This window comes from Chondromyces apiculatus DSM 436, assembly GCF_000601485.1.
Taxonomy (GTDB): Bacteria; Myxococcota_A; Polyangia; order Polyangiales; family Polyangiaceae; genus Chondromyces; species Chondromyces apiculatus.
The window spans coordinates 172444-230114 of sequence record NZ_ASRX01000003.1; the positions used below are offsets into that span (position 1 = coordinate 172444).

Here is a 57671-nt window from a genome sequence, read left to right on the forward strand (position 1 = left end):
CCAGTCCTCCGCGGCCTTGGCGTGCGCTCTGTCCATCTCCGTCACCGGCCGTGAGTAGAGGGTCAGCTCGTAAGAGCCGGAGATCTGGTGCGGCCCCGCCTTGTTCGCGCGCATCACCAGGGACGGCGAGGGCGTGCCGAGCATCCCGCAGAGGGGGCCCATGAGCTTCGCGCGTCCCTCACCCGACTTCTGGCTGATCCCCTCCTCGGGCGACGACAGGGGCCCCTCGTCTTCCAGGACGAGGTCTCTCCACGCCGCTTGCGAGACGCGCGCGTCGCTGCCGAGCGCGAGCGCGACGAGGTAGCACCTGTCCTTGTGCAGGGGCGCGTTCAGGTCGGCGGACGTCGTCCCTGTCGTACCCGCGCCCGCGCCCGCGCCCGCGCCCGTGCCCGCCGTCCGGACCGGGAAGGTGCCCGAGACCTTCTTCTCGCGGGTGTACGACGCCAGCATCCCGGACAAGGACTCCAGTGCCTTCTCGGCGGTCGGGAGCTGGTCGGACGTGGCGAGCGCGGCGTACGTGTCCTGCGGCCTTCCCTGGCTGGAGAGGAAGACGACGAGATCGGCCCCGTGCGCGGCTGCCACACGCCGCGCTTGCTGGTCCTTGTCGCCCGGGCGCTGCGAGAACGTGAACCGGCCGAGGAGCACATCCGGTGCGAGCACCGAGACCTCGCACGCACGAGGGCCGCCTTGTTCATCGCAGGAGTACGAGACGTGCGAGGGCATGCTCTCGCTGTCGGCCACGCGCACCTCGTCCTCGCCGATCGCGGGACGATCCGCAGCATCCGACACGTACTCCACGGCGGTGTCGACGGAGGGCTTCTCCACGGTCGGTTGCCCGGAGACATCCAGCTTCGGCGGCGGAGGGCGACGCCGGCACCCGGCCAGGGCCGCCGCGACGACCATGAAGGCGCTCACCACGTATCGCAAATCAGCTCCATCTCGAACGCCTCCCCGAGCTTCTCTGCCAGCGCCTCGCACGCGGCCACGGCGCCCGGAAGGTCGTCCATCGTGCCGAGATCGCTCATGGGAGGACATCCTACGCCACGCGCGGCCACGCTGACGCGACGACCGTTCATGGCGAGGAGACCGCCGCCTTGGTCACAGAATGAAGGTCATCCGCGATCCCTGCTCGGCACAAGCTCCCTCTCTGCGGCCGGGCTGAGGACAAAGCCCGTGGGTTCAAGGCCGACATCGCGGAGATAGCGGTCCAGCGCATCGGCATCCTCGGAGGCGACGATCGCGGCCACATAGCCGTCCGGCCGCACGAGCACCCACGCGCCAGGTGCAAGGCCGTAAGCCTTGCGCAGGTGCCCCGCCTCGTCCGCAAGCTCGCGGCCGACGCCGACCTTGTGGATACGCAGCCCGGGTCGTGGCGGGAGGATGTCGCGCTCTGGCTCGAAACCGACCAGCGTCCAGTGCGGCCCGGCGAACAGCTCGAACAAGCGCCTCGCATGGCCGCCAGCGCCGCGGAGTGGCGCATCCGGCGCGCGGTCCCCTGCGCACAGCGCCCCCGAGGGACGGGAGGTCTCACCGGATGTCGCGAGCGCGAGCGACGAGTGCGCATAGCGGAGGTCGAGCTGCTGGACCTCGCGGCTCCGGCGGTTCACGCCGCGCTTCATGGCTTCGAGCAGGCCGGTCGAGAGGCCGAGCATCGCTTCCGCGACCGGGCGCCGCTCCTCCTCGTAGCTGTCGAGCAGACGTTGTGGAGCGCCGCCGAGCACCGCCGCGAGCTTCCATCCGAGATTGTAGGCGTCCTGCACGCTGGTATTGAGACCCTGTCCACCCGTGGGCGGATGGATATGGGCGGCATCGCCGGCGAGGAACACCCGACCGACGCGATAGCGGTTGGCCAGGCGCGCATTCATCGTGTAGGCCGACGCCCACGACACTGACTGGATGTGGATGTCGCTGCGGCCGGTGCGCTCGGCGATCATCCGTTCGAGCCCCTCGGCAGAGAGGTCGACCTCCCCCTCCTGCGGGATCGGCCCCTGGATCGCGAAGAGGTCGGTTCCGGCGAGCGGAGAGATCGCGACCTGCCGCTCCATGTTGGCCCCGTTGAACCGGTGCCAGGCATCGCGACCGAGCCCGGTCAGGGTCACGTCCGCCGCCACGGCGCGCATGCCCAGCGTCTGGCCCGGGAAGTCCACGCCGAGCGCGCCCCGCACGAAGCTGCGCCCCCCATCCGCGCCGACGAGGTAGCGGGCGCGCACGGTCTCTTCGCCGGCGGGTCCGGCGAGGCGCGCCGTGACGCCGTCCTCGTCCTGCGCGAACCCGACCAGCTCGCATCCGAACGCGACCTGATGGCCGAGCTCCGCGAGCCGCTCGCGCATCACCCGCTCGGTCAGGAACTGCGGGACCATCAGCGCCAGGTGATAAGGCTCGGCCGGTGTGGCATCGCGCCACTCGCCCATGTCCGACTCGGCATAGCTGCCATCCTCGCGATAGTCGCGCTGCGGCGCATAGAGGCCGCCGACCGCCACGATTCTATCGATGATCCCGAGATCCTCGAAGACCTCCTGGGTCCGTGGCTGGATGCCCCTGCCGCGCGAGCCGGGGAACGGGCTGTCCAATTTCTCGATCAAACGGAACGGCACCCCGCGGCGCGCCAGGTCAATGGCAAGGGTGAGGCCGGTAGCACCGGCACCGCAGATCAGGACCCCGAGAGGGCTCTGCTTTTCCACGACGACCTCCTGTGTGTATGATACACATATCTAGCAGAGGACGAGGCATGTCAACCAAGAAGGTGCAAGATGCACATATTCGGGCGGCGCTCCCCGAGCTGCACCGGTCGCTCGTCGACCTCACGATCGTGATGAACCGCCCGGAGCGCGACGCGGCGCTGCTCGAGAAGGCGGGCCTGACCCTCGAACGCGCGCTCTTCCCGCTGCTCGTCTTCATCGAGCGTCGGGGGCCGATCGGCGTCGTCGACCTCGCGGCCCGTATCGGGCGCGACTACACCACCGTCAGCCGCCAGGTCGCGCGCCTGGAAGAGCTCGGGCTCGTCGACCGTCGCGCGGGCTCCACCGACAAGCGGGTGCGCGAAGCCGTCATCACCCCGCGTGGCAAGGCCGCCACCGACGCCATCGACGCTGCCCGCGAGGAGATGGCCCTGGTCATGTTCCACGACTGGTCGCGCAAGGACTTCGACGAGCTCACGCGTCTGCTGCGCATGCTGGCCGACGCCATGAGCAACGGGGGGGCGCCGTAGCTCGAGGGATGCGCCGTGTACCCGCCGTGACACCTGACGGAGCGAGCGACAGGAGCGGGTCGGAGAGGTGACGATGACCTATCACCATCGCCCCGAAGTCACTCCTGCACGCGCCTCCTCCACGGCCTCGCTCACCAGAGCCCTGCGCGTCCCCCATGCCCCCGGCGTCCGGCGCCTGAACAGGCAGTTCCGGAGGGTCCGCTCGGTGCGCAGGGTGGGCACCCATCCTACCGCGTCCGCGCGCGCACCCGCCAAGGGCCGTGGCCAGGGCGGCCGTGAGATTCCTGACCTGCTCGGGGTGGGAAAGCCCCTTTCGTGCTCCCGGAGCCGCTGTGCTGTTCGTGGGTCGCACTTCCTGTGCTCCCCGAGCCGCTGTGCTGTTCGTGGGTCGCACTTCCTGTGCTCCCCGAGCCGCTGTGCTGTTCGTGGGTCGCCTCTGGAGGCTTCCCGAGGCCACCGGGGGCGGTGTGGACGCATTTTCGTGGCCTCCGGAAGGCGCTGCTGCATGCTGGCCCACACCGCCCGGGTGCGGCGTGCGGCGTGCGGCGTGCGGCGTGCGGCGTGCGGCGTGCGGCGTGCGGCCCGGGAGCCAGCCCGTGATCACTCCGGCAACAGGAGCGGCAGTTCCACGCCCCAGTACAGGTCGTCGACCTTGAACCCGGTGGGGATCTCGCGATCGTCCCCTTGTTCGGGCGGTTCTCCTTCCTTCAGCGGGACGAGGTACCAGACCCAGAGTTCGGTGCCGAAGCCGTAGTACTCCATCAGGGGATACCACCCTGGGGGGTCGAGCTCAGTGTGCTCCTCGAACCTGAGCCAGGTCGAAGGGGTAGGGTCTCCCGGAGCGACGGTGACCACCTTGCGCTCGAGGGTGGCGCATGCCTCCGGATCGATGGCCACCTCCGGGACCAGCGCCTGAGAGGCGACGAGGTCGCGCAGCCACCGGGCATGAGCACGACAGACGCGCTCCTCGATGCGCTCGGTACCGCGGCGCCGATCGGAGAGCAGCGCGAAGAACGCATACAGGTCATCGCCGCTCGGCGCGAAGAGCTCCCATGCAACGACGCCCGGGGTGACGAGCTGCACGAGGACGTTGCTCTCGCCGTCCACGTCGGTGGCGCGCACCTCCGGTCGAGGGTAGCTGCGGGGCGGTGGGGTGGCTGCGGGCACCAGGGCGCCGGACGCCCGTGCCATGGCGGAAGCGCTCGGCGCAGGGCTGGATGCGGGGTGCGGCGGGCTCGCGGCCGGGCCGGAACGAGGGGCCTCGGCACAGGCGCCGGAGGCCGCGATCGCGAGGGCGACCAGGGCACGGGAAAGGAGAGAGGGGCGAAGCATCGGAAGGCCGCAACCGTAACGGCAACCGGAGGTCCTCGCCCAGCTTCATCCTGGGGATCGATGGCCGCGCGGCGCCCGGAGAGCTGCCCTGTCAGCCCTCGTCGTCCGGCGTCTCGCCCTCGTCCTCCTCCACCCACAGGGCGCCGAGATCCTGCGGGACGGCGTCGAACGGCGGCGCAGAAACGGTGATGTTGCCGCTGACGAGGAGCTCGGTCACCCAGCGGCCCCCGGGACCGAGGTGGTAGACCTCCAGGGATCCGGCGAGGGGATCGATGAGCCAGACCCAGGTCACGCCGACCGCGGCGTAGAGCGGCATCTTGCGGATCCGGTCGTGCGTCGCTGTGGAGGGCGAGAGGATCTCGCAGATCCAGTCAGGCACCAGGGTGAACTTGCCGGTCCTCGGTGGTCTGGGCATGCGCTCGCGGCGCCAGCCAGCGAGGTCGGGGATGAGGACGGTGCCGTCAGACCAGAGGTGGAGCTGGGGCTCGTCGATGATGTTCCATCCCCCGGGGCCACCGCGGCCTCGATCGAAGGGGCCGCCCAGATCCATCCCGAGCCGCGACGCCACCACGGTGTGGGCCGTACCTGGCCTCGCGAACGTGTACAGCTCGCCGTCGACGATCTCGGCGACGAGGTGCTCGGGGACGGCCGCGAGATCGGCGGTGGTGGCTGGTCTCGGTCGTTTTTCAGCGGGCTGTCCCATCGCGACGTCCTCTGTGGAGGACCATAACACCAGGCGCTGCGGTGATCTGCGGGCCGATCGACCAACACTCCGTGAGGCCGTCACCGCGAGCCGAAGCGAGGCGATGCGAGCCGTCAGCAGCGGCGCTTCAGGGCGCGGGGCGGGCTTCGACGAGGGGGTTTCTGGACTCGGCGGCGCGGAGGCGGTCGAAGCGGGCGACGAGGGCGGGGTCGCCGGTCTCGCGGAGGGTGTGGGCGAGGACCACGGTCTTGGCGAGGCGGATGAAGCGGAGGCGGTGGGCGGCCTCCACGTCGTCCCAGTCGACGCGCTCGCTGCCGGGGCCGAACTGGAGGGCATAGGCGGTGCGCATCCGGTCCTCGCCGCGGAGGCCGAGCTCCTTGGCGAGGGCTTCGAGGGCGGCGCGCTCGGCGGGGCGCGCCCAGGCGAGGACCTTGCTGTACGGCGTGGTCATGGTCTCGCGGTCGGGGGTGGGGACGAAGCGGCGGAGGAAGACGTCGGAGGTGGCGATGGGGACGTCGCTCGTGGCCTGGTGGATGACGGCGTAGGCGTAGGCCTCGTGCATGCCGACCTGCTTGTCGCCGTCGAAGTCGGCGTCGTCGACGGCGCGGCCGAGGCGGTCCTGGCCGGAGAGGGCGGCGAAGAAGTAGCTGCTGAAGTCGGTGTAGTCGGCCTCGTTGATCTCGGGGGTGCAGCCGGAGGCGGGGCGGTCGCGCGTGGCGGCGAAGAAGCCGACGAGGTCGCGGTCGACGGGATCGGCCTCGGGGTCGCCGCCCTCGAAGAGGACGTTGGCGAAGGCGCCGGAGAAGCACTGGGCCATGACCAGGACCACGGGGGTCGACGGGGGGAGCTGCTCGATGCGGGCGGCGAGGTCGCGCACGGAGAGGCCGCCGCCGCCCCAGAGGTCGAAGACGTTGTTGTCGAGGTCGCGGCCGCGATCGGGGCTGCCGTGGCCGGCGAAGTAGAGCAGGAGCGGGTCGCTCGGGCGGGCGGTGACGAAGCCGCGCCAGAGGCGATCGACGCCGGCGAGCGTGGTGGGGCCGTCGATGCGCTGGAGGCGGGTGGGGCGGTAGAAGAGGCGGTCGCCTTCGAGGTACTGGACGGTGGGCGTGAAGCGGTTGCCGTCGGCGAAGAGGACGCGGCGCTCGATGGCGTCGGGCAGGAGGGTCTGGAAGTAGCGGACATGGCCCTCGATGGCGACCTGGTTCATGGGGGCCTTGGGGCCGCCGCCGAGGACGAGCGCGCGCCAGGGGACGGGGGTCGAGGTCGCCGCGATGGTCGTCGCGGTGGCCGCCACGGTGGTGGTGGTGGCGGTGGCGGGCACGGTGAGCACAGCCGCGGCGAGCGGCCCGGGCGCAGCAGCGAGCGCGCCGGGAGCAGCGGCGGTCGCGACGACGGTGGGGCCACCGAGGGCTGCGAGCGTGGCAGGCGCGGCAGGCGCGGCCGGAGGGACGGCAGGTTGCGCGCCGGGGGCCGTCTGGGGACCAGAGGGGCCGGGAGCGACACGCTGGGGTGCGGCAGCGACGCGCTGGGGACCGGCGCTGACGCGCTCGGGGCCGGGAGCGACACGCTGGGGGCCGGCGGACACCCGCTGGGGGCCGGGGCTGACGCGCTCGGGGCCCGGGGATGGAGGCTCCGCCGTGGCGGGGCTCGCCGCGAGCGAGGAGGCGGCGGCGGTGGCGAGGGCAGCGACTTGGAGGAGCAAGCGTCGGGCGTTCATTCCTTCTCCAGCCTTGACGAGGGTGCGAGGGGCGCGTCGTTCTGTCTTCTCAGGTGTAGCACGCCGTGTGCCCCGGGGAGCGAGGTGGCGCGCAGGGCCTTGCGGGGAGGCTTGCATGCCCCGACCATGGCGCCGTGGCATCCGACTCTGCGCTCGCGGCGCCTTCCAGCGCTGCCGTCTACATCCCCGGTCCGATGGACACGCTGCTCGCGGAGATGATGGCCGCGGGGGCATCGGATCTGTTCCTCGCCGAGGGGAGGTCGCCGACATGGCGGGTGGACGGGGAGGTGACGGTGACCCTGCACCCCCCGACCACCGCGGAGGATCTGGGGCGGTTCATGGCCTCGGTGCTCAGGCCCTCGCAGCGGGAAGCCTTCGAGCGCACCGGAGACCTGGACGTGGGGAGGACCATCCCGGAACTCGGGCGGTTCAGGATGCACTTCCACGTGCAGCGGGGGATGGTGGGCGTGGTGGTGCGGGCCGTGCCGAGCGGGCAGCTCTCGTTCGAGCGGCTCGGGCTGCCGGAGGTGCTGAAGACGTTCGCCGACACGCCGCGGGGGCTGGTGCTGGTGACGGGGGGGACGGGGTCGGGGAAGTCGACGACGCTGGCGGCGATGGTGCACCACATCAACAGCACCTACTCGAAGCACGTGGTGACCCTGGAGGACCCCATCGAGTTCGTGCACGAGGACCTGCTCTCGCTGGTGACGCAGCGGGAGATCGGGAGCGACACGCGCGACTTCGCGGTGGGGCTGCGGCACGTGGTGCGCGAGAGCCCGGACGTGATCGTGGTGGGGGAGATGCGCGATCCGGAGACGATGGCCGTGGCGCTGTCGGCGGCGCTGACGGGGCACCTGGTGCTGTCGAGCGTGCACACCGTCGACGCGGCGCAGACGCTGCAGCGGATCCTCGGTTACTTCCCGGAGCACCAGCGGGAGCAGGTGTGCATGGACCTGTCGATGTGCCTGGTGGGGATCGCGGCGCAGCGGCTCCTGCCGCGGGCCGACGGCGAGGGGCGGGTGGTGGCGGTGGAGGTGCTCACGGCGACGCCGGCGATGCGGCGGTTGATCCGGGAGCGGCGGGTGGAGGAGGTGCCGGATCTGATGGCCGGGGCGGGGGGCGGAGCGGGAGGCATGGAGACCTTCAACCGGGCGCTCCTGCGGCTCTACCACGAGGGGTCGATCACCTTCGAGACGGGGGCGGCGTACGCGCAGAACGCGGACGAGTTCCGGATGAACGCGCAGGGGATGGAGCGGGGGGCGGTGCTCTCGGTGGAGCACGATCTCGGTGGGGACCGGGCGCCGGTCGACATGCAGGGGCTGCTCGCGGCGGCGCTCCGGGGCGGGGCGAGCGATCTGCACCTGATCGCAGGGAGGCCGCCGCTGCTGCGGGTGGGGGGGATGCTGCGGCCGATCGAGGGCACGGAGCCGCTGACGGCGCCGGTGGCGCGGCGGCTGGTGCTCAGCCTGCTGAGCCACGCGCAGCGGGAGCGGTTCGATCTGGAGCGGGAGATCGACTTCGCGCTGACGGTGACGGGGGGGAGCCGGTTCCGGGTGAACGCGCACTACCAGCGGGGGACGGCGGCGGCGTCGATCCGGCTGATCCCCGGGGTGATCCCGGAGATCGAGAGCCTGGGGCTGCCGCGGGGGGTGCGGGAGCTGGCCAACCGGGAGCAGGGGCTGGTGCTGGTGACGGGGCCGACGGGCTCGGGGAAGTCGACGACGCTGGCGGCGCTGGTCGACGTGATCAACCGGTCGCGGGCGTGCCACATCATCACCCTGGAGGACCCCATCGAGTTCGTGCACGAGAACCGGGTGGCGACGGTGGAGCAGCGGGAGATCGGGGCCGACACGAAGAGCTTCGCGGCGGCGCTGAAGAACATCCTGCGGCAGGACCCGGACGTGATCCTGGTGGGGGAGCTGCGGGACCCGGAGACCATCGCGGCGGCGCTGACGGCGGCGGAGACCGGGCACCTGGTGTTCGGGACGCTGCACGCGAACGACGCGCCGCAGACCGTGGACCGGATCATCGATGTGTTCCCGCCCCACCAGCAGCCGCAGATCCGGGTGCAGCTCGCGTCGGAGCTCTTGGCGGTGGTGGCGCAGCGGCTGCTGCCGCGGGCGTCGGGCGAGGGGCGGGTCGGAGTCTTCGAGGTGATGGTGGCGACGACGGCGGTGCGGACGCAGATCCGGGAGGGGAAGGGTCACCTGCTCCTGCAGACGCTGGAGACCTCGCGGCGCGACGGGATGATCACCTTCGAGCGGTCGCTGGCCGATCTGGTGCAAACGCGGCAGGTGACCATGGAGGAGGCGCTGCGGCTCGCGCGGAGCCGGGGGTCCCTCGAAGCGCAGCTCAAGGCCGACGCCGGGTTCGGGGTGACGCGGGGCTGACCGGCGCAGAATGCAACGCGGGCGCGCACAGCGGGCGCGTCAGACGCGTCAGACGCGTCAGACAGCGGGCGCGTCAGACAGGCGGGTCTGGAGGGGCGAACGGGGTGACGCAGGGAGCTGGAGGTGGGGAGCGCGATCGGCGCTTGACTCTGGCCTCCGACCAGGGTGCCTTGAAACCATGCGTACTGCCGCGATCACTGGGCTCGTCACGCTCCTCTCGCTGCCGATCTTCGCGTTCGCATGCTCGGGCGCTGCCGAGGATGACGGCGCCGCGTCTTCGTTCGGAGAACCGGGCGGCACGGGAGGTACCGGCGGCGGCGGGATCGGCGGCGGCCTGGGGGAAGGCGGCGGCCTGAACATCGGCGGGAACGACCCCGGAGGCCCCACGGGATGCAGCTCGGATCTGCAGCACGTGGTCGACGAGAACGGGAACGTGGTGGAGACGTGCCCGGCCGATCAGGGGTGCTCGGAGGGGGAGTGCATCTCCGCCTGCGAGGCGGCGGCGGCGAGCAAGGGGTCGATCGGGTGCGACTACTACGCGCCGACGGTGCCGTTCTACCGGAACGGGGCGGGCGGGACGATCTTCGACGGGCCCTGCCACGCGGTGTTCGTGGCCAACACCTGGGGCCGCGCGGCGAAGCTGACCGTGCAGAGGAACGGGCAGGCGCTCGACGTGACGTCGTTCGGCTACATCCCGAGCGGGAGCGGGGCGAGCACCACGTACGCGCCGCTCCCCGCGGAGGGGCTGCCGCCCGGCGAGGTGGCGGTGCTGTTCCTGTCCCACCGGCCCGGGGTGCAGCACTCGTCCGGGACGACCCTGGAGTGCCCGCGCCCGCCGGCGGTGCTGCTCGACACCGCGGTGCACGGGAGCGGGCGTTCGACGGCGTTCCAGGTCGCCTCGGACACGCCGCTCACGGCCTACGACATCCTGCCGTACGGCGGGGCGCTGAGCTACCTGCCCAGCGCGGCGCACCTGTTCCCGCGCAGCACCTGGGGCGACAACTACTACGCCGTGGCGCCGCACGCCTCGACCGGCGGCGTGCTGTGGATGCTGTTCGTGGGGAACGAGGACGGGACGACGGTGGAGTTCTCGCCGACGTCGACGCTGCCCGGAGGGCCCGACGTGCCGACCGCGCAGGGAGGGCAGGCGGTGCAGTTCACCCTCAACGCCGGCGAGGTGGTGCAGTGGGCAGGCGGTGATCCGAGCGGGGCGGTGATCCAGGCCAGCAGCCCGATCGGGCTGTGGACGGGGACGACGTACCTGTCCGTGGCGACGGCGACCAGCCCGGGCGCGGGCGGGCGCGACTCGGCCCACCAGCAGCTCGCGCCGATCAGCGCGATGGGGAGCGAGTACGTGGGCGCCGGGGTGGTGACGCGGCTGGCCTCGATGGCGCCGGAGAGCGTGCCGTACCGGCTGCTCGGGGTGGTGGAGGGGACGACGCTGAGCTGGGACCCGGAGCCGCCTGCCGGCGCGCCGACGACGCTGGGCGGGGGGCAGATCGTGGAGTTCGAGACCACGCAGCTCTTCTCGGTGCGCGCGCAGGACGAGGAGCATCCGTTCGTGCTGACGCAGTACCTCGCGGGGATGCAGGTGGGGGTGGGGTCGCGCCCCGGGTGCGGGGGCCAGAGCGCGTGCGCGCTCGGCGACGAGGAGTGGGTGCTGCAGCTCCCACCCGGGCAGTTCCTGCGCCGCTACGTGTTCTTCACCGATCCGACCTACGGGACGACGAACCTGGTGATCACCCGGGTGCGCGGGGCGGACGGGGCGTTCTCGGACGTGACTCTGAGCTGCCTCGGGACGGTGACGGGATGGCAGGCGGTGGGCACCGCGGGCGACTACGAGGTGGCGCACGTGGACCTGACGCGCGGCTTCGTGGGCGCTGCGCCGGAGTGCGAGACGAGCCGTCACGAGGCGTCGAGTGAGGGAGCGTTCGGGGTGACGGTGTGGGGGACGGACCACAACGCTTCGTACGCCTACCCCGCCGGCGGCAACGTGGGTGCCATCAACAGCGTGGTCATTCCGCCGACGCCGCAGTGATCGGCGCGATCGTGTGGTCGCTTGCTGCCGGAAGGAACGCCATGCGATAAGGCGCCTCCATGATGCGGCACGCACTCACCCTGGTCCTGTTCGCCGGCGCGCTCGCCGCCTGCGAATCTCCCACTCCCGAGCCCAAGGCCGAAGCGCCGAAGCCCGCCGCGACCACGGCCGCGACGACGACGAAGACGGTGACCAAGACGGCCACCGAGGCGCCGAAGGCGAAGGGTCCGTTCCCGGAGTCGACGAACGCCGCGCTGCAGGATCCGAAGAAGGCCGAGGAGACGGCGCCCGCGACGTTCAAGGTGAAGTTCGAGACCACCGCGGGCGACTTCGAGATCGAGTGCACGCGGTCGTGGGCACCGAACGGGGCGGACCGGATCTACAACCTGGCGAAGATCGGGTTCTTCGATGACGTGGCGTTCTTCCGCGCGGTGAAGACGCCGCGGCCCTTCATGGTGCAGTTCGGGATCCACGGGAACCCCGAGGTGAGCAAGCACTGGCGCAGCGCGAACCTGAAGCCCGACGAGGTGAAGGGCTCGAACACGCGCGGGATGGTGACGTTCGCGATGGCAGGGAGCCCCGACACGCGGTCGACGCAGCTCTTCATCAACTTCGCGGACAACTCGAACCTCGACAAGATGGGCTTCGCGCCCGTCTGCAAGGTGGTCGACCCCGGGATGGAGGTGGTCGACAAGATCCACTCCGGCTACGGGGAGCGCCCGAGCGGCGCTCAGGGGACGATCCAGATGCAGGGCAACAAGTTCCTGCGCGAGAAGTTCCCGGAGCTCGACTACATCAAGACGGCGCGGCTGTCCGACGGCAAGGGCAGCGCTGCACCCTCGGCGAGCGCCGCCGCCAGCGCCGCGCCCTCGGCGAGCGCCGCCGCCAGCGCCGCACCCAGCGCAGCACCCGCCGCCCCCGGCGTGAAGGCTGCGTCGCCCGGGCCCGCCGCCACCTCCACGAGGTAAACGCTGCTTCCCCCGCCCGGGCCCGCCGTGACCTCCGCGAGGTAAACGCTGCTTCCCCCGCCCGGGCATGAGGAACCCCATGAAATACGCTGTTTTAACGACGCTCTGTCTCCTCCCTGCCGCCCTGTTCGGGTGCGGCTCCGATGTCTCCGGGGGCGCGACCGAAGGAGCCACCGAGGGCAGCGGCGCCGCAGGAGGCACGGGGGGCGCCGGAGGGGTGGGGGGAACCGGGGGGACCGGAGGGACCGGAGGCGCTGGCGGCGAGGAAGCACCCCGGTGCGGCCCGAGCGATCCGCCGTGCGTCGTGGCCAGCGCCCCCGCGGCGAACGCCGCCGATGCGCCCGTGGATGCCGAGGTCGCCGTCACCTTCTCCTGCGCCATGGCGCCCGACTCGGTGAGCGCTGCGAGCTTCGAGGTGAGCGGTCGAAGCTCGGGGGCGAGGACGGGCGAGCTGCGCGCCGAGGGGGCAGAGATCGCGTTCACGCCGACGAGGCCCTTCTTCGCCGGAGAACACGTGGACGTGGCGCTGTACCCCGACCTGCAGAGCGAGGCCGGGGTGCCGCTGGCCCGTCCGTACCTCTACCAGTTCGTCACGGCCACGGCGGAGAGCTCCGGGGCGCCGACGGCGAGCCCGCAGGAGTTCGGGACTCAGCTCGCCACCGTCTTCGGGGACTTCGACGGCGACGGAGACCTCGATCTGGTGATGGGCGCAAACGAGGAGGACGACAGGAAGCTCTACCTCTGGAAGAACGATGGTCAGGGCAGCTTCACCCGCTCCGAGCCGGGCTTCAACGAGACCGACCAGGCCCTGTCGCTCGCGGCAGGCGACCTCGATGGGGACGGGGATCTCGATCTGTTCGCGGGCAACGACGTGATCGTCGGCGATGGCTCGAAGGTGTGGTTCAACGATGGCGCTGGGGTCTTCACCGACTCCGGGCAATCGCTGATCAACATCGACACCTACCACACCTACGACGTCGTCCTCGGAGACGTGGACGGCGACGGCGATCTCGACGCGCTCGCGGCGACCGCGGGCGACTTCGATGGCGAGTTCGAGACCGTCTTCTGGATCAACGACGGCAACGGCACCTTCAGCGAGCCGCAGCCGTACGGGGGGTGGATGACGAGGCAGGTGGCGTTCGCCGATCTCGATGGAGACGGTGACCTCGACGTCTTGCACACGAAAAGCCGTACGTACACGGGCGACGAGATCCAGTGGAGCCACATCTCTTTCAACGACGGGACCGGGAGCTTCCCTCAGGGCGGGGAAGTCGGCCCGGGTGATGTCGGGTTGTCGCTGCTCGGCGATCTGGACGGAGATGGCGATCTGGACGCCATGTTCTTCCCCTACTTTGGCTCGGATTTCGAGGTGTGGCGGAACGACGGGGCGGGGAACTTCACGAACAGCGGGGTAGCGCTGCCGAACGCCACCGGGGATTGTGCGGCGCTCGGCGACATGGATGGCGACGGCGATCTCGATGCCGTCGTGAGCTTTGGCGGCTGGAACGAGAAAACGAAGCTGCTCCTGAATGATGGTCAGGGCGTGTTCACGAAATCCCCCGTGCAGATCCCGGCCGGGGGAAAGTTCGTGAACCTCGGCGACGTGGACGGTGACGGCGATCTCGACATCTTCGTGGCGAATCCGGAGGTGCCGCCGAGCGGGGTGATGGCCCCCCGGTTGTGGCTCAACGAGTGAGCCCGAGCGCCGAAGCGCGGGGATAGGGGGCATTCCTCCACGCCGCGCCCCATCACCGCGGCGGTTCACCGTGCAGGCACGCGGTCGTCGCCGACGCGGCGGCTCACGCCTTCGCGGTCGAAAAGTTCGAGGAGCATGATGGTCTGGCGGCGGCCGAGGCCGGAGAGGGCCTTGAAGTCGGCGACGCTCATCTTGCCGCGCTGATCGAGGAAGGCGACGACGCGGGCGCGGAGGTCGTCGACGGCGGGGCGGTGGAACCAGAGCTCCCCGGCGTGCACGGCGGCGCCATCGCGGACGAGGCGCGCGAGGAGGGCCTTGACGTCGCGGGAGGGGGCGCCGGTGACCTCGGTGGTCTGGAACTCGGTGAGGCCCTTGAGGGCGGCGTCGGTGAGGGCGCGCAGGGCGGCGTCGAGGGGGCCTGTGGCGGCGGCGCCGGTGAAGCCGGAGAGGCGGACGATGTCGCCTTCGAGGAGGAGGGCGTCGCCCGGGAGGGCCGAGTGGCGGCTCGCGGCGAGGCGGATGGCTTCCTCGGCAGCGTCGGGGCTGGCGAGGGCGCCGAGGCGCTGGCGGAGGGTTTCGAGGGGGAGGCCGCGGTCGAGGGGCGCCGCGTGGTGGTGCTCGGCGACGGCAGCGCGTGCGGCGCGGGCGAGGTCGAGGAGGGCGGGGCGAGCAATCCAGGCGGTGGTCTTGAGGCGGGCGACGTCGCCCTTCTCGACGAGCTTGTCGAGGGCGCGGGTGAGGTCGGCGGTGGGGAGAGAGAAGCGGGCGGCGAGGGCGTCGCGGGCGAGGGGGCGAGGCGCGGCTTCCTGGACGAGCTGGAGGGCGGTGGCGGGCGCGGAGGAGGTGGCGAGGGCGTGGAGGACGGCGCGGCGGCGGGCACGGGGGCGGACGCGCGGGGGGCGGGCGTCAAGGACGCGGCCACCACCGAGGACGGCGCCCGCGGGGCCATCGATGTCGGAGCCGCGAAGGACGAAGCGGTCGCCGCCGACGACGGCGAGGGGTTGGGCGAGGCGGAGGCGCGCGAGGCGAGGGGCAGGAGGGGCGTCGGCGGGCGCAGAGGTGGACGCGGAGGCGGGGGCAAAGGGTGGAGTGGCAGCGAGCGCGGGGGCAGGCGCGGAGGGAAGCGTGGCGGCAGTCGCAGGCGCGTCGGCAGGCGCGTCGGCAGGCGCGTCGGCGGTGGGGTCGGCGCTGCGGTCGAGGCGGGTGATGCGGACGGTGGTGCGCGCGGTGCCGAGGTAGAGCTGGGCGGTCATGCCGTGGTGGATGAGGTCGGGGGCGTCGGCGGTGGGGTGGAGGAGGACGTCGAGGAGGCGGGTGGGGGTGACGCCAGGGTCCGTGGTGAGGACGTCGCCGCGGTGGACGGCGTCGAGGGAGAGGCCGGCGAGGTTGATGGCGAGGCGGGTGGGCGCGGTGGCGATCTGGACGGGTCGGTCATGGACGTGGAGGCCGCGGGCCACGGTGGGCTGGGCGCCGTGGGCGCCGACGAGGAGGAGGGGCTGGCCGACGGTGGCGGTGCCTTCGAGGAGGGTGCCGGTGACGACGGTGCCCGCGCCGCGGACGGTGAAGGCGCGGTCGACGCTGAGGCGCGGGTGCGCGGCCGAGGGGGGCGCAGGGAGGGCGCGGAGGGCGCGGGCGAGGGTGTCGCGGAGGGTGTCGAGGCCCTGGCCGGTGCGGGCAGAGCAGGTGACGACGGCGGTGTGGAAGCGGTCGCCGAGGAGGGCGCGGGCTTCGTCGGCGGCGAGAGCGGTGAGGTCGGGGTCGACGCGGTCAGACTTGGTGACGGCGACGACGGCGCGCTGGAGGCCGAGGAGCTGGCACGCGGCGATGTGCTCGCGGGTCTGGGGCATGACGCCTTCGTCGGCGGCGACGACGAGGAGGACCAGCTCGATGCCAGCGGCGCCGGCGATCATGGTGTGGACGAGGCGGCGGTGGCCAGGGACGTCGATGAAGCTGACGTCGAGGTCGTCATGGAGGTGCCAGGGGGCGAAGCCGAGCTCGATGGTGATGCCGCGCCGCTTCTCCTCGGGGAGGCGGTCGGTGTCGACGCCGGTGAGGGCTTTGACGAGGGTGGTCTTGCCGTGGTCGACGTGACCCGCCGTGCCGATGACGAAGCGTCGCACGGGGGGACGGTATCGGATTTCGTGGAGCGAGGCCGGGGCGCAGGGTAGAAGGGCAGGCGGAGGTGCGTGGTCGGCTGGTGCCACCCCCGGTCTTCAAAACCGGTGCGAGGCAGCTCTCGCTGTCTTGGGCAGGTTCGATTCCTGTGTGCCTTCGTTGATGGGAGAGGCCCGCTGATGGCGGCGTCAGGTGGCGCCTGCGGTCACTCGGGGTCTGAGGGCTCGCCCTTGGTGAGGATGCCGTGGCGGCGGAGGTAGGCGCGGACGTGGGCGCGCTCCATGCCGGCGCGGCGGGCCATCTCGCTGACGTTGCCCTTGGCCTCCTCGGCGAGCGCGGCGAAGTAGTCGCGCTCGAAGCGGGCGAGGACGTCGCGCTTCACTTCCTGGAACTGGCGGCCCTTGAAGGAGGCGAGGGAGAAGGTGCCGCCCGTGCCGCCACCGCCCGCGGATCCGGCGCTGCCGTTGGCGGTGCCGTTGCCGAGGGTGGGGCTGGCCTGGGGGGTCTCGGCGAGGGAGCCGAGGTGCGAGGCGATGTCGACCTCTTCGCCCTCGCCACAGAGGGCGGAGGCGACCTGCACGGCGTTCTTCAGCTCGCGGACGTTGCCGGGCCAGTCGTGGCGCATGAGGCGCTCGAGGGTCTCGTTGGTGACGCGCTCGTAGGCGGCCTCGTCGCCGAGGTCGCGGAGCATCTTGCGGACGAGGACGGGGATGTCCTCGACGCGCTGGCGCAGGGCAGGAAGCTCCACCTTGACCTGGGCGACGCGGAAGTAGAGGTCGCTCCGGAAGGCGCCGGTGTTCACGGCGCGGACGAGGTCGCGGCGGGTGGCGGCGAGGACGCGGACGTCGACGTCGCGGTAGTTGGAGCCGCCGACGCTCTTGATGCGGCGCTCGGCGAGGGCGCGGAGGAGCTTGGGCTGGACGTCGATGGGCAGCTCGCCCAGCTCGTCGAGGAAGATGGTGCCGCCGTCGGCTTCGAGGAAGGGCGAGAGGCGCTTGTCGACGGCGCCGGTGAAGGCGCCGCGCTCGTGGCCGAAGAGGGTGGCCTCGGCGAGGGTGGGCGGGATGGAGCCGCAGTCGACGATGACGAACGGCTTCTTCGCGCGAGGGCTCGCCTGGTGCACGGCCTGGGCGACCAGCTCCTTGCCGGTGCCGGTCTCGCCGGTGATGAGCACGGTGAGGTCGGTGGAGGCGACCTTGGAGAGCTTCTCGAAGATGGTGCGCATGCCGGGGCTCTGCGCGACCATGGGGCCGAAGGCAGGGAGCGCCGAGACGGTGATGCGCTCGGGGCGCACCGGCTCGAACTGCATCTCGGTCTCGCCGAGGCGCAGCTTGGTGCCGGTCATGAGGAAGGCGTCGGCGATGCGCACCCCGGCGACGAAGGTGCCGTTCCTGCTGCCCAGGTCGCGGATGCGGACGCCGTGCTCGGTGGCGACGAACTCGGCGTGCACGGCGCTGACCTTGCCGTCTTCGAGGACGACCTGGCAGGCGGAGTTGCGGCCGACGATGACGGGCTCGGTGCCGACGTCGACCCAGCCGTTGTTGCGGGCCGTGGCCTTGACCACCCGGATCCTGCCGCCGCGAACCTCGACCCTGTTCCTGGTTCCTACCGTGACCTCGAGCACTAGCGCTTCTCCGCCTTCCGCTTCTTGTCGAGGCTCTCGTCGGGGGCGTCGTCCTCGAAGGCGCCGCCGACGAAGCTTCCATCCATGGTCATGGTGGGGGGGCCGTCGACGATGGTGGCCTCGTCATCCATCGGCAGGCCGATGCTCTCCACCGGCGCGGGCTTGCCGCGCTGCGAGGTGCGCCGCGAACGGGTGATGTTCTCCGGCTGGATGGCCCTCCAGCTCGTGAGGGCCTCGCTGGCCGTGGAGAAGCGGCGCTCGCGGCGGCGGTCGAGGGCGCGCTCGACGAAGCGCTCGATGCCGGTGGGCCACTTCTCCCCGGTGACCGCAGCGAGGGAAGGCGCGTCGCGGTCGAGCTTCATGGCGACGAGGGCCGCGGCGGTGGTGCTCTCGAAGGGGAGCCTGCCGGAGAGGGCGCGGAAGGCCACGGCGCCGACGGCGTAGATGTCGGCGCGCTCGTCGGCGCGGGCGGCGCCGCGGACCTGCTCGGGCGCCATGTACGCGAAGGAGCCGAGGGTCGCGTCGAAGGCGGTGAGGGTGGGCTCTTCCTTCTCGCGGCGGGTGAGCTTGGAGATGCCGAAGTCCAGGATCTTGGCGCGCTCGGGGGGCTCCTGGCTGCTGGTGTTGCCGGTGCGCTCGACGAAGATGTTGCCGGGCTTGAGGTCGCGGTGGATGACGCCCGCTGCGTGCGCGGCGGCGAGGCCCTGGAGCACGTCGTCGATGATGGGGCCGACCTCGCTGAGGGGCAGGTACTGCTCGCGCTTCAGCCGATCGGCGAGGGTCTCGCCTTCGAGGTACTCGAACACCAGCAGGTGCGCGCCATCCGGGGTCTCGCCGACGTCGAGGAGCTGGCACACGTAGGGGCTCTTGATCGCGGAGGCGATGCGCGCCTCACGCTCGAACCGCTTCACCAGCTCGGGCTTCATCGCGGCACGCGCGAGGAGGACCTTGATCGCGACCTGGAGACCATCGTCTCCCTGCGCTGCCCACACCTCGCCCATGCCGCCTCGTCCGAGAAGGCGCGTCACATGGTAGCCAGCAAGCACGTCACCAGGGTGGATCGCCACGTAGCCTGGATCGGGACGGTACCATCGATGCGGCATATGAGAAGGAGAAACGACCGTCCGCGCGAGGGTCTCGGGAGGGTCTCCGGAGGCTCTCCGGAGGCCCTCCTCTGGCCACGCGCCGCGTCCGTGTGTAGGCTCCTCGCCGCCATGCCGCGCACCGTGGAAGACGTTGAGAGGTATCTCCAGCAGCTCGATCGGACCTTCGAGAACGAAGGCGGAACCTTCGTGCTCACCGGACGCGAAGGGACGCCACCCATTGCGCTCCGCGTCGATCAGCCGATCGTGGCGGTCCGCGCCGCAGTCGGGCCCGTACCGACCGACGATGCGCACCAGCTCAAGGTGCTCCGGCGGCTGCTCGAGTACAACGCCACAGACCTGATGCACGCCTCGTACGGCATCGAGGACAGCACCATCGTGCTCTCGGCGGCGCTCGCCCTCGACAACCTGGACGCGAACGAGCTGGAGGCGACGCTGTCCGACATCGATCTCGCGCTGGCCACCCACGTGCCCACCCTGCACGACATGGCCCAGAGCTGAACGAGACGCACGAGACGCAGGACGCGCGAGACGCGCGCGTGATGCGCGCAGGACGCGCACTGGACCAGGAACGAAGAGCCGGTCACACGAATCTGGAGCTGCTCGCATGGGAATTTTTGCTCGCCTCGCGACCCTCATCAAGTCGAACCTGAACGATCTGATCAGCCGCTCGGAGGACCCCGAGAAGATGCTGAACCAGGTCGTGATCGACATGGCCAACCAGCTCATCGAGGCCAAGAAGCAGGTGGCCGTCGCGATCGCCGACGAGAAGCGGCTCGCGAAGCAGGCCGAGCAGGAGGCCGCGAACGCCGCGGAGTGGGAGCGCCGGGCGATGCTCGCGATCAAGGCGGGCGACGACAACCTGGCGAAGGAGGCCCTCAACCGCAAGAAGGAGCACGACGCGCTCGCCACCTCCTACAAGGACCAGTGGCAGAAGCAGAAGCAGGCCGTCGATCAGCTCAAGACCGCCCTCCGCCTCCTGAACAACAAGATCGAGGAGGCCAAGCGGAAGAAGAACGTGCTCATCGCCCGGAAGAAGCGGGCGGAGGCGCAGAAGGCGATCCAGGAGACCATGAGCGGGCTCCAGAACGCCTCGGCCTTCGAGACGTTCGAGCGGATGTCGGCGAAGATCGATCAGATCGAGGCCGAAGCCGAGGCGACGACGGAGCTGTCCGAGGAGTACACGGGCGACTCGCTGGCCCACAAGTTCGGGCAGCTCGAGGCGACGAGCGGCGCGGACGAGGCGCTCCTGGAGCTGAAGCGGAAGATGGGCGTGGCGCCCCCGGCAGAGCCCACGCCGCCAGCCGCGCCCCCGCCGCAGGTGCGCATCGCGGGGACGACGGCGCCCGCCGCGATCCCGCAGGCCGAGCAGGACGAGCTGGCCGCCGCCATCGCGGAGCTGGAAGCCGAAGAGCAGCGCGAACAGGCCCGTTTGAAGCGCTGAGAAAACCACGCCCATGAGCGATAAGGATCCCGAGGTCGCGCGGAATGCTGGGGAGCCGCGCGGAGGCGCCACCGATCCATCGCGCCAGCGCGAGCGCGAGCGCGGCTCGGAGCTGACCGCCAGCGGGGCTCCCGTGTACGTCGAGGAGGTCTCGGCCTTCCTGGAGCGGCTCGCGGTCAGCTCCACGAACGGGATGTCGGATGAGGAGGCGACGCGCCGGCTCGCCGAGCACGGGCCGAACAAGCTCCCGGATCCTCCGAAGAAGAGCGCGATCCTCCGGCTGGTCGAGCAGTTCGCGAACCCGCTCGTGCTCACCCTGCTCGCAGCAGCGGTGATCGCGGTGGTCGTGGGGCTCACGGCGGGGCAGGAGGAGAGCTTCCTGAGCAAGTTCGGCGACGCGATCGCCATCCTGCTCATCGTGATCCTCAACGCGTTCCTGGGGTACTACCAGGAGCGGCGCGCCGAGGCCGCGCTGGACGCGCTGCAGAAGCTCTCGGCGCCGAACGCGCGGGTGCGGCGCGGGGGGCGCTCGGTGGTGATCTCCGCCCAGCAGGTGGTGCCGGGCGACATCCTGGAGCTGGAGGCAGGGGACGCGGTCCCGGCGGACGCGCGCCTCGTGCAGACCATCGATCTCGCGACCGAGGAGGCCGCGCTCACCGGCGAGAGCGCGGCGACGGGGAAGGACGCGCTCGCGGTGGTGCCCGCGGACGCGCCGCTCGGGGACCGGCTGACCATGGTGTTCACGGGGACCTCCGTGGTGCGCGGCAAGGCGCGCGCGGTGGTGACCTCGACGGGGGTGGAGACCGAACTCGGGCGGATCGGGGAGATGATCCGCGCGGTGGGGGAGCAGAAGACGCCCCTCGAAGAGCGTCTCGACAAGTTCGGCTCGATCATCCTCAAGGTCTGCCTGGCGCTCTCGGTGGTGCTGCTCGGGTGGGGGCTCATCCGGGGCGGTCGGCCGCTGCACGAGCTGCTCCTCGAAGCGGTGAGCCTCGCGGTCGCCGCCATCCCCGAGGGGCTGCCGGCGATCACCACCATCACCCTCGCACTCGGGATGCAGCGGATGGCGCGGCGGGGCGCGATCGTGCGCAAGCTGCCGGCGGTGGAGACGCTCGGCGCCGCCACCATCATCGCCTCCGACAAGACGGGGACGCTGACGCAGAACGAGATGACCGTGCGGCAGGTGTTCGCCGGCGGGCAGCTCTACACGGTCACCGGCGAGGGCTACGAGCCCGAGGGCGAGATCCTCGACACGCAGAAGAACGACGTGACCGGCGAGCTGCCGGCGCCGCTCCACTACCTGCTCTCCACGGTGGCGCTCTGCAACAACGCGCACCTGGATCGCAAAGAAGAGCGCTGGATCGTGGTCGGTGACCCCACCGAGGGGGCGCTGCTGACGCTCGCGGCGAAGGGAGACCTGCCGCGCGAGTCGCTCGCGCCGTCGCACAGCTTCGTGCACGAGCTGCCCTTCGACAGCGATCGCAAGCGGATGACGGTGATCACCCGCGACAGCAACGGGCGCGAGATCGCTCACGTGAAGGGGAGCATCGACGCGCTGCTCCCGCTCTGCGTGAAGGTGTCGACCAACGAGGGGGTGCGGGGGATGGAGGAGGCCGACCGGAAGGCGATCACCGAGGAGGCCGACCGGATGAGCGCGAAGGCGCTGCGGGTGCTCGCGGTGTGCCGGCGGGTGCGGGTCGGCAAGGACGAGGCGGACGTGGAGCGGGAGCTGACCTTCCTCGGTCTGGCGGCGATGATGGATCCGCCCCGCGCCGGGGTGAAGGAGGCGGTCGCCACCTGCACCAAGGCGGGGATCCGGGCGGTGATGATCACCGGGGACCACCGGCTCACCGCCACCGCGATCGCCCAGGAGATCGGGCTCTGGGAGGAGGGCGACGAGACGATCAGCGGGACGGAACTCGGGGCGATGAGCGACGACGATCTCGCCGCCCGGATCATGACGCTCAGGGTCTTCGCGAGGACCACGGCCGAGCAGAAGCTCCGCATCGTGCGGGCCTTCAAGGCGCGCGGTCACGTGGTGGCCATGACCGGCGACGGCGTGAACGACGCACCCGCGCTGCGCGAGGCGCACATCGGCGTGGCGATGGGGCGAGGCGGCACGGACGTGGCGCGCCAGGCCGCAGATCTGGTGCTGGCCGACGACAACTTCGCGACCATCGTGGAAGCGGTGCGGGAAGGCCGGTCCATCTACCGCAACATCCAGAAGTTCATCTTCTTCTTGCTGTCGTCGAACATGGGCCTCCTCGTGGCGGTGTTCGTGGTCTCGTTCTTCGGGAAGTGGCCGCCGCTGACGCCGCTGATGATCCTCTGGATCAACCTGGTGACGAACGGCCTGCCGGCGCTCGCGCTCGGGGTGGACCCGCCCGACGCGCACCTGATGCGCGAGGCGCCGCGCCCGCCGGACGAGGGGCTGCTCAAGACGCGCGATTACCTGGGGATCGCGTTCGTGGGCGCGGTGATGGGGCTCTCGGCGATCTTCCTCTACGGGACGTCGCCCCAGGACGAGCCCTCGCTGCTCGGCGCCCGCGCGATGGCGTTCTCGCTGCTCGCGCTGTCGCCGCTGTTCCACGCCTGGAGCTGCCGCAGCCCGAGCATCTCGCTGTTCTCGTCGCGCCCCTTCCTCAGCGTGCCGCTGCTCCTCGCGGTCCTGGCGAGCGCCGCGATCCACCTGGTCGCGGTGCTGGTCCCCGGGCTGCGGCCGGTGTTCCGGACCTACGCCATGACCGGGGAGGAGTGGGCGCTCCTGCTCGGGCTGGCGGCGCTCATCATCCCCGCGGTGGAGATCGCCAAGTTCTTCTACCGGCGGTTCTATGCGGCGGAGCTGGCACCGCCGCCGATGTCCCTGCAGACGGGCGCACCCTCGAGGAGAGGCAGGAAAGACGCAGGGTGAGGCGGGGTCTCAGGGAGAGCGCGGGGGCACACGATCGCGCGGGGGTGCTGGGCGATTCCGGTGTCCTCGGGTTCGGTGTAAGAACAAATCGACGTCTCGCGACGTCCAACGCTCACCCATGCGACGCCTTGCCCATCCCGGTTCCCGCCGGGGATCCTCGCGCGTGACCACGCCGCGCGCGGTCCCCCTGACCACAGCCTTCGCCCTCGCCCTGACCGCGCTCTCGCCTCGGGCAGACGCGGCGGGTCTGCGGGCGAACCTCGTCGACGCGAAGACCCTCAAGCTCGACGGGGTGCCGAAGGAATGGCCCGGCAGCCTGGTCCGCCTGAGCCAGGCGGTGAAGGGGCAGGCGAGCCGCTCGGATCTCGATGCGCAGGGCCTCGTCGCCTACGACGAGAGCTACGTGTACGTGGCCGCCGACGTCACCGACGACACGTTCCGGGCCGGCGCCGATCACCTGGAGCTTGCGCTGGGGTTCCCGGGCGGGACCTCGCACAGCGTGACCCTGTACCCGGGCGAGCCTGGCAAGACCGCGGGGAACGTGAAGGTGGATGGGCGCGCGGCGCAGGGGGCGCGGCTCGTGGAGGCGCCAAAGACCGGGGGCTACACCCTGGAGGCGCGCGTGCCGTGGTCGGCGTTCCCCGAGGCTGCCACCTTGCGGATCGGCCTCCGGGCGGCGCTGTTCGCGCACGATGCCGATGCGTCGTCGGCGGTGGAGGCAGTGGTGGGCACGGCAGCGTCGTCTGCGTACGGGAGCCTGCCGTCGCTGGCCACGGATCCGGAGCAGGCGCTCGCCGATGGGCTGATGAAGAGCAAGGGGCTGAAGGGCGCCCCGACGCACAACCTCATCGCCGACGTGGCCGGCGACGCGCTCAAGGAGCGGCTCATGGTCTACGAGCGCTACCTCGTGGTGCTCGGCCCGGGCTTCCGCAAGGGCACGCAGTACTACTTCGCCGACACCGAGGCGAACGCGAAGGCGGGGATGATGCCTTCGTTCGAGACGCGGGACCTCACCGGCGACGGGCAGCACGAGATCATCCTGCGCAAGCGCTTCGGTAGCCCCACGGCGTACCGGGAGGTGATGCAGGTGCTCCAGTTCGGCAGGGGCGACACGCCGACGCCGATCTTCCAGCACGAGGTGGCCGTGGTGACGGACAAGGGCTCGGTCATCAACGAGGTGACCTTCGTGCCCGACGGGAGCAAGGTCGGCATCCTGGTGCGCCCCGGCGAGGCCAAGAGCTACCACGCCGGCAACTACACCGAGGCCACCGAGACGAGCTTCGACCCGACGCTGCTGCCCTGGTCCACGGTGAAGTCGCAGCTCTACCAGTACGCGGGGAGCATCTTCCAGAAGGCGCGCGAGGAGAGCCAGGCCGCGACGCCGCCGCCCGCTGCGCCGCCCTCTGCCGCGCCTCAGCCGGCAGCGGTCGCAGCCCCCAAGCCGCCGCCGGGCCCGAGCGCATCGCAGCTCCTCGATCAGGTCTACGCGCTCTACAAGAAGGACCGCGGCGCCACGGGGCGGCCACGCCACGACATGGCCCTCGACGTGGCGGGCAGCGCAGAGGTGGAGCGGGTGCTCCTGCACGACCGCGATCTGGTGGTGTTCGGCAAGGGCTTCAAAGGGGGCACGGGCTACTCGTACCTGACACTGTCGCAGTTCGCCGCGGCCAGCGACATCACCGAGGTGACCGCGCGGGATCTCAGCGGCGACGGCAAGGCGGAGATCCTGGTGAAGGGTGTCATCCACGCGAACGGGCCAGGCGGAGAGAGCGTGGACCGCGAGGTGCTCCTCGTCTTCCAGGTGCAAGGCGACGCGCTCCGTCGGGTGTTCGCGGCCGAGATCGGGCGGGCCATCGGCGCGAAGAAGGTGATCGGCGACGTGAAGTTCGTGAGCGCCGGCCGCGGCACGGCGATCCAGCTCGGGCCCGGTCGAGCTGTGGAATGGACGGAGAAGACGTATCCCTTCAACCAGGACCCGGGACCGGTGGGCGGCATGGAACCGCTGCTCTTGCCCTGGGGCAGCGCGAAGGCAGTCCGCTATACGTGGAACGGGAGCGGCTTCGCGCGCTGAGATTCGGCGGGGGTCGCCGAGGTCGTTGGCTGCGCTCCGGGCCGGGGACCTCCCCCCGGCCGTCTCTGCCCACCGCTACGCGCGGAGATGTGCGATGCTCGGAAGCCGCCATGCCGCGAGATCGGTGCGCCGGATGCAGCTCTCCCCTGCCGGAAGACGCGCGCTTCTGCCCCACCTGTGGCCGCGCGCAGCGCCCGCCCATGCTCTCGCCTCCCGGCATTTCGCCGCCGTTCCTCCCCCAGCCCGAGGGCGGGAGCGCCGACTCGCTGGCGTTCCATCCGACCGAGCCCTCACCTCACCCGGGCGTGCCGAACACGCTGCCCCTGCCGCCGGTGCACTTGCTCGCCGGGACCGAGCTCGGGGTGTACCGCATCGAGAGCGTGCTCGGTGAGGGAGGGATGGGCGTGGTCTACCGCGCCCACGACCGCGCGCGTGACCGCACGGTGGCCGTGAAGTGCCTCCACGCAAACCTCGCCGGCAACGCCGAGATCCGCCGCCGCTTCTCCCGGGAGGCGCGCGTGCTGCGCTCGTGGGCGCACGAGCACGTGGTGGGCGTGTACGACTTCGTCGAGCTGGAGCACATCCTCGGGATCGTGATGGAGTTCATCGACGGTCTGACGCTGGTGCAGCACGTCACCCGCTGGCGCGGTCGGGTGCCATACCGCGAGGTGCGCGCAGTCTTCGGGGGCGTGCTCGACGCGATGGAAGAGGGGCACCGGCGCGGGATCATCCACCGCGATCTCAAGCCCGACAACATCCTGGTCGTCGCCGACGAGGTGGGGCTGCGCCCGAAGATCGTCGACTTCGGCATCGCCAAGATCCTGGAGGGCACGACCTACACGCTGAGCGGCGCGTTCCTGGGGACGTGCAGCTACATGTCGCCGGAGCAGGTCAAGCAGCCCCAGTCGGCAGACGCGCGCTCGGACATCTACTCGCTCGGAATCACCCTGTACCAGCTCGTCACGGGCAGGGTTCCCTTCGAGAACCCCAACCACTTCTCGGTGATGATGGCGCACGTCACCGACGCGCCTTCCCCGCCGTCAGCCCACCGGCCCGACGTGCCCCCCGAGCTCGAGCAGCTCATCCTCGATGCCCTCGCCAAGGATCCCTCGGGGCGCCCCGCGAGCTGCGCCATCTTCCGGCAGCGCCTCGACGCGGCGCTCGCCGATCACCTGCCGGACCACGTGCAAGGCGACGGCCGCGAGGTGCCCCCCGTGCTGCGCGGGAGCCACGGGGAGGAGATGGTGCTGGTGCCGTCGGGCCTGTTCCTGATGGGGCAGCAGCGCCGGAAGGTGCACCTCGATGCGTTCTACATCGACCGGACACCGGTCACGAACCGGCAGTTCAAGCTGTTCGTCGAGGTGACCGGCTACAAGCCGGAGGACCAGAACGCGAGCCGGTTCCTGTTCCAGATGCGCCGGGGCGAGATCCCGAAGGGGCTGGAGGACCACCCGGTGACGTACGTGTCGTGGGAAGACGCGCGCGCCTACGCGGCGTGGGCCGGCAAGCGGCTCCCGAGCGAGGCAGAGTGGGAGAAGGCGGCGCGCGGCACCGACGGTCGGCGCTATCCGTGGGGGCGCGCGGAGCCCACGCCGCGGCTCGCGAACTTCGACAACCGGAGCCGGGAGAACGGGACGTCCGCCGTGGGGGCCTATCCCGAGGCGGCGTCGCCATACGGGGCGCTCGACATGGCCGGCAACGTCTGGGAGTGGTGCGACGACTACGACGATCCGGACTTCTACGCCGACGGTCCGGCCCGGAACCCGCGCAACAACCGACCCCCCGCGCGCAATCCGCGGCTGGTGATGCGCGGCGGTTCGTGGATGTACGGCGCCCAGTCCCTCCGCGCATACACCCGCCAGAGCTACGACGCGCGCTACCGCTTCGCCGACGGCGGCTTCCGCTGCGCCCGCTCCGCGTCCGGGCGCTGAGATACTGCGGTACTGCGTACCCTGGATCAGGGGCCTGCGGCCCCTGCTCTGAAAAGGACTCCAAGGTCTCTGAATCAGAAGCCTTTTCCTCGGGCCCTGTGGAGGCGCAGCCTCCATTCGAGACTACGCTCCCGATGGTCGGTACTGCGTACCCTGGATCAGGGGCCTGCGGCCCCTACGCTCCCGATGGTCGGTACTGCGTACGGCGAATCAGGGGCCTGCGGCCCCTACGCTCCCGATGGTCGCTACCCGGCGTCGCGCGAGAGAGGGGCGTGGCGGCCCTGCGTACTCCGGGTCGAGATGCTGGCGAGCCGCGCTGGAGCCGGATAGAACGCGGCCATGGGCGAGGCGTCACCCTCCCGGGAGCGCGGTGTCCGCGTGCAGATCGCGGGCGTCCGGCGGACCTTCGAGGGCGAAGGAGGGGAGGTGCCCGCACTCGCGGGGATCGACCTCGACATCGCCGCCGGGAGCTTCGTCGCCCTGCTGGGTCCCTCGGGGTGCGGGAAATCGACACTGCTGCGCCTCATCGCGGGGCTCGATCGGGCCGACGCAGGGACGATCCGCGTCTCCCCGGAAGCCGACGCTGGAGGGGCCACGTTCGCCGGAGGGGTCGTGCGATCTGCCGCGACCTCCACGGCCTTCGTGTTCCAGGACGCACACCTCCTTCCCTGGCGCAGCGTGCTCGACAACACGGCGCTGCCTCTGGAACTCGCCGGGGTGGACGCGGCGACCCGGCACGCGGCGGCGCGGGAGGAGCTTTCGCGCGTGGGCCTCTCGGACGCCGAGGCGCGCACGCCTGCCGAACTCTCGGGCGGGATGCGTATGCGGGTCTCCCTGGCCCGGGCGCTCATCACCCGTCCGCGCCTGCTCTTGCTCGACGAGCCGTTCGCTGCCCTCGACGAGCTCACCCGCGGGAGGCTCGACGACCAGCTCCGCGCGCTCTGGGCCGAGCTGGGGATGACCGTGATCTTCGTGACCCACTCCATCACCGAGGCCGCGTACCTGGCCGAGCGCGCCGTGGTACTCACCCCGCGCCCCGCCCGCATCGTCCTCGATCGGACGCTCGACCTGCCGACAGCACGCGCAGCAACGATCCGGCTCACCCCGGAGCTGGGTCGTGAGGTGCAGGTGCTGCAGGAGGCGCTGGAGCGCGGGGGCGCCTGACCGGGTGCAGGGGGGCGTGTGGTAGCCTCGACGCGCGTGCCGTCCTCCCGCACCTCGCAGCGTCACCTCGTGGGCGTCGCAGCGCCGCCCCTCGTGGCCCTCGTCGCCCTGCTCGCCGGCTGGGAACTCATGACCCGGGCGCTCGGGGTGCCTGCGTTCCTGCTTCCACCTCCCTCGGCCATTGCCCGGGCCGGCGTGACGGACGCCGCGGGCCTCGCGATGGCCACGCTGATCACCGCGGAAGCCGCCGTCGCCGGCTTCGCGCTGAGCACCCTGCTCGGCGTCCTCGCCGCGGTGCTCCTCGCCACGTCCCGTCCTCTGGAGCGCGCCCTCTATCCCTATGCGGTCCTCCTGCAGACGGTCCCGATCGTGGCCATCGCGCCCTTGCTCGTGCTCTGGTTCGGCCCTGGTGGGCGCGCCGTGACCGTCTCGGCGTTCATCGTCTCGGTCTTCCCCGTCATCGCCAACACCCTCGCCGGCATCCGCTCGGTCGAGCCTTCGCTGCGCGATCTCTTCCGCCTCTACGGCGCAGGGCGCCTGGCAACGCTGGTCAAGCTCGAGTTGCCCGCCGCGCTGCCCAGCATCGTCACCGGCTTGCGCGTGGCGGCAGGGCTCGCGGTGATCGGGGCCATCGTGGGCGAGTTCGTGGCCGGCTTCTCCGAGGGCGCCGCGGGCCTGGGCATCCTGGTCCTCTCCGCCTACCGCCAGCTCCGCACCGACCTCCTCTTCGCTGCCGTGCTCTGCGCCGCAGCCCTGGGCCTCACCCTGTTCGGCGCCGTGAGCCTCACCGGGCGTCGCTTGCTGCGCCGCTGGCACCCTTCGGCGCGCGGCTGAAGCGGAGCGTGCACGACAGAGGCTTGCTCCGGGGAAGCGCCTCGACCAAGAGTCACCCCATGCCGATGCGCCGCCGTGCCTTCCTCCTCGCCGGCCTCTCCGCCTCTGCGCTCGCCGCCTGCTCCAGCGGCAGCGGCAGCGGCGCCCCGGTGCCAGGCGGCAAGACCGCCGTCAAGCTCGCCCTCAACTGGGTGCCCGAGCCGGAGTTCGGTGGGTTCTATGCGGCCCGGGTGTCGGGCGCCTACGACCGCGAAGGTCTCGACGTCGACATCCTCGGCGGTGGTCCCGGCTCACCCGTGGTGCAGATGGTCGCCACGAGTCAAGTCGAGTTCGGGGTGGCGGGCGCTGACGAGATCCTGATGGCGCGCGCGCGTGGCGCCGACGTGCTCCCCATCTTCGCCACCTTCCAGACCTTTCCGCAGTGCATCATGACGCACCCCTCTCGCGGGGCGAAGACGCTCGCCGACGTGCTCGCGAGCGGCACCCTGGGCATCGAGCCAGGGGTCCCCTACGCCGCCTGGCTCAAAAAGAAGTACGGCTTCGATCGCGTGAAGACGGTCCCTTACGACGGCGGCGTGGCGCAGTTCGTCGCCAGCAAGGATTTCGCCCAGCAGTGCTTCGTCGCCTCGGAGCCCATTGCCGCGCGGCGCAAGGGCGTGGAGCCGCAGGTCTTCCTGATCGCCGACGAGGGGTTCAACCCCTACGTCGCCGTGGTGATCACCCGCGCCTCGCTCTTTCGCGACAAGCCGGACCTGGTGCGCGCCTTCCGACGCGCCGCACAGGCTGGGTGGCGCTCCTACCTGGACGACCCGAAGGCCGCAAACGAGGTGATGGGCAAGCTGAACACCGCGATGGATGCCGAGACCTTCGCCGCGGCCACCGAGGCACAGCGCCCGTTCGTCGAGACGGCAGAGGCGAAGCAGAAGGGGCTCGGCACGATGACGCGGGAGCGCTGGGAGACGCTCGGACGTCAGCTCGTCGAGATCGGCGTGCTCGAAAAGGCTCCCGACATCGACGCGTTGCTCGCGGCGACACTCTGAGCGCAGCCCGATCGTGACCTGCGCATGCGCGGCGGGGCGATCACGATCGTCCCACCGCAATTGAACGGCTGGTCAACGGGCGAGCAGAAGAGGTGGGACGCGTCACAGTGTCAGGATCTTGAGCTAGGCTGCGTCCGCAAGGACGTCGACCATGACCAGGAGACACCGAGGGCGAGGAGCACCGCTCGATCCGGAGGATGTGCTCTCGGGTCGCGTCCGGGTGAATGCAGCGGATCTCGCCTCCTTGATCCACGTGATCAACCCCTCCGGTCTCTCGCTGCCCGCCGCGGAGATGTCCAGGCGCTACGGCTTGAAGCGGCGCCTGCAAAGCCTCCTCGTGCGACGCTTCGGCGACGCGCTGCGCATCGTCCCCGAGCAGCATGAGCGCGGCGTGGTCAGCTTGCAGCTCGGCATCTCGGGTGTCGACGCGTGCCACGCGGTGGTCTCCGAACTCGAGGAAGACGCGCGCGCCTTCGTGCAGCGCACACTCGATCTCGAAGAAGGAGCGCCCTCGGCCGCGACGGGTGCGGCCACCGTGTTCAGCGCGATGAGCGCGATGAGCGCGATGAGCGCGACCGTGCCGGCGGCGACGAAGGGCGCTCGCGCGCGCAGAGCCCCGCCGGCTTCCCCCGCATCGGACGGCGTGGAGCCCAGGACTACCCCGGACGACGGGCACGGCCCGCAGCGCAGCGACATGCTGCTGCAGCGAGGCTGGGAAGCGCTCGACGCGTACGACTATCCGCAGGCCCAGGCGCTGTTCGAGGCCGCGCTCCAGGCCGCGAGCGCCCCTGGCGAGGAGACGGAGGCCGCGAGCGCGCTGCTGGAGTTGCAGGTGAACCACCTGGGGGCCGATACGGACGCGCTGGCGCTCGGCGAGCACCTCGGGAAGGAAGCGCGGAGGTCGTCCCCGATCCGGCTCCACCTCGCCCTGGCAGCCGCGCGGAGCGGCGCGCGGGCGCTGTCGCTCGCGTGGATGGGAGACCTGCGCACTCCGGAGGTGGCGGTGGTGTACGCCGCCCTGGCGCGGAGGGCGACGAGCGCGGGCGCGCTCGATACGGCCGCGCAGGATCTGGAGGTGCTCAGGCACCTCGACCCCGCACACCCGAGCGCAGCGTCACTCGCGGAGGACCTGGCCCGCGCCCGCGCGGAAGCGGCGCGACCCCTGGAGGAAGAAGCGTGGGCGCTTTTGGAGCAGGGCCACCTCGAAGACGCGCGGGCGCGCGCCGTGGAGGCACTCGGGCGATGGCCGGGGAGCGAGGGGGCGCGCCGGGTGCTGCGCGAGGCGGAGGCGCGCGCGAACGCCGAGCTCGTCACGCGCCACGTCGCCGAGGCAGACGCGGCGGAGGAGCGGGGCGACATCCTCGGGGCGCTGGAGGCGCTCCGCCGCACCAGGCCGGTGGTGGGCGGCGAGGAGGCCGATACCATCGAGAAGCGCATCGCGATGCTCCTGGTCACCGAGCGGCTGATGCACGTGCAGGCGCAGGCGGAGAGCGTCCTCGCGCGCCTCCGCAACGACATCACCGCCGGGCTCATGGCCTACGTCGCGCTCGAACAGGGGGTCCGTCGCATGGTGCGCACCCGCGCCGGCAACGTGCTCCTGGCCCGGCTCGACGCGCTCGGCGCCGAGGGGACCGGCCCTCGCGCCCGGGCCGCCGTGAACGCGGTGCTGGAGCTGGAGCGCGCCGCGGCGATCGTCGAGGAGGCCCCCGAGGAAGCGCTGGCACGGCTCCGCGCCCACCCGGCCCTGGCGCAGCTCGACGAGATGCGCCGGGTGGCGGCCATGGCCGAGCGCGTCGTCACCGCGCGCAAGCTGCAGGAGGTCGCCGCCAGGGCAGCAGCCGCGCAGGCGGCCGCCGAGGAGCAGCTCGGCAAGGCGCGCAGCGCGGCGGCGCAGGGGGACATGGAAGCGACGCTCCGGATCATCTCCGAGAACGTGCTCGGTGCCCTGGGCGAGACGGATCAGGTGGAGGCATCGGCGCTCCGTGCCAAGGGCGCCGATGCGCGGGCCCGCCGGGTGCTCCGCGAGCAGGCGGCGTGGCTCCGGTCGACCGGTGCGCTGCTCGAAGGCCGCAAGGCGGTCGACACCCTCCTCGACAGCACCACGGCCGACGTGGAGCGGGTGAGCCTCGTGCAGCTCCGCGAGGAGATCGGCGATGAGATCCGCTCGGCGCTGCGGCTCCACACCTTCGGCCCTGGCCCGCGGCCGCTGTCGTCGAGGGATCTCGACCTCCGGCTGATCGGCGGCGTCCACGGGACCTTCTCTGCCGTCACCCCCCAGACCGTGTTCATGGAGGTCGAGGGCTGCTGGGTGTTCGTGCGCGTGCTCGACCTGACCACCGGCGCCGTCACCGAGCGCGCGATCTTGCGGACCCCCTCCCCCCTGCGGCTGCTCGGCTACGAGGTGGTGGGCGATCGGCTGCTGGTGATCGGAGGTCATGGCGAAGTGCTCGAGCTCGGCCTCGACGGGCGCTGGGAGGTGCTCGGCTACGAGTCCCTGCGCCCCGCCGAGGTCACCGCGCGCAGCCGCATGGTGCCGCGCGGAGAACTCTCCCCGCTGATGCTCCCCGACGTGGTGGTGGAGCAAGGGCTCGTCGCGCCCGGGAACGGGCTCCTCGCCGACGCGACGCGGTGGATCTGGCTCCTGACGCACACCCACCGCAGCGGCGTCCGCCGCGTCTCCACCACGCTCCACGTCATCGACCGCGAGGAGCAGCAGCGCGTGCGGGAGATGCACGACGTCCACGCGCTGACGGGTCTCCACCTCCTGCCGGAGCTCGATCCGGTACGGATCGCGGTGTCGACCCCCGACGGGCTCGCGCTCCACGTGGAGGACGGCGCGCCGCTCGTCGAAGGCACGTTCAAGGCGCCTCTCCTCCGACTCGGCGTCGCAGCAGCCCCCACCCCGGACGGGCATCTCGACATCACCGGCCGCAAGCTCCTCGCACTGGTCACTGGCCCCGCAGCCCCTCCGCCGGATGGGCCGGGTGCGCCGGGTGCTCTTGAGAGCGCCCCCGCCCAGACGCTGGGATGGGTGGAGCTCAGCGCTGGAAAGACGGGCGCCTTCAACCCGCTCCCCGGCCTCAGCGCCGAGACGAGCACCGTCGCGAGCGGCGGCGATCCCAGCGCAGGCCTCACGTTCTTCCTCGTCGACGACGCGCAGGAGCGACGCGAGCTCCTCGCGTTCGCGGATGCGGGCGACGGCATCGGCCTGCGCTACCGCTGTGACGTCCCGCACCGGACCGCGCTCCTCCGCGAATCCTCGGGTCGGCTGGTCCTCGTGCTCGGGCGCCCCGACGGGCTCACGAGGATCGCGCTCGGCGCGGCACCTCCCGCCCTGACCGTCGACGATCCCCACGGCATGCTGCGCAGCCTCGGGCTCTCGCTCGTGACGGCGACGTGTCACAGACCCACGGGCACGCGCGCGGAGGCCATCCGCGTGCTGGCCTTCACCCTCGCCGCAGAGTCGCCCGAGACCCGCGCCCGGCGCATCGCTACGGAGCGGCACACCAACGATCCGGATCGTATCTCGGAGCTGAGCCACGCCCTCCAGCTCCTCGGGCGCGCCGAAGAAGCCGGGCAGCTCGACCGCATGGCCATGAAGTCTCACCCGCGCCACGCCGGCCTGTGCATTGGCTACGCGCGCGCCGTCGCCAACCTGCGCCGCTGGGGCGAGGTGGTCACCACGCTGGCCGGCCTCGACATGAGGGGCGTCGACGACGGCACGGCCCAGCACCGCTCCCACCTGCTCGGCCTCGCCCTGCTGCACCTCGGGCGCCCCGAAGAAGCGCTCGACGTCCTCCAGCGCGCCACCACCTACGGCGAAGGGAGCTGCGACCTCGGCTGGCTCCTGGCCCTCGCCACTCCGCTCCGGGGCGAAGGGAGCGCTCCCCCGGAGGCCGGCTGGACCCGCCGCCAGCTCGCCGTTCGAGAGCTTGCCTCACGCGTCGTCGCCGCGGACGCCGCGCTCGCAGGGGGGCGCGCGGACGCCGCGCTCGACCACCTCGACCACACCGTGGTCTGGGAAGCCGCCGAGGTGCAGAGCCTGGCCCGCGTGGCTGAAGCCCACCTCGCGCTGGACGGCGAGCCTGATCCCTTCCGCGCCGCGCTCGGCCTCGCCACCTTCGTCGCGGGCCACCGCGAGCACTCGAGCACCGACCGACGCGATCTCCCCCTGCCCGGTCGATGGGAGGGCTCACGCCTCGACGCCCTCCTCGCGCGCGCCGAACGCTGGCTCGACGGGCGCTTCGGCGGCCCCGCCTACCTCAGGCCCACGGCTCTCTCCTTCTCGGCGTCGACACCGCTGTACGGAGTTCCCACGAAGGCGTCGTGAGCGACGCGGCGGATGTCGCCTTCCGCCAGCGCTGTCTCCCGGAAGCTCGACCTCAGGGAGCCACGCAGAGCCCCAGCGACCACGCCGTGAGCGCCCCCTGATCACCCGACGCGCCGTCCCTGACCCGGAGCGTCCACGTGCCCATGGGGCCCTGCCCGTTCACTGCCGACAGCGACTGCTCCGGCCGGAAGCAGCCCGCGTAGGGTGGCATCCCCGCCGTGATCAGCGTGGCGCAGGTGTCGTCAAAGCGCGTGCCCAGGTAGCCGTTGCCTTGCCCCCCGTTGTCCGAGGACAGATCGATCTGCGTCATCGCCGGAGACACCAGGAAGAGGTCGAGATCGCCATCGTACGTGTGGGTGATCCAGAGCTGCACCACCGCCCGCGTCACGGTCCCCTCCTGAGCGACGAGGATCTCGCTCGTGGCCGTGCTCTGATCGAGCACGCTCTCCGGGACATCGCTCGACTGGTACACGTGGAGCGACTCCCCCGCCGCGCAGGGATTCATGGCCACGCCGAGCGCGCAGTCCGTGTCGGCGTCGTCGATCGCCAGATCCCCATCGTTGTCCACCCCGTCGTTGCACTGGGACTCCGCCGGCGCGCACACGCTCGGCGGAGGCTCGTTCGTGCACACCACCCCGTCCTCCGCCCGGCACTGCGCGGAGCAACCATCGCCGTCCACCTCGTTGCCGTCGTCGCAGTGCTCCAGCCCCTCGCGCACCCCGTTGCCGCACGCCGACACCACCGTGATCGCCAGGGCATACGCCGGGATCTCGTCGGCTCCCGTGCCCCTCGCGCGCACGTGGTACGTCCCCGCCTGGAGGCCGACCATCGCCGGGGTGCTCGCCGGATCGAGCAGCGAGCAGTTGCCCTGGCCTCCATTGTCGTCGCCCGCGATCTCCGTCGCGCAGTCCTCGCCGAGCAGCGTGACCTCGGTGTCGGTCCCGCCGCCACACGTGCCGACCCCGCTCCCGCTGAAGGTCTCGATGCGCACGTCGGACGTGTACTGCAGGGTGAAGGCCACCACGTCCTCGTCGCTGGCGGGCTGGATCGATCCCAGCACGACCACCTGGGGCGCGGGCGCGAGCGGCGTCCCCCCGGGCGGACAGGTGTCGTTCGGCTCCTGCTCTGCCGGACACAGGCCCGTCGGCTCGCACGCCGTCGAGCAGCAGTCCGTGTCACTCTGGTTCCCATCGTCGCAGGCTTCCGTGCCAGCCCGCACGAACCCGTCGCCGCAGGAGGCGAACACGCACGTGTCCAGGCATGCGTCGGTGTTGTCGTCGTTCTGATCGTCGCATTGCTCGCCGACCCCGAGCAGCCCGTCCCCGCAGATCCCGCCCCCGCACTGCCCCTCGTCGTCGCAGGTCACCCCGCCGCCATCGTCACAGGGCGTCCCGGCCGGGGCGGGTTGCACCACGAACTCCCCGTCGACGCAGCTCTCCAGCGTGCAGTCCAGCGTGTCGTTGGGCACGTCGGTGTCGTCGCTCTGCAGGACCAGGTTGCCCTCCGCGTCGCACACCACGATGCGACAGTCGCCGGGGAGCTGATCGCGGCTCGGGGCCCCCGCGGGCGTGGGCTCGATCCCGCACACCCCGTCCGTGCATACCGCCCTCTCGCACTGACTCACCGGCACCGGACAGTGCGCTGGCGTCATGCACGGCCCTGTCCCGCCCTCGCCGCCCTGGCCAGCGCCGCCCTGACCAGCGCCGCCTGCGCCGCCCGCCGCGGGGTTCAGCCCGAATACCTGGTCGACCTCGGGCGCACACCCGGCGGCTCCCACGAACCCGACCAGCAGCGCCGCACCGATCCCCCGCTTCAAGGCTCCCATCACAGGCTCACCGTATCAAGAAGAGCCGTCACGTCACCACCGCCACTCGCTATTCAGGCCAGACCCGCTCTGCGCCGGGTGATCCAGTGGAGCCCCAGCGCGGCTGCCGCCATGAGCGTCCACACCCACGGCGGTGCCAGCGCGCTCACCTGACGCTCGGCCAGCACCTGCGTTCCCTCGGGGAGCGGCAGCTTCTCTGCGTCCGCTGCGAGGAGCGCCTTCCCACCGGTCGCATCCGCGATCGCCTTGAGCCGCTCCGGGTCGGGCCGCGAGTCTGCCCACTCCTCCCCTCCCCGCTCGCACGCGAAATCGCGCCGCGTCGCCGGACCCTTGCTGAGCGTCCCCGGCGCCGCCCCTCCCGCAGAGGCCTCCTCCGCACCTGCCTGCACCACCTCCACGGTGGCCGCGTAGCCCCCTGGCTCCAGCACCCCGGCGGGCAGCTCGACGACCTCTCCCGCCTCGCGCACCTTCGCCCGCAGCGTCCGCACCACCGCCGCCGATCCGAGCCGCTTGATGGTCACCACCGCTTCTATCGCGCCGCCGATCGCGCCGTTCCCCGGGCCTCCCTGGTCACCCCTCTCGCCTCCCTCGGCCTGCCCCGTGCCCAGCCCCAGCGTCCTCAGCACGAGCGTCGTCGGCTCCCCCGCGATGCAGCCGCCCTTCGGCGCGATCGTCGCCGGCTCGAACCGCGGGTCGCGCATCAACCAGCCCAGCAGCGCGTCCCAGAAGGCCCCGTGAGCCCGCCCTGCAGAACTCTGCGCGAAGGCGCTGAACAGGAGCCGGTGCGACCCGTCCACCGTGAGCGCGATGGTCCGCCCGCTCCCGTGCTCGCCCAGCGCGAGGACCGGCATCGGGGCTCCCCGCGGCGTCTTTCGTTCGGGGTGGGTGAGCAGCACGCTCGCCCCTGGCATCGCCTCGCCTACCACGCTCGTCCCCGGCATCTCCGGCAGCTCAGGGCCGATCAGATCCAGCAGCGGCTTGAGCACCGGTGCCGCCTGCCCCGCGGGCGTCAGCCGCGGCGTGAACGACGCCAGGTCGGACGCCTGCGCCTCCCCGATGTCCAGGCTGACGGGAAGGACGCGCGCCACCGCGCTTCGACCGTAGTGCCCCCCCACGAAGGCGTCGGGGCCGCCCACCATGATCAGCCCACCGCCCCGATCCACGTACCTCCCGAGCGACGGCAGGTGCTTCGTCAGCCCGTACGGCTCGGCGTCGAAGTCCTGCAGCACCACCGCGTCGAAGCTCGGCAGGTGCACGTTGAACAGCTCGTCGACGGGGAACGGGATCAGCGCCAGCTCGTCCGACAGCGCCTTCACCTTGTCGGTCGGCGTCCGGAGGATGAAGAACGCCACCACGTCCACCGACGCATCGCTCTTCAGCCACATCCGCAGCGCCCGCACGTCGTAGGTCGGCCGCCCCGCCACGTGCAGCACCCGGATCCTGTCGCGCGCCACGTCCACCGCCACGTAGCGCGTGTCGTTCTCCGGCAGCCTGTCGCCGTCCGGTGCCTTGAGCTTCACCTCCAGGATCCGGGTCCCTGCCCGATCCAGCGTGATCGGCAGCTCCACCGTCCCCTGACCGCCGTCCACGCGCGACTCGCCGCTCGCCAGCAGGGTCGGCTCCCCCTCCTCGCGCAGCTCGCGCACCGCGATCGGCAGCGCCCCTTCGCACGTGAGCCCCCCCGAGCACCCCACCTCCACCCGCAGCGTCACTGGCTGGTGTGCCACGGCAGCACCTGCCGCCCGCACCGCGCGCACGCTCGCATCGGGAGGCCCCTCCGTCGCCACCGCCAGCGTGTGCACCGGCGGCAACCCGGTGCCGCCACCGGGCGCCTCGCTGGCCAGGGACAGCGGCTCCAGCGCCGCGCGCGTCTCCGCCGCGGCCCCGGCGGCCGTGGGCCGATCCAGCCGCCCGTCCGAGATCACCACGATCGCCGCCGGGCGCTCGTCGGGCGCCCGGGCCGTCGCCTCCAGCGCCGCCCCCAGATCGGAGCGCAATGCGGGCCTCACCCCCGCCACCGCGGCGCCGATCGGGACGTCCTCCTGCGCCCCCGTGCCCCCGCGCGGATCCAGCCGCGCATCGCCAGGAGCCCCAGGCGTCGCTCCCGCCTTGCCCGCCGCGCCCTGCCCCGAGGCTCCCGATTCCGGCGCCCGGCTCCCCTGGGTGCCTTCTCCATCACGCGCGTCACGCGCTCCACGCGACAGCGGCACCGGGGCCCCCTCCCCGAACCCGAACACGCTGAAGCGCACCCCGGAGCGCCCCGCCATCGCCTCCAGCGCTCGCGTCGCAGCGTCTCGCCGCGTCCCCCCTGATCCCGGGAGATCCATCGAACGCGACACGTCCGTCAGCACCACGACACGTGGCCCCATGGTGTGCCCCCGCGACGTCACCGCCACCGGACGCAGCACCGCGAGCAGCAGCCCGAGCACCGCCACCACCCCCGACACCGCCAGCAGCACCGCGCGCTTCGCGACCTTTCGTCGCTGCCACAGCTCTGCCCCGAGCAGCCCGAGGCTCAGCGCCGCGAGCGCGCAGGCGATGACCACCACCGTCGTCGAGAGATCGCCCGTCAGGGCAAAGCGTTCGCTCACGGCCTCCCCGGAGGCCTGGGCGCAGGCTTGCCCGACCCACCCTCGTCACCCGGCGCCCGCCGCCGCATCAGGAACGGCGCGTGCACCTGATCGTCCTTGTAGTTCGAGCACAGCACGTACATCGCGATGTTCACGCACAGCCGCACCGCCAGCTCCCGCTGACGATCGCCCCCCGGCGTGATCGCCACGCTCGGCCCGCCCTCGCCCTCTGCCAGCGCGCCGCACAGATCGTGCGCCGAGAAGATCACCTGAGGCAGCCCCCCGCGCACGATCGCCTGGAGCTGCGCCGGCCCCTCCACCCGGCCCACGGCCCGCTGCATCAGGTAGAACGATCGGAACACCACGTTCTCCGCGCCGATGGGGATCACCGCCCCCTCCGGGATCACCCGCGCGAGCTCCCGCTTCGCGCCCCGGGTGAAGGCCCCCGTCTCCGGCGCGAAGTCGTCCACCAGCATGATCCCCCCGAGCGCGATGAACCGGCGCAGCCCGCTCACCTCGCGCTCCGTGAGCGGAGGCAGATCTGCGTCGCCTCCCCACAGCACGAAGGGCTCGGCCAGGAGCACCGGCTCGTCGGCCCTCACCGGCCGCGGCGAGCGGTGCGCGGGCGCGCTGGTGCGCCCTTCGAGCTCCACCGACCAGTGCCCTGGCGCCGTGGTCCGCACCCCTTCCCAGCGCGCCTTGCCGGTGAGCAGCGGCCGCGGGTTGAACGCGCCTTCCTCACCGAACGCGTGCGCCTCTCGGGGCAGCAAGATCCCCGCACCTGCCGCAGCCAGGGCGCCGAGCACCTCCCGCCGGTGGAGGCTCAATCGAAATCCTGCACGCGCCATACGCCGCCTTCCCGCCGGAGCTTCACCTCGTGCCCGCCGGGCACCTGCACGCTCGCCGAGTCTCCCGATACCTCCACCGAGAGCCCCTCCGGCTGCGTCAGCCCCTCCACCAGGGACCGCAGCTCACCCTCGATGGCGCTCCGCGTCGCCGGCGTCAGCACCCGGAGCAGCCCCGCGTAGCTCCGCCGCGCCAGCACCCGCCGGAGCTGCTCCAGCGCCTGCTCCGGCGTCCGCGCCCCGGCCGGCAGCGCGTCGGCCGCGGAGATCCGGAAGGCACGCGTCGCTGGATCGTACTCCAGCGTCGCGATCTCCCCGTCCGCGTACCGCACCCGCGCCCGCGTCTTCACCACCACCGCGGCGGCTCCGAGGCTGCGTGCCTGATCCTGCAGCTCCGCGCGCTCCTCCTGCACCCGGCGCTGCACCTCCGCGCTGGAGAGCGACCGCCGCCCCTTCTCGCTGAGCATCGCGTAGATCGCGTCGGCGTCACCCTTCGCGGCAGCGGCTGCGTACGCCTCCACGGCCTCTTTCGGATCCGGAAGCGCGGGCGCGCCACAGCCTGCGGCCGCGAGGCCGAGGACGCCAAGGGTCAGGGCGAGCGAAACCGGGCGCGGCACGGCGGCGGAGGGTAGTCCATCGGCGCTGGCTGCTCCAGCCAGAGCGCGGTCCCCTCCCCTCGTCCCTCGCGAAACATGCGTGAAACGTACCCTTTGAGCAGGCGCGCAGGCGCGCAGGTGTGGCGACCCTGGTGCTCCAGGGGCGTCGCGCCTCCTCCGACCTGCGGACGAGGACACCCCCGGCCGCATGGTCCAGGTCACGCAGCTCCCGGGCGCCCCCACACACCTCACACCGCCCGGTGGCCGCCTCCTGCGCAGCTCACCTGCCTCACCCGCCTCACCTCACCCGGCCCTGCCCTTCGCGCGGCGCCGCGCGGGGCAGGGGCAATGGGGGTGGCGACTGGCGGGAATGCGGGAGCCGGGCGTCACTCGTAGAACACGAACATCGTGCCGTCGTTGTCCAGCTCCGTGGACACGATGTCGGTGATCACGATGTCACCGATGTCGATGAAGTCGTTGAAGTTGAGCACGTTCCCGAACGAGTCGATCACGTCGATGTTCGACAGCACGTTCTGCAGCACGCCCACGTTCACCAGGTTGTTCACGAGGAGCGTGCTGTAGTTCAGCAGGTTCAGGACATTGCCGTTCAGCACATCGTGCACGTTCACCAGGCAGATGTTCTCCACGTTCACCTGGTTCAGCGCCTGGATCTGCAGCGTCTTCGTCACCACGTTGCGCAGCGATCCGAGGAGGCCCCCGGCGCTCCCGGCGCCGCACGCGAAGGGCATCATCCAGTCGTCCCCGTCGACGACCGGCGGCAGCGGCGCGCTCGGGGTCGGAGTGCTCGGGAGCGGCGTGCTCGACGCGGTCGACGACCCGGTCGCGCTCGCGGAAGACGTCGCGGCAAACACCATGGCGGCAGCACTCATTGCAATGAAACCCTGGCTGATGATGCTCTTCATGAGAATTCCCCCCTGCATTTCCGCATGATTCTCTGCACACGCGCCGCGGCCGCCCGCGCACGCGACGCCTCGGCTCCATCGACGGAGCTCTGGCCACCACCGCACATTGAAGACGCGCCTCGAACCGGAACTCGCGAATAGATAGATAGCGTGACGCGCGTAACCTCGTGACCGCCGGCGACGGGAAATCCCCGTCCTCGAATACCCCTGACGGCCACCTCGACGATCGCGCTTCAATGCGTCGGCGGCTGCATCGGTTCTAGCGAAGGGCATGCCTGGCGGATCGCGGCGTCGAATCGTGCTGACGATTGTGTCGCGGAATGATTCCGAGGCCTCCGCGGCGAGCAGAATGCATGCGACACCACAGAAACCACGCCCCGAGCGCGCCCGAATGCATTACTGACCGGGCGGACGTGCGATTGCGTTACGCAAGGCCCCTTTCGTGTGCAGATTCGGCCCGCAACCCCCCGAAATCCTGTGGATAACTGGCCTGATGACTGGCGTCCGGGTCGGCGCTGTGAGCGACGCGGTGTCTCCCCGATGCACATGTCCCTGAAGCCGCATTGCGCACGGAAATGCGCGCCATTGCCGTGGACGGGTCAGGGCGGGTTCGCCACCACCCGCACCTCGCCGCCCTCGTGGTTCGTCCAGTACACGGCCCCCTGGTCCACCACGATCCGCCGCGGCCCGTCCTGTCCCCGCGCCAGCGCCTCCTTCGGACCTCCCCCGAGGGGCGCCCGGTTCACCTCTCCCGAGTCATGGCTCACCCAGAACACGTGGGACGCATCCACGGCGACGCCGAACGGACTGCGCTCGCCCTCGGCGATCACCGTCTCCGTCCCGGCGCCTCCTTCGAGCGGCATCCTCAGCACCTCGTCCGTCTCCACGTCCGACCAGTACACGTGCGTCGCATCCACCGCGATGTCGGTGGGCTCCACGCCTCCGGTGAAGAGCAGCTCCCCGGGCCCCCCGCCATCGCGCGGCACCCGCATCACCTCCCCCGTGTTCCGGTTCACCCAGTAGACGTGATCCTCGCCCAGCGCGATCCCGTCCGGGCCGCTGTCTCCCTCGAACAGGATCTCTGGCATCCCGCTCGCGCCGAGCGCCATCCGCATCACGGAGCCCCCGTCATTGGTCCAGTAGAGGGTCGAGCCCGCCACGGCCACGTCGCGCGCGGTTTGACCACTCGCCACCACCACCGGCTCCCCGCCGCCCTTCGGCATCTGCATCACCGTGGTCCCGTTCAGGTTCGCCCAGTAGAGGTTCTCCGCGTCCTGCGCGAGCCCACGCGGCGCGAGCTGATCCGCGGCGAGCGTCATCGACACCCCGCCCTCGCGCGGCACGGAGCTCACGTCCCCGACCGATCCCGTGGCCGGCCCGAGCGTCGTCCAGTAGACGCTCGTCGCGTCCACCTCCAGGTCGAACGCGCGCGTCGGCCCCGTCGCCAGCAGGACCGGCTGACACGTCCCCTCCACGCACTCCCCGCCCAGACACCCGTGCCCGCACACCCCGCAATGGGCAGCGTCGCTCGACACCTCCACGCACGCCCCATCGCAGGCCACGAGCCCCTCGGGACACCCCGCCGTGAGCTCCGGCGCGCATCCCCACCCGAGCGCGCCCAGGCCCGCGCCCAGCCCCATCCCCAGCAGCGTCGCGCGCATCAGAAGGTGCCTCCCACGGTCAAGCCCCCGGCCCCTCTCCCGAACCACGGCGAGACTGCCACCTCCGGCTCCGAAGGCGCGCCTGACGCCGAGGCGATCCCGTACACCGCGAGACCCAGCCCGGCCGCAGCCGCCACCCCGAACCCTACCGTGAGCCCCAGATCCCGGTTCCACCGGCTCCCGAGCCCTGCCGCCGCCGCGTCATCGTATCTCCGGAGATCGCACACCTGATCGGGGCAGTCCTCCTCCACCTGGCTGCGCACCGCCGCGTAATCGACGGCGAACCCGATGCTCACCCCCAGCGCCGCGAGCCCCACGCCCCCGGACACCCACGCCCACGCCGGGATCCCCCCACCCTCGCCTGCGCCTCCCTCATCGCCCTCGCCGGCCTGCAGCACGAGCTTCACGGGCGACGACGACCCTTCGTCCACCGCGACCGACTGCGACGCCTCTCCGAAGCCTGGAGCCTTCGCCACCACCACGTGCTCCCCCGGATCCACCTTCCATGAAAGCCCCAGCGCCTGCGCGGGCACCGCCGCTCCATCCACCGTCACCGACGCCTTCCCCTCCGGAGGCCCGCTCACCTCGATCACCAGCGACGGGATCCGCCTGGCGAGCGCCTCCGCCAGCGTCTCCGCCTCCTTCCGCGCATTCGTGAACGCCCGCGGCTCCCGCGGTACTGGCGCCGTCCGCACCACGTCCAGCGCCGTCGTCCGCGCCTCGATGAGCCGCCCCATCGCCGCGAGCCCCCGCGCCAGATCGAGCCCCGTCGTCGGCACCCCCATGATCGCGTGCGCCGCCTCGAACGCCTTCACCGCCGCCGCTGCATCTCCTGCGTCGAGCTTCTCTCGCCCCTCCAGGAGCAGCGAGCGCGCGCGTTCCCGATCGCTCGCCGTCGGCTCTGCTGCCTGCGCGTCTCCAGCCGTCAGGAGGGCCAGCCCCACCGCGGTCAGCGCGCATCCGCGACGCCACCCGAGACGCCACCCGCGCATGGCTCCCCTGCCCCTCCCGACTCCCTCAGAAGCCAATATCGTCCTCCCGTGTCTTCCTGCGCGACCCCGGCCGCGGCGGCACCTCCGCAGGCGCCTTGCCCGGCTGCGCCGAAGCGCTCCCTGCTGGCGGCGGCGCGCTCCCAGGAGCCGCACTCCCCGGCGGCGTACTCCCCTGGCGAGGCTCAGCCGATGCCCCGTCCTCTGCCCTGGGGGCCGTGTCACCCGCCGACGGCGCATGCTCTCCACCCTGCGGGCCTCCCTTGCTTCCGGGCCCCGCGCCCGCCTCCGGAGGCATCACCGAGGGCGCTCCCTCCGGCCCTGAATCCGCACCGTCGGCCACCAGCCCCGAGACCGCGAGCACCATCCCCCCGATCGCCAGCGCCACCCCCACCGCAATCGCCGCGACCCGCAGTGGCGTCCGGAGCGTGCTCTCCCCGGCCCTGGTCGCCCCGAACCCCTTCAGCGTTCCCCCCCCCGCCCCCCTGTCCCCATGCAGGTCCAGCGTGCCCCCGGATCCAGGCCCCGCACCCGCAAAGGGCGTCGTGCCTCCGAACCCGGGCGCAGCACCGCCGAGCGGCGTCGTGCTCCCGAGCCCGGGCGTCATCGCCTGACCGAACGCCGCTCCGGGCCCGCCTGCCCCTGGCCCTCCGGCAATCGCTCCACCCCCGGGCGGCGCGCCGGCGACGGGCATGGTGCCGCCGGCCATGAACGCGGATGTCGGCCCTGGCCCCTGCGCCGCTTTCCACGCCGCGATCGCCGCCTTCACCTCGCCATCAATGGCGCCGTCCGACCTTCCACCCGTCCCCGCAGGCGAGGCTTGCGCTGCTGCGCCTGCAACCAGGGGCGCTGGCGCGACGGGCCCTTGCGCCGCCGGCGGCGCACCGGCGCCCTGCACCATCTGCACCGTGACGCCTCCGTCCGACGCCTCATCGCTTTCATACACGGCCGGCAGCGCACCACCGCCATGCGACGCACCACTCCCATGCGACGCACCACCGCCATGCGACGACTGGAGTGCGCCCCCCCCGTGCGACGCGCGCAGCGCACCGCCCCCGTGCGACACCTGCTGCACGCCGCTCCCGGGCGCCATCTGCGGTGCCCACGCCCCCCCGGCTGCCACGCCTCCTGCTTGCCCCACGCCTGGCCCGCGCACCGCCTCAACGAACGCATCGGCCATCTCTCCTGCCGACGCGAAACGACGCGCAGGATCCACCTGCAGCGCCTTCGCCATCCAGACATCGATGGCCTGGGGCAACCCTGCGTTCACCGCGCTCGGCGGCGTGAACTTTCCCTCGTTCACGGCCACCGCAAGCGCCCCGAGCGACTTGCCGGAGAAAGGCAGCTTGCCGGTCAGGGCGTGGTACGCCACCGCCCCGAGCGCCCACAGGTCCGCCTGCGGTCCCACGTGCTTCGCGCTCACGAACTGCTCGGGGCTCATGTAGAGCGGCGTCCCCAGCATGATCCCCGTGGCCGTCATTCCCGTGTCGCCATCTCCCGAGCGCTGCTTCGCCACGCCGAAATCGAGCAGCTTCACGAACAGCTCGCCGTCGACGTCGGTCAGGAACAGGTTGTCGGGCTTGATGTCGCGGTGAATGACCCCGACCCGGTGGGCCTTGCCGAGCCCTCGCGCTGCCTGGACGACGATCTTCGTCACTTCCTCGGGCGGCAGCGTACCCACCCGCGCGAGGCGCCGCCCGAGGCTCTCCCCCTCCAGCAGCTCCATCACGATGCACAGCGATCCATCGTCCACGACGCCGTGGTCGAACACCTGCGCCACGTGAGGGCTGCGGATGCGCGCTGCAGCCCGAGCTTCCTGCTGAAAACGCGCCACCAGATCGGGTTCCGCAGCGACCTGAGGCGACATGAACTTCACCGCCACCCGGATGCCCAGCATCTGATGATCGGCGACCCACAGGCTGCCCATCGCGCCTTCCGCCAGCGGGCGGACCAGCTTCAACGTAGGCGTAATCTGCTGTCCGGCGCGCATCGAGCTTCTCTGTCCCGCGGGTCCGTCGCGTACGCTAGCCCGGGACAAGTCCCAGGGCCAGCGCAGCGCACCCCGCGCGGGTTCACGTACCGACAGTGACGCGCTCGGTCGCGGGCCGCTCGCGCCGCTTTTCCGTCAACTCTTCAGCCAGACCCGAGCTGCTGCTCGACTTCCTCGCGCGCGCCACGGCCGACGAGCTCGCACCACCGGATGAGCACCTCGGGATCCTTCATGCCTTGCACCCGCGCCCGGAGCGACGGTGACACCATCCCGAAGCGCACCTCGTACAGCATGAGCAGTGCCTGGCGCGCCGCCGCGAGCCCTTGCTCCAGCCCGCGTTCCAGCCCCTGCTCTAGCCCGCGTTCCAGCCCCTGCTCTAGCCCGCGTTCCAGCCCGCGTTCCAGCCCGCGTTCCAGCCCGCGTTCCAGCCCGCGTTCCAGCCCGCGTTCCATCCCCTGCTCTAGCCCGCGTTCCAGCCCGCGTTCCATCCCCTGCTCCAGCCCGCGTTGAAGCACCTGCTGCTCCCACATTTCCAGCGCGTCCTGCGTGCTCATGAGAAACTCCCTGTCTCCGCTCGTTTGCTCATCCAGGTTCGCCGGCACCGTCAGCCGGTAGCGTAGCATGATCGGCAGGAACACCCGGACCTCCAGGGTGTCGGGCGACAGCGTGCGTAGCGCTGCGATGGCCCGCCGCAGCGTCGCTCCGGCGCCCCAGCAGACCCAGAGGCCGCAGCGCCGGAGCGCGCGCGTCATCCGGCTCGAAGTAGAGATCGATCCGCTGCGCGTCCAGGCTCACTTCCTTCTCGGATTCCGTGGGACCCGCAGGGGCGATGAGCGCGCACAGGGCGTCCTTCGCATACTGGTCGTAGCGATTGCGCATCGCACCTGGCCTCCAGCCAGTTCACTCACCATCACCGGGGCGCACGGACAATCCGCGGTCGGTGACGCCGAGGTGGCGACCATAGCTACCCATGGGCGAATGGCCAGCAATCAAACGTTCTTCAGGGTTGATTCATGCGCATGGAATGAGCGCGGTCCATGCAATCGCGAACCTCTGGGGAACCTCGGGCGGCTTCACGAGAGAATTTACCCGGAGCTTGACGATGGTTCCTTCGTCTGGGAAGGTCAACCTTCGCGATGGTCCACGCAACGCCAAAGGATGACGACGACGTAGCCGGCCAGCATGCGGCCTCGCTCATTCTCATCGTCGACGACAACCCGGTGAACCTTCAGCTCCTCTCGGAGCTGCTCGAGATCGAGGGGTACGACGTCGCCTCCGCCAGCGACGGCGAGATGGCGCTCGAACGGGTGCGCTACGAGCCCCCGGACCTGATCCTGCTCGATGCGCTGATGCCGGTGCTCGATGGGTTCGAGGTGTGCAGGCGCCTCAAGGAGAACCCGGCGACGCGCCATATCCCGGTCATTTTCCTGACGGCCCTCGCCTCGGCCGATCAGAAGCTCCGCGGCCTCCGGCTCGGCGCTGCCGATTACCTGGTCAAGCCATTCCAGGAGGAAGAGGTCCTCCTCCGGGTGAAGAATCACCTGGCTCTGGTCGTGGCCACGCGCGCGCTTCGCGAGAAGAACGATGAGCTGACCCGGCAAATGCACGAGCTGTCACGGGCCGAGGCGCAGCACGCCGAGCTGACGCTCTCGCTCGAACGGAGTGCCGCGGCCCTCCTGGAGGCCAAGGAGCAGATCGAACGCGAACTCGGCGAGCGGGTGCGCGCCGAGGAGGACCGCGCCAGGCTCTCCGAAGAGATCATCGCCCTGCAGACCAGGCGCCTGCGCGAACTCGCGGCGCCCATCATCCCCATCACCGACTGGCTCGTGGTGGTCCCCCTCATCGGCGAGATCGACGAGGTGCGCGCGGAGCAGGCGCAGGAGTCGCTCCTCGCCAGCGTGAGCGAGCACGGCACCGAGGTGGTCATCCTCGACATCACCGGCGTCCCCACCATCGACGCCGACGTCGCCCTCGGCTTCATCGAGGGCGCCCGCGCGCTCCGCCTCGTCGGCGCCAGCGCCATGATCACCGGCGTCAGCCCCGAGGTGGCGCGGGCCCTCGTGGGCATCGAGGTCGACATGTCCCGCATCCCCACCTTCGGCACCCTGCAGCGCGGCATCGCCCACGCCATGGCCGCCCGGCAAGCCGCGAAGGCGAACCGGGGCGCACGCCGGCAGGACCGCCACGAGGGCCGCTGAGCCCCGCGATCAGCCGGAAGGGGCGCCGGTCGCGGTGTACCGTCGGATGAGCGCGGCGATGTCCTTGAAGCGGTAGCCCTGGACCAGCTCGCGCAGGCGCGCGGCGAAGGGGTGGTAGCGCGGGTCCTTCTGCTCGATGCGGGTCGCCTCGTCGAGGAGGTTGCGCATGCGCCCCCGGTTCGCCAGGTCCAGGAGCCGCGACAGATCCTCGGCGGGCGGCGGCACGAGGTCGGACTCCACCTCGTGGATTGTCACCTCGGTCAGCGAGCGCCGGCTCATGGGCGGGCTGTCGGCGTGCACCCAGGTGAGGCCGAGGCGCTTCTCCAGCACCTCCAGCAAGGCCGCCGCGCGCACCGGCTTGGGCAGGAACTCGTCGGCCCCTGCCTCGCGGCTCCGCGCCACGCTCTCCACGGAGACGCTCGCCGACGACGCGACGAGCGGTACCCCGGCGAGCGTCTCCGACGCCCGGAGCCGCCGCAGCACCTCGTGGCCGTCGAGATCCGGCATCGACAGGTCGACCACGATCAGGTCGGGTGCGCGCAGCGCCGCCATCGCCAGGCCCTCGTGCCCACCATCGGCCGTCGCCACCTCGAAGCCCAGCGGCGCGAGCAGCTCGCCGATCACCGCCCGGTTGTCGGCCAGATCGTCGATCACCAGCACCCGCCGCCGCGGCCCTCGGTAGCCGGTGATGGTCTCCCACGCGACGTTCGCCTCTGCCGCGCTCACGCCCGAGACCTCCGGCAGCGTCAGGGCCACCTCGAACACGCTCCCCTTGCCGGGCGCGCTCTCCACGCACAGCTCCCCGCCCATGAGGCCCACGATCTGCCGGCTGATGGCGAGGCCCAGGCCCGTGCCCTCCGCGCGCCGCGCTCCCCCTCCTGCCTGCTCGAAGGGCTGGAAGATCCGGGTGAGATCCGCATCGGCAATCCCGGGCCCGGTGTCCTCGACACGGAAGCGCACCCGGCGCATTCCCACCGGTACCTCGGCTTCACCGCCTTCACCGCCTTCACCGCCTTCACCGCCCTCACCACCCTCACCAGCGTGCGCTGCGCCCCCGCGTGCCCTCTCTCCGCGCGCTTCCCCCGTCACCACCCGCAGCGTCACGCTCCCGTGCTCGGTGAACTTCACGGCGTTGCCGAGCAGGTTCCACAGCACCTGCACGAGGCGCTTGTCGTCGACCCGCACCCCCGCGAGGGGCGCGCCTTCGAGCACCACCTGGAACCCGACACCCTTGCTGTCCGCCTTCGCCCGGCACACCTCGGCGACGTTCTCCAGGAGCGACGGGAGGTGCACCTCCCGCGGCGACAGCTCCAGCTTGCGCGCCTCGATCTTGGCGAGGTCGAGCACGTCGTTGATCAGCCGGAGGAGGTGCTCTCCGGAGCGCTGGATCACCTGCACCCGGTCGCGCTCCGTGGAGCCCGGCGCCGCGGCGCGGTGCAGGATCTGGGCGTATCCGAGGATGCCGTTCAGCGGCGTCCTCAGCTCGTGGCTCATGCTCGCGAGGAAGTCGCTCTTCGCCTGGCTGGCCGCGTCGGCCGCGTCCTTGGCGCGCTTGAGCTCCGCGGTGCGCTCCTCCACCCGCGCCTCCAGCACCTCGTTGGCCCGCTCCAGTTCCTGGTTGGCGCGCTCCAGTTCCTGGTTGGTCTCTGCGAGCGTCCCGTAGGCCTCCTCCAGCGCCGACCGGCTCGCGGCGATGTCCTCGAACGAGCGCCGCAGCTTGCGGGCCATGGCGTTGAAGGCGCGGCCCAGCGCCGACAGCTCCCGGATTGGCGCCAGGGGCACCTCCTGGTCCAGGTTGCCCTTCTCGATCGCGCCCGCGGCCGCGCCGATCCGCTGGATGGGCGCCGCGATCCGGCGCGCCGTGACCAGGCCGAGCCCGATGGCCACGAGCAGCGACAGGCCGCACAGCGCGATGGTGCTCCGGGTGTTCGCGAGGACGCGGTCCATGAAGTCCGCCTCCGGCACCACCACCACGATCAGCCAGTCGATCCCCTTGCCGGCGTGCAGGGGCTGCACCTGCACGAACTGCCGTGCCCCGGCGATGTCGAAGTCGAGCTGCGCGGTGGCCTCGATCCGCGCGAGATCGCCGAACCGCGCGGCGAGGAACCGGCTCGTCTCCCGCACCAGCGGCGCCTCGCTGTCCGCCGCCTTGATCCGCTCGGTGCGATCCCCGCGGATGACGAAGATGGGGGCGTCCGTGGAGGTGGCGAGCAGCTCCCCCGTGCGCTCCATGAGGAAGGTCTGGCCGGAGCGCCCGATGGAGAGGCCGCGCAGGAACTCGTTCACCTGCAGGAAGAAGAAGTCGCTCCCGAGCACGCCGAGCAGCTTCCCTTGCCGATCGCGCACCGGCAGGACCGCGGTGATGGCCAGCCCCTTGCTGACGAAGTGGCGGTACGCGCCGCTCCACGCGGGCCCGTCCGCGTCGAGCCCCGCCTTGTACCAGGGCCGCTTGCGCGGATCGAAGTCGGGGAACGCCTCCGCCTCGCGGGTGCGCTCGCCCTGGCCGTCGACCTCGTAGTAGCGGGAGGCGCGGCCGGTGGAGTCGTCCTCCAGGACCACCTGGAGGCGCCCATCCGGCATGCGCCGCGCGCCGTAGAAGTCGCCGCTGTCCGCGCCGAAGAAGGTCATGCCGACCGGCGCGAACGAGCGCAGCATGTGGAAGAAGTGCACCTCGCGCTCGTGCCTGTCGCCGAGGTCGAGGTGCCCGTGGGTGATCTCCTCCGCGTTGAGCCGGTTCACCAGCGGCGGGACCGCCAGGTACGAGGTCATGCGGTCGAGGATGCGCGCGCTGATCTCGCCCCGGAGCTGCCCCGCCAGGTCGACCACCGCCCGCTCGCCATTCCGGAGCGACAGGTACCCGGTGAGCCCCACCGCGAAGGCCACGAGGAGCACGAAGGGGACGACCAGGACCGCCCGCAGCGGCACCCTGGCGAACGCAGCCTCGATCCCGCGCATGGGTGGAGGTGAGGACATGGACAGCCCCCAAGTGTAGCCGATCCGCGCCCCACCCCCTCCCACCCCCGCGCCACGCCAGGGGTCCACCTCAGGCGCCCCGCTCCTACCCGATCGCCTCCCTCCCCCCGAGCTTTTGCAGGCTCACCGGGAGGGCGCGCCCGGTCCCGCGAAAGACCGGGGTGAATTCGGGGTCCGCCATACTAGGCTTGGGGGATGATCGACGAGAGCTGGTACGTGCGGCCGCCGGGCGTGAAGGAGCGCATCTCGGCCGGCGGCATCGTCGTGCGTCGCCACGGAGGACGCACCGAGATCGCCCTGGCCCGCGAAGGTGACTTCCCGCACTACGTGCTGCCGAAGGGCGGCGTCGAGGAGGGCGAGTCCCCCCAGCAAGCCGCGCTGCGCGAGATCGCCGAGGAAGCCGGCCTCGACGAGCTGACCCTCCTCGGCGAGCTGGGCACCCGCGGGCGGCTGACCTTCAACCGCAAGCGCTGGGTGACCGTGCACTACTACGCCTACCTGGCCGAGCACGAGGGCGGCCTGCCCACCGACAGCCGGCGCCACTACCACCCCGCCACCTGGTTCCCCATCGACCAGCTCCCCGAGATGTTCTGGCCCGAGCAACGCGAGCTGGTCCAGGCAAGCCGGGAGACCATCGAAGCCTGGCTGCGCAAGCGCGGTCTTTGAGTCTCCACGAGGGGACGCGCGTCCCCTCGCCCCGCCGGGAGTGAATCCCGACGGGGCCCCACTCCCCGCGAACCGCTCTCGCCAGCCACCACGCTGTGCCCCTGGGCAGGACGTCGCGCCCTGGGATTCCTTGGAGGGCCCCACCGTTCCCTCAAGACCACTGCGTTCGGTGCCTCACACAAGGGTCGGCTGGCTCCTCCGCGATGTGAGGACGGTGACCCGGACCCACCGCCGACATGCAGACGGTGACCCGGACCCACCGCCGACATGCAGACGGTGACCCGGACCCACCGCCGACATGCAGACGGTGACCCGGACCCACCGCCCCCGCGGGGATGCCCTCCGAAGACTGAGGATGGGCGGCAGGAGGCGGGCGAAGGGTCCAAAAAAAGTGGAACGGGGGAGGAATGGGGATCCGTTCGACCGGCGTTGGACTGGGTGGATGGAGACAGCGGCACCCGGTGGCCACGCCACGCAGGGCGCCTCCCTGGCTCCAGCCCGGCGTCATCTGGCCGCGTCGGTCCACCTCACATGAACTGGCGTCGTCCAGGTCGCCGTGCTCGCAACCCGCTTCTCTGGAAGCACCTGCACTGCCCTACGAAGAAAGAGGCTCTCATGCTGGACACTGCGCATCTCGAAGTGGACCGTCAGATCAACGTCGGCAACGCGCTGGGACCGATCCTGGCAGCGCTCCGCCCCACGCCCCTTCAGAGCACCACCGTCACCCGCGGGGATGCGGTCATCGCTGCCACGCTGGCGCTCCTCAACGCCCGAGGTACGCCCCCGAAGCTCGTCGATCAAGCCACCGACTCGGTGGTGACGGCCTTCGACCGGACGCTCGACACCCGCGAGCAGATGCTGCGCGACACGCTGGTGCCGCTCGGCCCGCAGCAGCTCGAAGCGCTCGGACGCCTGCGCTTCCTGCGGGCGCGGCTGTTCCCCACGGGGACGACGTTCATCCGGCTGCCCATGGAGCTGGAGTGGCGTCACCTCACGGAGCTGAAGACGCACCTGGAAGATGACGAGGTGGTGGCGGCCATCGAGGCGCTGGGACTTCAGCCCGAGGTGGAGCACGTGTCCGCGCACCTGGAGCGCTACGGGCGCGCGCTGGGGCAAGACGGCGGCGGCGCCGGTCGGGCCACGGAGCTGGCCAGCACGGCCTGGCACGAGGCCTTCCGGCGGTTCGCCGCGCAGGTGCTCGCCGACTACGGCGACGACCTGGCAACGCAGCGGGAGCTGCTCGGGCCCTACGAGGCGCAGCTCGTGCAGCAGCGGGTGCTGGCCAGGGCCCAGCGGAGGGCGCGCGCGGCGGAGGCGGCAGGCGCCGGAGGTGGCAAGGACGAGGGCGGCAAGGACGAGGAGCACGGGCCGCCGTCGAAGCTGGGAAGCGCTGCACCTGCCGCGGGGTGAGGCGCGAGGCGGTGACGCCACGAGACCAGGCGCTGCACTAGAAGAGGCGCGCTGACCTCGAACGGGGCGCACCCGACCCGGACTCCTGGCCATTGCTGCTGTCCTCGTTTCGGATGCGCGCAGCAATGCGAAGAATGACGCTGAGCAAGGCGAAATGCTCCCGCCATTTCATGGTGATTACACCTGCGAGATGGCTGGGAGCAGCGTCGTCCAGTGATTGCAGTGCACTGAGGCGTGAAGGCAGCCGCGCGCCTTCACACCCTCACGACACCTCGCCCAGCGCGGCTCGGGCGAGGTGGTGTCCCGGGTTGAAGTCGAGGGCGCCCCGGTAGGCGTCACGCGCGGCGGGGAGATCGCCGAGGCGCTCGCGGGCGACGCCGAGGTTGTAGGCGATCTCGGCGCGGTGGAGCGGGGGGATCAGGCCGTCACCCTTGAGGACTTCGAGGCGCTGGGCTGCGTCGGCCGTGGCCTGAGGGTCCTGCCGTTCGAGCAGGAGGTCGGCGTGGAGGCGCGCGAAGAACCAGGGAGGGGGTGCGCTCTCGGCAGTCCAGGTGCGCGCGTGCTGCAGCGCTTCGTGGACGTGCCCGCGGAGGGCGAGGGCGCGAAGGAGGCACACCGTGGTCGCTGGGTCTCCCTGAAGGGAGCGCTCGCGCAGGTGCTGGAGCGCGGCGTCACCGCCGCTCGTGGTGTGGAGCGCGGCGAGGAGCGGCCAGTGCGCGGCGTGCTTGGCGCGGTGCTCCGGCCGGGCGAGGAGGAGGCGCGCGGCGTCGAGCGGGTTGCACGACACGAGCAAGGCGGAGAAGGCCGCGGGGGTGAGCTGGGAGGCGGAGGTGGCGAGGAGCCTTCCGATCTCGCGGGTCGCGCTGGCGCCGTCGCCGACGAGATCGCAGGCGAGGAGCCGGTCCTCGTCGGAGGGCGCTGCAGCGCCGGTGGCCGCGGCAGCTTTCTGCACGGCAGCGGCGAGGGTCTCGGCCGAGGTGCCCGCCATCCACATGGAGAGCATGAGGTGCCCGAGGGGGGAGGGGCGTGCGCCATCGCGGGGCCAGGAGGAGAGCCAGCGCGCCGCGGACTGTAGGGGCCGGGCAGGGCGGGCCTGCGTGAGCGCGGCGCTCGCGGTCTTCGCGGGGGCAAGGTCGGCGACGGGGAGCAGGCGGCGCAGGTCGTCGCTCGGGCCCTGCACGCAGACCGGAAGGCCGGCTGCCTTGAGGAGCGCGAGCATGCGGAGCGTGGCGGCGCTCTGGCGGGGGCGCGCTGCGAAGTGGTCGAGGTACCGGAAGACGGCGGCGTGGATCCGGCCGGCGCGGTGGAGGCGGAGCAGGGTCCAGCCGATCGCGAAGGGGCCCAGGCGGTCTGGAAGCACGGTGAGATCCGTGGCGGCGCCGGTGGTGATGGTCGTCGCAGGGCCGCAGTCGACCCGGGCGAGGTGGGCGCCGTACGTCATCTCGAAGGCGGGCAGCAGGGAGGGCTCCGCGTCAGTGGGAGAGAGGACCACGACGCCCGCAGGGCACATGGCGTAGGTCTCACCAGCGCTCGGGATGAACAGGGGCAGCGGGGGCTCGGGTGCGGCACTCGACGCGGCGTTCGGCGTGGCGTCTGGTGCGGCATTCGGCGCGACGTCTGGCCACAACGGGTGCCGCGCGTCGGGGAGGATGTCGGGCCACACCGTGGGGCGGCCGCTGCCGTCGAGGCCCTGGTCGTGCGGGCCCGGGAAGGACGCCTTGTAGCGGCTCTTGAGGCAGGAGAGGCGCCGGAGCAGCTCGCCGGTGTCCGGGTCGGGGGCGAGGTCGAGCTGGAAGACGACGTCGGTGAGGAAGGGCAACGCGGAGGGCGTCGCGGGGGTCGTCTCCTCGACGATGACGGTGGAGATGCCCTGGGGCTCCAGCGACTGGACGAGGGAGAGCAGCGCGGTGCGCAGGGTGAGGTCGGTGTCTTCGCCGGCAGGATCGGGGAGGCCGAAGGCGTCGATCACGACGGCGCGCACCGGGAGGCCGGGAGGCGCTGCACCACGGGTGCCCTCGGCGCGGGCGGCAAGGAGCTCACGCACGGCCCTGATGGCGGCGTGCTTGCGCTCCGAGGTGGTGTCGACACGCTCGCCGGCTTGCGTGGCCGGGAGGTGGGCGGTGCGCAGCGCGCCGGGCGGGAGGGGGGATGCGGTGGCGCCGTTCGCGCTGCTCGCGCTGCTCGCGCTGCTCCAAGGAGTGCTCACGCCGTCGCCGAGGGCGAGGGTGATGGCCGCGTGGGTCACCTCGGAGGGATCGACCTCGGTGGTGAGGTAGAGCGCGAGGCCTCCCTGCGCGCGGGCGATGGCATGGGCGACGGAGACGGCGAGGGTGGTCTTGCCGGTACCGGCGCCGCCGCGGACGAGGACCGAGGTGGTCGCTGGCTGGTCAGGCTTCCTGGCGACGAGCGGGAGGCCCGGCGGCTGGAAGACGTGGGCGAGACCAGGCGTGGGGAAATCGAGGACGAGCTTTTCGCCCCACGTGCCCGGCGTCGTCGCGGGCGTCGTGACCGCGGGCGTCGTGACCGCGGGCGTCGTGACCGCGGGCGTCGTGACCGCGGGCGTCGTGACCGCGGGCTCGGAGGCTGCGGGTTTCGAGGCGGTGGAGGGTGCTTCCTTCGGCTTGCCGGGCGTCGCTTTCTTCGGCGCGCCAGCCGCGGCTGTCGTCGAGGGGACGGGCACCTCGTTCTTCGATGCGTCGGCGGTAGCTTGCTTCGAACGGACGCGGGCAGCCCCTTCCATGGCCGCCTCTGCAACGGACGTCTCCTCCCCGGTCGCTTTCCCGGCGCCCGCTCTCTTCGAGGTCGGGGCTGCCGGTTGCTTCGAGGGCCTGGCCGCTGCTTGCTTCGAGGTCGTGACCACCGCTTCCTTCGCGGTGGCGCTCTGGGTCTTCTTCGCGCTCAAGGCGCCGATGCTAGTCACGCGCTCCGGGGCTGGCGAGCGACAAGCGACGATCGCTGGGCGATCAGGTGCGGGTTCCGGCGTTCCGCGCTCATCCCCGCTGCGGGCCCGGGGTCGCGGTGCTCGCGGGGGGGGTGCTGCTCGCGCGGCGGCCGGAGTTCGGGCCGAGGCTGCCGCCGAGGAGGCGGACGTCGAGGCCGAGGGCGTCGCGGAGCATGCCGGCCTTGGCGATGACGGTCCACTCCTCGAGGGAGCGGTCGCCGGCGCCCTGCACGTCGAGGATCACCGTGTCGGCCTCGATGCGGGCGGAGAGGCCGGTGACCTTGGCGCGGTGCTCGCGGTCGAGGGCGTCGGCGACGCGGAGGATGGAGGCGAGGGCTTTGACCTGGGAGCGGGCCTCGCGGGAGAGGGCGCGGAAGTTGTCGTGGTCGGGGCTCGGCGGGGTCTTGCGGTGGTAGCGGGCGACGTTGGCGACGATGGCGCGCTCCTCGGGGGTGAGGCCCATCAGGTCGCTGTGGACGATGATGTAGTAGCTGTGCTTGTGGTGGCCTTCGTAGCGGACGAAGTCGCCGACGTCGTGGAGGAGGGCCGCGGCGTGGAGGAGGATGCGGTCGCGGGGGCCCATGCGGTGGCGGGGGGCGAGGTCGTCGAAGAGGCGGCCGGCGAGGCGGGCGACGAGGGTGCCGTGGGCCTCGTCGAAGTGGTAGCGGCGGCCGAGGCGGAGGCAGGCGTCGTGGACCGCGGCCATCTCGGCGGGGAAGTCGTGGCCGACGAAGTGGACGAGGGCGAGGTCGACGAGGACGCCCTCCTTGAGGCCGACGCCAGGCGCGGAGATGGCGCGGTGGTCGAAGTCGCGGGCGACGCGGCCGAGGATGGTGGCAGCAGGGACGATGGTGTCGGCGCGGTCGGGGCGCAGGTTGTACTGCTGGATGCGCTCCTCGGGGGTGCGGACGCTCAGCTCGGCGAGGAGGCTCTCCATGGAGGAGACCTCGATGGCGCGGCCCTCGGGGAAGGCGCTGGGGACGGGGCAGAGGTCGGCGAGGGTCTCGATGTTGCCGCCGGTGCCGATGAGGAGGTCGGGGCGGCCGCCGGTGAGGTCGCGGATCTCGCGGAGCGCGTCGGCGAGGATGCGGCCGATGTACTCCTGCATGAGGTGGCGGCAGGTCGCGTCGAGGGGGCGGCGCTCGTCGAGGAAGGCCTCGATGAGGCGCACGGTGCCAACGGGGAAGGAGCGGGAGAAGATGCTGTCCTTGCCGCGCAGGAGGGTGAGCTCGGTGGAGCCGCCGCCGATGTCGATGAGGAGCGCGGTGCGGGTGCCGACGGGGATGCGCTCGCCGACCGCGAGCTGGACGAGGCGCGCCTCCTCGACGCCCTCGATGACCTCGACGTGGACGCCGGCTTCGCGGGCGGCGCGCTCGACGAAGAGGTCGCCGTTCGAGGCCTCGCGGGCGGCGCTGGTGGCGACGGCGCGGTAGCGGTCGACCTTGGCGCCATCCATGGTGGCGCG

Annotated in this window: 37 protein-coding genes and 1 tRNA gene (2 of these 38 only partly in view); 18 read left to right on the forward strand and 20 right to left on the reverse strand. The window is 71.6% G+C overall.

Annotated features, from left to right (window positions below):
- Together CAP_RS02410 and CAP_RS02415 are read right to left on the reverse strand one after the other, a co-directional pair.
- Window positions 1-927: the 5' portion of a hypothetical protein gene (locus CAP_RS02410; protein ID WP_197040960.1), read on the reverse strand. Its footprint begins 93 nt before the window's first position; only the first 927 of its 1020 coding nucleotides appear in the window; its start codon is at window positions 925-927; its stop codon lies beyond the left edge, outside the window.
- A 185-nt stretch (window positions 928-1112) separates the two neighbouring features.
- On the reverse strand, window positions 1113-2681 hold the full coding sequence (locus CAP_RS02415) for an FAD-dependent oxidoreductase (protein WP_044235552.1): 1569 nt from the start codon (window positions 2679-2681) through the stop codon (window positions 1113-1115).
- A 47-nt stretch (window positions 2682-2728) separates the two neighbouring features.
- Between CAP_RS02415 and CAP_RS02420 the strand changes: the two genes are divergently transcribed.
- On the forward strand, window positions 2729-3208 hold the full coding sequence (locus CAP_RS02420) for a MarR family winged helix-turn-helix transcriptional regulator (RefSeq protein ID WP_044235554.1): 480 nt from the start codon (window positions 2729-2731) through the stop codon (window positions 3206-3208).
- Between the two features lie 600 nt (window positions 3209-3808).
- Here CAP_RS02420 and CAP_RS02425 read toward each other — a convergent pair.
- The 3 genes from CAP_RS02425 to CAP_RS43560 form a co-directional block, all read right to left on the reverse strand.
- Entirely contained in the window at window positions 3809-4399 is a 591-nt protein-coding gene (locus CAP_RS02425; RefSeq protein WP_156040427.1) for a hypothetical protein, read from the reverse strand.
- A gap of 232 nt (window positions 4400-4631) precedes the next feature.
- A complete protein-coding gene (locus CAP_RS02430; protein ID WP_044235558.1) occupies window positions 4632-5243 on the reverse strand; it encodes a Uma2 family endonuclease in 612 nt (203 codons plus the stop codon).
- 127 nt (window positions 5244-5370) lie between these two features.
- Window positions 5371-6960, reverse strand: a complete 1590-nt coding sequence (locus CAP_RS43560) for a hypothetical protein (RefSeq protein ID WP_052373982.1) — start codon at window positions 6958-6960, stop codon at window positions 5371-5373.
- A gap of 134 nt (window positions 6961-7094) precedes the next feature.
- On the opposite strand from CAP_RS43560, the gene CAP_RS47375 reads away from it, so the two are divergent.
- The 4 genes from CAP_RS47375 (at window position 7095) to CAP_RS02460 (ending at window position 14052) form a co-directional block, all read left to right on the forward strand.
- On the forward strand, window positions 7095-9350 hold the full coding sequence (locus CAP_RS47375) for a type IV pilus twitching motility protein PilT (RefSeq protein WP_081864476.1): 2256 nt from the start codon (window positions 7095-7097) through the stop codon (window positions 9348-9350).
- Window positions 9351-9528: 178 nt separating this feature from the next.
- On the forward strand, window positions 9529-11388 hold the full coding sequence (locus tag CAP_RS02450; protein WP_044235560.1) for an IgGFc-binding protein: 1860 nt from the start codon (window positions 9529-9531) through the stop codon (window positions 11386-11388).
- Between the two features lie 59 nt (window positions 11389-11447).
- Window positions 11448-12356 (forward strand): peptidylprolyl isomerase, encoded by a 909-nt coding sequence (locus CAP_RS43565; protein WP_052373983.1) that lies wholly within the window; start codon window positions 11448-11450, stop codon window positions 12354-12356.
- A 79-nt stretch (window positions 12357-12435) separates the two neighbouring features.
- Complete coding sequence (locus CAP_RS02460; protein ID WP_156040428.1) at window positions 12436-14052, forward strand: Ig-like domain-containing domain; 1617 nt, start codon at window positions 12436-12438, stop codon at window positions 14050-14052.
- A gap of 65 nt (window positions 14053-14117) precedes the next feature.
- Here CAP_RS02460 and selB read toward each other — a convergent pair whose 3' ends face one another.
- On the reverse strand, window positions 14118-16172 hold the full coding sequence (gene selB / locus CAP_RS02465; protein WP_044235563.1) for a selenocysteine-specific translation elongation factor: 2055 nt from the start codon (window positions 16170-16172) through the stop codon (window positions 14118-14120).
- A 58-nt stretch (window positions 16173-16230) separates the two neighbouring features.
- On the opposite strand from selB, the gene CAP_RS49740 reads away from it, so the two are divergent.
- Window positions 16231-16326: transfer RNA gene (locus CAP_RS49740), tRNA-Sec, on the forward strand.
- 46 nt (window positions 16327-16372) lie between these two features.
- On the opposite strand, the gene CAP_RS02470 is transcribed toward CAP_RS49740, so the two are convergent.
- Together CAP_RS02470 and CAP_RS02475 are read right to left on the reverse strand one after the other, a co-directional pair.
- Complete coding sequence (locus CAP_RS02470) at window positions 16373-17731, reverse strand: FHA and sigma-54 interaction domain-containing protein (RefSeq protein WP_231511036.1); 1359 nt, start codon at window positions 17729-17731, stop codon at window positions 16373-16375.
- 59 nt (window positions 17732-17790) lie between these two features.
- Window positions 17791-18894: a serine/threonine-protein kinase gene (locus CAP_RS02475; RefSeq protein WP_081864479.1), complete on the reverse strand. Its 1104-nt coding sequence runs from the start codon at window positions 18892-18894 to the stop codon at window positions 17791-17793.
- A gap of 123 nt (window positions 18895-19017) precedes the next feature.
- Here CAP_RS02475 and CAP_RS02480 point away from each other — a divergent pair, with 123 nt between their 5' ends.
- From CAP_RS02480 to CAP_RS02520, 9 genes are all read left to right on the forward strand, one after another.
- Window positions 19018-19395, forward strand: a complete 378-nt coding sequence (locus CAP_RS02480) for a type III secretion system chaperone family protein (RefSeq protein ID WP_231511038.1) — start codon at window positions 19018-19020, stop codon at window positions 19393-19395.
- A gap of 106 nt (window positions 19396-19501) precedes the next feature.
- Window positions 19502-20338, forward strand: coding sequence for a PspA/IM30 family protein (locus CAP_RS02485; RefSeq protein ID WP_044235567.1), 837 nt, complete (start codon window positions 19502-19504; stop codon window positions 20336-20338).
- A 13-nt stretch (window positions 20339-20351) separates the two neighbouring features.
- On the forward strand, window positions 20352-23249 hold the full coding sequence (locus tag CAP_RS02490) for a cation-translocating P-type ATPase (protein ID WP_081864480.1): 2898 nt from the start codon (window positions 20352-20354) through the stop codon (window positions 23247-23249).
- Between the two features lie 163 nt (window positions 23250-23412).
- A complete protein-coding gene (locus CAP_RS02495; protein ID WP_231511040.1) occupies window positions 23413-25320 on the forward strand; it encodes a sugar-binding protein in 1908 nt (635 codons plus the stop codon).
- Between the two features lie 110 nt (window positions 25321-25430).
- The gene (locus CAP_RS43570; protein ID WP_081864481.1) at window positions 25431-27251 is read left to right on the forward strand and encodes a bifunctional serine/threonine-protein kinase/formylglycine-generating enzyme family protein; all 1821 of its coding nucleotides are present in this window, start codon (window positions 25431-25433) and stop codon (window positions 27249-27251) included.
- Between the two features lie 339 nt (window positions 27252-27590).
- A complete protein-coding gene (locus CAP_RS02505) occupies window positions 27591-28415 on the forward strand; it encodes an ABC transporter ATP-binding protein (RefSeq protein WP_197040961.1) in 825 nt (274 codons plus the stop codon).
- Between the two features lie 36 nt (window positions 28416-28451).
- Window positions 28452-29249, forward strand: coding sequence for an ABC transporter permease (locus tag CAP_RS02510; protein ID WP_231511041.1), 798 nt, complete (start codon window positions 28452-28454; stop codon window positions 29247-29249).
- A 59-nt stretch (window positions 29250-29308) separates the two neighbouring features.
- Entirely contained in the window at window positions 29309-30289 is a 981-nt protein-coding gene (locus CAP_RS02515; protein ID WP_231511042.1) for an ABC transporter substrate-binding protein, read from the forward strand.
- Between the two features lie 151 nt (window positions 30290-30440).
- Window positions 30441-34619 carry a hypothetical protein gene (locus tag CAP_RS02520; protein ID WP_156040429.1) on the forward strand — a complete coding sequence of 1393 codons (4179 nt, stop codon included), beginning with the start codon at window positions 30441-30443 and terminating at the stop codon, window positions 34617-34619.
- A 52-nt stretch (window positions 34620-34671) separates the two neighbouring features.
- Here CAP_RS02520 and CAP_RS02525 read toward each other — a convergent pair whose 3' ends face one another.
- The 9 genes from CAP_RS02525 to CAP_RS51840 all read right to left on the reverse strand — a co-directional run bounded on the left by CAP_RS02525 (window position 34672) and on the right by CAP_RS51840 (window position 46770).
- The gene (locus tag CAP_RS02525) at window positions 34672-36444 is read right to left on the reverse strand and encodes a DUF4215 domain-containing protein (RefSeq protein ID WP_044235572.1); all 1773 of its coding nucleotides are present in this window, start codon (window positions 36442-36444) and stop codon (window positions 34672-34674) included.
- Window positions 36445-36497: 53 nt separating this feature from the next.
- Window positions 36498-39035 carry a glutamine amidotransferase gene (locus CAP_RS02530; protein WP_044235574.1) on the reverse strand — a complete coding sequence of 846 codons (2538 nt, stop codon included), beginning with the start codon at window positions 39033-39035 and terminating at the stop codon, window positions 36498-36500.
- A complete protein-coding gene (locus CAP_RS02535; protein WP_044235576.1) occupies window positions 39032-39841 on the reverse strand; it encodes a DUF4159 domain-containing protein in 810 nt (269 codons plus the stop codon). The genes CAP_RS02530 and CAP_RS02535 overlap by 4 nt, the downstream gene beginning before the upstream one ends.
- The gene (locus CAP_RS02540; protein ID WP_044235578.1) at window positions 39838-40476 is read right to left on the reverse strand and encodes a hypothetical protein; all 639 of its coding nucleotides are present in this window, start codon (window positions 40474-40476) and stop codon (window positions 39838-39840) included. The genes CAP_RS02535 and CAP_RS02540 overlap by 4 nt, the downstream gene beginning before the upstream one ends.
- A gap of 365 nt (window positions 40477-40841) precedes the next feature.
- Complete coding sequence (locus CAP_RS02545; protein WP_044235581.1) at window positions 40842-41378, reverse strand: hypothetical protein; 537 nt, start codon at window positions 41376-41378, stop codon at window positions 40842-40844.
- A 599-nt stretch (window positions 41379-41977) separates the two neighbouring features.
- On the reverse strand, window positions 41978-43039 hold the full coding sequence (locus tag CAP_RS02550) for a hypothetical protein (RefSeq protein WP_052373986.1): 1062 nt from the start codon (window positions 43037-43039) through the stop codon (window positions 41978-41980).
- Window positions 43039-44031 (reverse strand): peptidase associated/transthyretin-like domain-containing protein, encoded by a 993-nt coding sequence (locus CAP_RS02555; RefSeq protein ID WP_156040430.1) that lies wholly within the window; start codon window positions 44029-44031, stop codon window positions 43039-43041. Before CAP_RS02555 ends, CAP_RS02550 begins: the two co-directional genes overlap by 1 nt.
- Window positions 44032-44056: 25 nt before the next feature.
- Complete coding sequence (locus CAP_RS43575; protein WP_052373988.1) at window positions 44057-45988, reverse strand: serine/threonine-protein kinase; 1932 nt, start codon at window positions 45986-45988, stop codon at window positions 44057-44059.
- A gap of 173 nt (window positions 45989-46161) precedes the next feature.
- Window positions 46162-46770, reverse strand: a complete 609-nt coding sequence (locus CAP_RS51840; RefSeq protein ID WP_052373989.1) for a FliH/SctL family protein — start codon at window positions 46768-46770, stop codon at window positions 46162-46164.
- A gap of 384 nt (window positions 46771-47154) precedes the next feature.
- Here CAP_RS51840 and CAP_RS02570 point away from each other — a divergent pair, with 384 nt between their 5' ends.
- The gene (locus CAP_RS02570; protein ID WP_044235583.1) at window positions 47155-48216 is read left to right on the forward strand and encodes a response regulator; all 1062 of its coding nucleotides are present in this window, start codon (window positions 47155-47157) and stop codon (window positions 48214-48216) included.
- 9 nt (window positions 48217-48225) lie between these two features.
- Here the strand turns inward: CAP_RS02570 and CAP_RS02575 are convergent, their stop codons facing one another.
- Entirely contained in the window at window positions 48226-51171 is a 2946-nt protein-coding gene (locus CAP_RS02575) for a hybrid sensor histidine kinase/response regulator (RefSeq protein WP_044235585.1), read from the reverse strand.
- A gap of 213 nt (window positions 51172-51384) precedes the next feature.
- Here CAP_RS02575 and CAP_RS02580 point away from each other — a divergent pair, with 213 nt between their 5' ends.
- Both CAP_RS02580 and CAP_RS02585 read left to right on the forward strand, forming a co-directional pair.
- Complete coding sequence (locus CAP_RS02580) at window positions 51385-51855, forward strand: NUDIX hydrolase (RefSeq protein WP_044235587.1); 471 nt, start codon at window positions 51385-51387, stop codon at window positions 51853-51855.
- Window positions 51856-52470: 615 nt separating this feature from the next.
- Window positions 52471-53265 carry a hypothetical protein gene (locus CAP_RS02585; RefSeq protein WP_044235590.1) on the forward strand — a complete coding sequence of 265 codons (795 nt, stop codon included), beginning with the start codon at window positions 52471-52473 and terminating at the stop codon, window positions 53263-53265.
- A 262-nt stretch (window positions 53266-53527) separates the two neighbouring features.
- Here CAP_RS02585 and CAP_RS02590 read toward each other — a convergent pair whose 3' ends face one another.
- Entirely contained in the window at window positions 53528-56167 is a 2640-nt protein-coding gene (locus CAP_RS02590) for a hypothetical protein (RefSeq protein WP_044235592.1), read from the reverse strand.
- Between the two features lie 88 nt (window positions 56168-56255).
- Window positions 56256-57671: the 3' portion of a Ppx/GppA phosphatase family protein gene (locus CAP_RS02595; protein WP_081864485.1), read on the reverse strand. 219 nt of this gene lie beyond the right edge of the window; 1416 of the gene's 1635 nt are visible here — the last part of the coding sequence; its start codon lies beyond the right edge, outside the window; the stop codon is at window positions 56256-56258.

Coding starts and splice junctions, on each gene's coding strand:
- CAP_RS02570 (WP_044235583.1), top strand. CDS start 47,155: ATGGTCCACGCAACGCCAAAGGATGACGACGACGTAGCCGGCCAGCAT.
- CAP_RS02420 (WP_044235554.1), top strand. CDS start 2,729: ATGTCAACCAAGAAGGTGCAAGATGCACATATTCGGGCGGCGCTCCCC.
- CAP_RS43570 (WP_081864481.1), top strand. CDS start 25,431: ATGCCGCGAGATCGGTGCGCCGGATGCAGCTCTCCCCTGCCGGAAGAC.
- CAP_RS02475 (WP_081864479.1), bottom strand. CDS start 18,894: ATGCCGCATCGATGGTACCGTCCCGATCCAGGCTACGTGGCGATCCAC.
- CAP_RS02490 (WP_081864480.1), top strand. CDS start 20,352: ATGAGCGATAAGGATCCCGAGGTCGCGCGGAATGCTGGGGAGCCGCGC.
- CAP_RS02520 (WP_156040429.1), top strand. CDS start 30,441: ATGACCAGGAGACACCGAGGGCGAGGAGCACCGCTCGATCCGGAGGAT.
- CAP_RS02575 (WP_044235585.1), bottom strand. CDS start 51,171: ATGCGCGGGATCGAGGCTGCGTTCGCCAGGGTGCCGCTGCGGGCGGTC.
- CAP_RS02525 (WP_044235572.1), bottom strand. CDS start 36,444: ATGGGAGCCTTGAAGCGGGGGATCGGTGCGGCGCTGCTGGTCGGGTTC.
- CAP_RS51840 (WP_052373989.1), bottom strand. CDS start 46,770: ATGACGCGCGCGCTCCGGCGCTGCGGCCTCTGGGTCTGCTGGGGCGCC.
- CAP_RS02505 (WP_197040961.1), top strand. CDS start 27,591: ATGGGCGAGGCGTCACCCTCCCGGGAGCGCGGTGTCCGCGTGCAGATC.
- CAP_RS02555 (WP_156040430.1), bottom strand. CDS start 44,031: ATGCGCGGGTGGCGTCTCGGGTGGCGTCGCGGATGCGCGCTGACCGCG.
- CAP_RS02450 (WP_044235560.1), top strand. CDS start 9,529: ATGCGTACTGCCGCGATCACTGGGCTCGTCACGCTCCTCTCGCTGCCG.
- CAP_RS02460 (WP_156040428.1), top strand. CDS start 12,436: ATGAAATACGCTGTTTTAACGACGCTCTGTCTCCTCCCTGCCGCCCTG.
- CAP_RS02430 (WP_044235558.1), bottom strand. CDS start 5,243: ATGGGACAGCCCGCTGAAAAACGACCGAGACCAGCCACCACCGCCGAT.
- CAP_RS02425 (WP_156040427.1), bottom strand. CDS start 4,399: ATGGCACGGGCGTCCGGCGCCCTGGTGCCCGCAGCCACCCCACCGCCC.
- CAP_RS43560 (WP_052373982.1), bottom strand. CDS start 6,960: ATGAACGCCCGACGCTTGCTCCTCCAAGTCGCTGCCCTCGCCACCGCC.
- CAP_RS02550 (WP_052373986.1), bottom strand. CDS start 43,039: ATGCGCGCGACGCTGCTGGGGATGGGGCTGGGCGCGGGCCTGGGCGCG.
- CAP_RS02545 (WP_044235581.1), bottom strand. CDS start 41,378: ATGAAGAGCATCATCAGCCAGGGTTTCATTGCAATGAGTGCTGCCGCC.
- CAP_RS43565 (WP_052373983.1), top strand. CDS start 11,448: ATGATGCGGCACGCACTCACCCTGGTCCTGTTCGCCGGCGCGCTCGCC.
- CAP_RS02580 (WP_044235587.1), top strand. CDS start 51,385: ATGATCGACGAGAGCTGGTACGTGCGGCCGCCGGGCGTGAAGGAGCGC.
- CAP_RS02585 (WP_044235590.1), top strand. CDS start 52,471: ATGCTGGACACTGCGCATCTCGAAGTGGACCGTCAGATCAACGTCGGC.
- CAP_RS02485 (WP_044235567.1), top strand. CDS start 19,502: ATGGGAATTTTTGCTCGCCTCGCGACCCTCATCAAGTCGAACCTGAAC.
- CAP_RS02515 (WP_231511042.1), top strand. CDS start 29,309: ATGCCGATGCGCCGCCGTGCCTTCCTCCTCGCCGGCCTCTCCGCCTCT.